Genomic DNA, 57,194 nt, shown 5'->3' with positions numbered 1-57,194 from the left:
TGGACGGGGTGGAGTACCGCACGGCGGAGCACTGGATGATGGCGCGCAAGGCGCGGCTCTTCGGTGACGCGGAGGCAGAGCGGCGGGCGCTGGACGCGCCGAATCCGGCGCTCGCGAAGAAGGCGGGGCGGCTGGTCCGGGGGTTCGACGAGGGCGTGTGGGAGCGGGAGCGGTTCGGGATCGTGGTGGAGGGAAGCGTGGCGAAGTTCGCGTCCGACGACGAACTCCGCGGGTTCCTGGTGGGGACCGGCGAGCGAAGCGAGATGGGGGTCCCCCCGGCCGAAGGGTGGGGGAGGGTCTTGGTCGAGGCCAGCCCCGTGGACCGGGTCTGGGGCATCGGGCTGGCCGCGGACGACGAACGGGCGTCCGACCCGGCGCGCTGGCTGGGCCCGAACTTGTTGGGCTTCGCCCTGATGGCAGCGAGGAGACGCTTGCAGGCGGCCTGACCGGCCCCTGCGGGGCCCCTGCCGGGGGGGGCGGGCGGGCGCGGCTGGACGGGTGGGTGGGTCCCTGCGGGCCGGGGCGGGGCGGGTGAGGTGCTTGGCTTCCTGCAGCCCGGCGCAGGTGGGGCGCGTGGCTACCTACAGCCCGGCGTGGGTGAGCGATGTGGCATCGCGCGGGCCCACCGGGGCTGAACGCGCAGTTCCCCGCGCCCCTGAAGGGGCACGACAGCGCTGCCGCCCGGGCCGGAGCACGTGGGGTGCCTCATGCGGCCCGGCGCGGGTGGGGCACGTGCTCCCTGCAGCCCGGTGCCGGTGAGCCACGTGGCATCGTGCGGGCCCGCCAGGGCCGGACGCGCAGTTCCCCGCGCCCCTGAAGGGGCACGACAGGGCTCCCGCCCGGGCCGGAGCACGTGGGGTGCCTCATGCGGCCCGGCGCGGGTGGGGCACGTGCTCCCTACAGCCCGCCGCGGATGAGCGAAGTGGCATCGAGCGGGCCGACCGGGGCTGAACGCGCGCAGTTCCGCGCCCCTGAAGGGGCACGACAGCGCTGCCGCCCGGGCCGGAGCACGTGGGGTGCCTCATGCGGCCCGACAAGTGGGGCACGTGCTCCCTACAGCCCGGTGCCGGTGAGCCACGTGGCATCGTGCGGGCCCGCCAGGGCTGGACGCGCAGTTCCCCGCGCCCCTGAAGGGGCACGACGGGGCTCCCGCCCGCGCCGGAGCACGTGGGTGCGTGCTCCATGCGGCTCGGCGCGGGTGGGGCGGGGTGTTTTTAGGGGCGCGGGGAACTGCGCGGGTCACCCCGGCTTAGCCGCGCTTGTCCGTCCACCAGGGCCATTCCCAGGGGCGCGGGGAACGGCGCAAAACCCTCACCCGGCCGCCGTCAACGACGTGCTGAAGCCCTCGCCGCCCGTCCCCGAGTCATCGTTCTCCGTGTCCGACAGGACCAGGATCACCACCAGGAAGGCGATGCCCAGCGCGACACCGACCGCCCCGCAGATGATCCCCGCCAACGCCTGCCCCGCATTCGTCGCCTGCCCCCGCCGAGCCCTCCCCCGCCCGATCCCCCCGAAGACCAGCGCGAGAACCCCGCACACGAGCGCCACCGGCCACAGGCAGAACCCGACCGCCGCGACGATCCCGAGCACCAGCGACGCGGTCCCCAGCCCATTGCTCGGCGCCATGGGCATCCCCGGCATCCCCGGCATCCCGGGCCACCCGTAACCGGGCCCGCCCTGCACGGGGTAAGCCGGATGGCCATACGCATGCCCGTGATCGTGACCGTGCGCAGGTCCATGTCCGTGCACCGGGCCAGGACCAGGACCAGGTCCGTACCCGTACCCGTACCCGTACGGCGTCTGCCCCGGCCCGCCCGGCGCGATGGGCGGCGGCGGAACCGCGGAGGCCCCCGGAGCCGCGTACGGGTCCGGCGCCGCCGGGAACGACATCACGGTCTGCCGGTCGTGCACCGAGTCCGGCCCGGACCCCCGCGAGCCTCCCGCGTCCACCGGCGGAGCCCAAGGATTCGCCTCGGGCGGCTCGACCGGCGGCTTGCCCAGCGACACCTTCCGCGGCTCGTCGGCCGGCCCACCCGATGCCTGCGCGTCCTCGGACATGCGCGGAGTCCCCTCTGTCGTACGTGGCGTCATGCTAAGGCCCAAGCCTCCCCCGCGCGGCCCGCCGCCCGCGGCCTACGATGATCCTCGAAGCACCGCACCACCGCACCACCGCACCACCGCACCACCGCATGACCGCACCACCGATCAGCCGATCACCCGCCGCACCCCGGCCCGGCGCCGTTCCTGGGGAGGAACCTTGACCGACCTGCACGCCTTCATCGCCGGACTGCCCAAGGCCGAACTGCACGTCCACCACGTCGGCTCCGCCTCCCCCCGGATCGTCTCCGAGCTGGCGGCCCGCCACCCCGACTCCAAGGTGCCCACGGACCCCGAGGCCCTGGTCGACTACTTCACGTTCACGGACTTCGCCCACTTCATCGACGTGTACCTGTCCGTCGTGGACCTCATCCGCACCCCCGAGGACGTCCGCCTCCTCACGTACGAGGTCGCCCGCGACATGGCCCGGCAGCGGATCCGCTACGCCGAGCTGACGCTCACGCCGTTCTCGTCGACCCGCCGCGGTATCGACGAGGGCGCCTTCATGGACGCCATCGAGGACGCCCGCAAGGCCGCCGAAGCCGACTTCGGCACCGTCCTGCGCTGGTGCTTCGACATCCCCGGCGAGGCTGGACTCGAATCCGCCGAGGAGACGGTCCGGCTCGCCACCACCGACAAGCTCCGCCCGGAGGGCCTGGTCTCCTTCGGGCTCGGCGGCCCCGAGATCGGCGTACCCCGGCCGCAGTTCAAGCCGTACTTCGACCGGGCGATCGCGGCCGGCCTGCACTCCGTGCCGCACGCGGGCGAGACGACGGGCCCGCAGACGGTCTGGGACGCACTGACGGACCTGCGCGCCGAGCGCATCGGCCACGGCACCAGCTCCGCCCAGGATCCCAAGCTCCTCGCGCACCTCGCCGAGCACCGCGTCCCGCTGGAGGTGTGCCCCACCTCGAACATCGCCACCCGCGCGGTCCGCACCCTCGACGAGCACCCCCTCAAGGCGTTCGTGGACGCGGGCGTCGTCGTCACGATCAACTCCGACGACCCGCCGATGTTCGGCACCGACCTCAACAACGAGTACGCCGTCGCCGCCCGCCTCCTCGACCTCGACGAGCGGGGTCTGGCCGAGCTCGCCAAGAACGCCGTCGACGTCTCCTTCCTGGACGCCCCCGGCAAGGCGGCCCTGTCCGCGGAGATCGACGCGTACACCGCCGGGTGGCTCGCGCCCTGAGCCGGCGCACCAGCACAATGGGCCGATGCGTACCGTGACTGCCGTGGCCCATCGCGGCGACCCCTACCGCGTCCGTGAGAACACGCTCGACTCCCTGCGTTCCGCGCTCCGACGGGGCGCGGACGCCGTCGAGATCGACGTCCGGCCGACCCGGGACGACGTGCCCGTGCTGCTGCACGACGCCACGCTGAAGCGGCTGTGGGAACAGGACCGGCCGCTGCGCTCGCTCTCCGCCGACGAGGTGCGGGGGCTGACCTCGGGCGGGATTCCCACGCTGGAGGAGGCCCTCAAGGCGACGGACGAGGGCCGGCTCATGATCGACCTGCCCGGTCCGGCGGACGCCCGCGTCGTCCGCCGGATCATCGGTGTCGTCCGGGACTTCGGCGCCGAGGAGCGCGTGTACTACTGCGCGGGGGCCGCCGCCATGCTCGCCGTCCGCGCGGCCGACCCCGCCGCCGAGATCGCCCTCACCTGGACGAGCCTCGCCCCGCCGCGGCCCGCGCTGCTGGACGCCGTACGGCCCCGGTGGCTCAACTACCGCTTCGGGCTGGTGGACCGCGACCTCGTCGACCGGGTCCACCGAGACGGGTATCTGGTCTCGGTGTGGACGCCCGACACCCGGCGGTCCATGCGGCGGCTCCTCGAGGCGGGCGTCGACTCGATCACGACGAACCGCGTCGACACCCTCCGCACCCTGAGCCCGTCCTGAGCCCGTCCTGGGGGCGGACAAGCCGCCGGCGGACGTGCGTCTCAGGGATCACCCGGTGCGGGGCCCTCAGGGAGATCCCGGACAACACCCTTGCCCCGTAGCGAAGTTGCTCGGGGACCGGCCAGGGTCGCCGCCCTCCCGAAGGAGGATCCGCGGCACGGCGTACCTCCCGGAGGATGAAGGTCACCGATCACCCGGGAGTCTGCCGATGCACGTCCGTGCCCGAGTCCGTACCGCCTGTGCCGCCTGTGCCGTCTTCGTGGTTCTGGGCCTGACCGCGGGCCCGTCGGCCGCATCCGCCCTCGCCGCCGCCCCGCCCACAACCTCCGCGGTACGTCAGGCCGTGGATCCGGCCACCGGCCGGGCCCTGCGCGCCGCGCTCACGCGGCTCCCGGACGACGACGCGACGGCCGCGCTCGTACGGGTGTCGGGCACGGACGGTGTCTGGCGGGGCGGCGCCGGGGTGCACGATCTGCCGAGTGGGCGCGAGGCGCTGGCGGACGGGCGTTTCCGGGCCGGTTCCACGACCAAGGTGGTCACCGCGGCCGTCGTGCTCCAGCTCGCCGCCGAGGGCCGGGTGGACCTGGACGGGCACGTCCAGACCTACCTCCCCGGCCTCCTCTCGAAGGCCTTCGAGCCCATCACCGTACGGCAGTTGCTCACCTTCACCAGCGGGCTGAAACCGGGCTCGTCGCTGGGGGACGTGAACGGCGAGGGGTACGAGCGGCGGTACGAGACGCTGACACCCGAGGACGTGGTGGCCGCCTCGGTCGCCCTCGGCCCCGCCTTCCGGCCCGACGAGCGGCAGAACTACGGCAACATCGACTACACCGTGCTCGGCCTCCTCATAGAGAAGGTCACCGGCGACTCGTACGAGCACCAGGCGGCGGTAAGGGTCCTGCGGCCGGCCGGGATGCGGCACACGTCCTTCCCCGGTGGCCCCGACCCGCGTATCCACGGACCGCACAACCGCGGCTACCAGCGACTGGCGGACGGCAGGCTGGTGGACGCCACCGAGTGGAACATGTCGGACCGGTGGGCCGCGGGCGACATGATCTCCACGACGGCGGACCTGGAGCGGCTCCTGTACGCGCTGTTCCGGGGCCGGCTGGTCCCCCAGCCCCTCCTGGAGAAGGAGATGTTCACGCTCCCCGACGTGCCGGGCGCCACCATGAGCGCCGGCCTCCAGAGGTACGACATGGGCAACGGCACGGTTCTCTGGCTGAAGTCGGGGGCGCGTCCCGGGTACAGCACGCTCGTGGCGGCCACCCGCGATCTGTCCCGCACACTCGTGTACTCGGTCAACGCGACCGACGCGAAGTCGGAGGGCATGAACCCGGTGGCCGAGCGGATCGTCCGGGCGGCGTTCGGGGGCCCTCAGGGGTGAGGGCAGCCGGAGCGGGTTAAGTGATCGGGGAGCCCGGTTCGTCCGTGTGCGCGGGGGGCGGGCCGCCGAGTACCGCGACGCGCTGTGCGAGGCGCTTCAGGACGGTCTCGCCCCACTGGAGGTTCCCGCGTTCCAGGGCGATGCCACCCTGGAGGGTGAGGTAGGGGCCGATGCGGTCGGCGGACGCGAGGTGTTCGTCCTCGGTACGGCCGGCCAGCATGCGCTCCCGCATACGTAGATAACGGGCGAGTTTGGCGGCGGACCGTTCGACGCGCTCGGCGACCGCGGTCCGTACGGCCTCGATGTCGTCGGTGTCCCCGATGTCGACGCACTGCACCTTGACCATCAGTTCGTCCCTGATGGCCAGGGGCTTCGCGGGGCCCTCGGTGACGAACGCGCGCAGGACCCGGCGACCGGAGTCGGTCAGCGAGAAGAGCCGTTTGTTGGGCCGGCGCTCCTGCTGGACGACGCGGGCGGAGACCAGCCCCTCGCCCTCCATGCGCTCCAGTTCGCGGTAGAGCTGCTGGGGGGTGGCCATCCAGAAGTTCGCGACCGAGGCCTCGAAGCCCTTGGCGAGGTCGTATCCGGACGCCTCGCCCTCCAGAAGCGCGGCCATCACCGCGTTGCGCAACGCCATGCGCTCAAGCTAGCACCGGGTCGATCACGTCGTTGATCACGTTGTTCGTCACGTTGTTCGTCACGTTGTTGATCAGTCAAGGACGCGTCCGGCGAGGCGGACCGGTGGGAGCAGTTCAGGCCGTTTGGCCTGCCTGCCGTCGCCCGACGAACGGCCCCGGACCCGGCGTACGAGCCAGGGTCCCAGGAAGCCGCCGACCCAACGCAGTTCCGTGCCGACGACCCGCAGCCGCGTGGGCACCGACGCACCGGGCGGCAGGGGCAGCGTCCAGGTGTCGTCGCTGCCCGGCAGGCCGAACGCGTGCGCGACCGCGGCGGCGATCCGCGCATGGCCGAGCGGGCTCGCGTGCAGCCGGTCCGGACTCCACAGCCGGGGGTCCGTCACCACCTCGTGGGCGGACATGTCCGCGATGATCACTCCATGGCGTCCGGCCGCTTCCCGGATGCGGGAGTTGAGGGCGACGACCCGGCGGCCGAGCGGGCGGGCCAGCGGGCTGATCCGGCCGATGTCGGGAAAAGTGACCGTCGCGACGCGGGCACCCTGCCCGGTCAGCGCGGCGAACATCGCCTCCAGGTGGCCGCCCGCCTCGTCCGCGTCGAAGCGGGGCCGCAGCAGGTCGTTCATCCCGGCGACCACGGTGGCCACGTCGGGCCGCAGCGCGAGGGCCGGCGGGAGCTGCTCGGCGCGCACCTGTCCGGCGAGGCGCCCGCGGACGGCGAGATTGGCGTAGAGGACGTCCGGGGACCCCTTCGCCAGTTCCTCCGCGAACCGGTCGGCGCACCCGCGCAGCCCGGTCACGTCGTCACCGTCACCGAGCCCTTCGGTCTGGCTGTCGCCCAGGGCGACGTACCGCAGGTAGCCGCCTCCGCTGTCGGACATGGGGTGCCCCTTTCACCGTGGACCACCACTATCCCACAAATACCTTATTCACTTTGTTGACTACCGCAGGGCCCGCTGCAGCGTTCGGTGACCGGGGATGGGAACACCACCCCCACCCACAACCAGCCCTCAACGGCGGACGGCGACCACGGGGGCCCCGGACGGAACACTCCCGCCCGGGGCCGCGTACCGCGCATCCCGTACCGCCTACCGCGTACCGCGTACGAAACGCTCAGCCGAGCGACGTCATGACGTGCTTGATCCGCGTGTAGTCGTCGAAGCCGTAGCCCGACAGGTCCTTGCCGTAGCCGGAGTGCTTGAAGCCGCCGTGCGGCATCTCCGCGACCAGCGGGATGTGCGTGTTGATCCACACGCAGCCGAAGTCGAGGACCTTGGACATGCGCATCGCGCGCGCGTGGTCCTTCGTCCAGACGGAGGAGGCGAGCGCGTACTCGACGCCGTTCGCGTACTCGACGGCCTGCGCCTCGTCCGTGAAGGACTGGACGGTGATGACCGGGCCGAAGACCTCGTTCTGGATGATCTCGTCGTCCTGCTTCAGGCCGGAGACGACGGTCGGGGCGTAGAAGTAGCCCTTCTCGCCGACCCGGTGGCCGCCCGCCTCGACCTTGGCGTGCGCGGGCAGCCGCTCGATGAAGCCGGAGACCTGCTTGAGCTGGTTCGGGTTGTTGAGCGGCCCGTACAGCACGTCCTCGTCGTCCGGCTGCCCGGTCTTCGTGTCGGCGGCGGCCTTGGCGAGCGCGGCCGTGAACTCGTCGTGGATGGACTCCTGCACGAGGACGCGCGTGGCGGCCGTACAGTCCTGGCCGGCGTTGAAGAATCCCGCCACCGAGATGTCCTCGACGGCCTTGGCGATGTCGGTGTCCTCGAAGACCACGACCGGCGCTTTGCCGCCCAGCTCCAGGTGGACCCGCTTGACGTCCTTGGCCGCGGACTCGGCGACGGAGATGCCCGCCCGCACGGAACCGGTGATGGACGCCATGGCCGGGATCCGGTGCTCGACCATCGCGCGGCCGGTGTCACGGTCGCCGCAGATGACGTTGAAGACACCCTCGGGGACGATCGAGCCGATGATCTCGGCGATCAGGACCGTGGAGGCCGGGGTGGTGTCGGACGGCTTGAGGACGACCGTGTTGCCCGCGGCGAGCGCCGGGGCGAACTTCCACACGGCCATCATCATCGGGTAGTTCCACGGCGCGACCTGGGCGCAGACACCGACCGGTTCACGGCGGACGATCGAGGTCAGGCCCTCCATGTACTCACCGGCCGACCGGCCCTCCAGCATGCGCGCCGCGCCCGCGAAGAAGCGGATCTGGTCGACCATCGGCGGGATCTCCTCGGACCGGGTGAGTCCGATGGGCTTGCCCGTGTTCTCGACCTCGGCGGCGATGAGTTCCTCGGCGCGCTCCTCGAAGGCGTCCGCGATCCTCAGGAGGGCCTTCTGGCGCTCGGCGGGGGTCTGGTCGCGCCAGGCGGGGAAGGCCGCGGCGGCGGCCTCCATCGCGGCGTCGACGTCGGCCTGACCGGACAGCGGCGCGGTGGCGTACGCCTCGCCCGTCGCGGGGTTGACCACGTCCGTGGTCCGTCCATCGGCGGCATCGCGGAACTCTCCGGCGATGTAGTTACTCAGACGACGCAGTTCGGCGCTCACTGCCCGGCCCTCCTGTCAGATGTTCTACGACTGTCCTTCTACGGCCCCGCGCCCCGGGTGTCCACTACCTGAGACGCCTGGCCTCCCACCCTAATCCTCGCCCCGACGTTTTCAACACCCCCGCCGACCCCAGAGCTGCGAAATCCGCAGTACTGGAACACGTAAACAACGAATTTCATCGATCACACCTTGCGGAACTGTCGAGCCCTCGTGCAGAGTGAGCGCGTGGCCAGTCGAAGCGCAGACCCCAGGGACCTCCGGGACTCCCGCGAGTCCAGGAACGGCACCCCCCAGCTCGACGCCGTCTCCCTCGGCATCATCGAGCAGCTCCAGGAGGACGGCCGCCGGCCCTACGCCGCGATAGGCAAGGCCGTGGGCCTGTCCGAGGCGGCCGTGCGCCAGCGCGTCCAGAAGCTGCTCGACCAGGGGGTGATGCAGATCGTCGCCGTCACGGACCCGCTCACCGTGGGCTTCCGCAGGCAGGCGATGGTCGGCATCAACGCCGACGGCGACCTCGAACCGGTGGCGGAGGCGCTGACCGCCATGCAGGAGGTCGAGTACGTGGTGATGACGGCGGGCTCCTTCGACATCCTCGCCGAGATCGTCTGCGAGGACGACGACCACCTGCTCGACGTCATCAACAAACGCATCCGGGTCCTGCCCGGCGTGCGCTCCACCGAGAGCTTCGTCTACCTCAAGCTCAAGAAGCAGACCTACATGTGGGGAACCCGATAGCCGTGACTGCCAAGGACCTCAGCCGCACCGCGTACGACCACCTGTGGATGCACTTCACCCGCATGTCCTCGTACGAGAACGCGCCCGTCCCCACGATCGTCCGTGGCGAGGGGACCTACATCTACGACGACAAGGGCAAGCGCTACCTCGACGGTCTGGCCGGTCTGTTCGTGGTCCAGGCGGGCCACGGCCGCGCGGAGCTGGCCGAGACGGCCGCCAGGCAGGCCAAGGAGCTGGCCTTCTTCCCGATCTGGTCGTACGCCCACCCGAAGGCCGTCGAGCTGGCCGAGCGCCTCGCGCACCACGCTCCCGGCGACCTGAACAAGGTCTTCTTCACCACCGGCGGCGGCGAGGCCGTCGAGACCGCGTGGAAGCTCGCCAAGCAGTACTTCAAGCTGCGGGGCCAGCCGACCAAGTACAAGGTCATCTCGCGCGCGGTCGCCTACCACGGCACTCCGCAGGGCGCCCTGTCCATCACGGGCCTGCCCGCGCTGAAGGCCCCGTTCGAGCCGCTGGTCCCCGGCGCCCACAAGGTCGCGAACACCAACATCTACCGCGCCCCCGCGTTCCTCGACAACGGTTCGGGCGTCGACCCGGAGGCCTTCGGCCGCTGGGCTGCCGACCAGATCGAGGAGCAGATCCTCATGGAGGGCCCCGAGACGGTCGCCGCCGTCTTCCTGGAGCCCGTGCAGAACGCCGGCGGCTGCTTCCCGCCGCCGCCCGGCTACTTCCAGCGGGTGCGCGAGATCTGCGACCGGTACGACGTGCTGCTCGTCTCGGACGAGGTCATCTGCGCCTTCGGCCGCCTCGGCACGATGTTCGCGTGCGACAAGTTCGACTACGTACCGGACATGATCACCTGCGCCAAGGGGATGACCTCGGGCTACTCCCCGATCGGCGCCTGCATCATCTCGGACCGGCTGGCCGAGCCGTTCTACGAGGGCGACAACACCTTCCTGCACGGCTACACCTTCGGTGGTCACCCGGTGTCGGCGGCCGTGGGCCTCGCGAACCTGGACCTCTTCGAGCGCGAGAAGCTCAACGAACACGTCCTCGCGAACGAGAGCGCGTTCCTCTCCACCCTCCAGAAGCTGCACGACCTGCCGATCGTCGGCGACGTCCGCGGCAACGGCTTCTTCTACGGCATCGAGCTTGTGAAGGACAAGGCCACCAAGGAGACCTTCACGGACGAGGAGTCGGAGCGCGTGCTCTACGGCTTCGTCTCCAAGAAGCTCTTCGAGTACGGCCTCTACTGCCGCGCCGACGACCGCGGCGACCCGGTCATCCAGCTGTCGCCGCCGCTGATCTCCGACCAGTCGACGTTCGACGAGATCGAGGGGATCGTCCGCCAGGTGCTGACGGAGGCCTGGGCGAAGCTGTGAGCCACGGCCCCCGAGCCACGGCCACGGCCCCAGCCGTGAGCTGCACCTGCCGGCCCGGCCATCCGCCCGGCCGTCGGCTCAGCCTTTGAGCTGAACAAGTGATCAACACCGGCCCCGGTGGCGCCCGTTCGAGTGAGAATGCGTGCCCCGGGGCCGCGTGCTGTCCGGCCCCCGGGCCCCGACTCCCTAGCGTGCCCAGTGACCGATCGGCCCTGCCTTCGTTCCCCCGACCGGGGGACCCGGCGACCTTCCGAGGCGCCCGGGCAGCGCAAATCAGATCTGAAGAGGTGTACGCGATGGCGGCTCCGCCGGACAACGACGTGCTCTGGGCACGCGCCCTGCACGTCAGACACAACGGCTCACCCGCACTCACCGGCGTCTCGATCGGGGTCCGCGAGGGCGAGATCCTCGCCGTCGGCGGCCCGCGCGGCAGCGGCAAGACGACCCTCCTGAAGTGCCTGTCGGGACAGCTCGTGGCGCAGGAGGGCGAGGTCTGGTTCGACAGCACGCCCGTCCACACCATGGGCACGATGAGCCGGGAGCGGCTGCGTCGCGACCGTTTCGGCTGGATCGACCCGGCACCGGTCCTCGTCCCCGAGCTGACCGCCTGGGAGAACGCCGCCCTGCTCCTGATGCTGCGCGGGGTGAGCCGCCGCCGGGCCAAGACCGCCGCGCTGGAGTGGCTGGACCGCCTGGACGTCGGCGGCTGCGCCCGCAGACGCCCGTACGCCCTGCTCCAGTCGGAGCGCCAGCGGGTGGCCATCGCCCGCGCCCTGGCGCCCGAGCCGAGCGTGATCTTCGCCGACGAGCCCACCGCGCCGCTGCACCGCGCCGACCGCGCCCAGGTGCTGCGGACGCTCACCGCGGCGGCCCGCTCGCACGGGATCACCGTCGTGCTGGCCACGCACGACGCGGACACCGCCGCGCTCGCCGACCGCACGGTGTCGCTGCTCGACGGCCGGCGCGTGAACACCGTCCATCTGCCACCGATCGCGGACCCGACCGATCCCACCGGTCCCATGGGCCCCACCGGCTCCAGAGGCTCCGCCGGGGCCAACGGGTCCGCCGAGACGGAAGGTCGGGCCGCGTGCTCGCTCTCCGCCTAGTCCGCGGGGCCAACCCCGCCGTCCAGTTCCGCCGGCTCCTGGTCGCCGCGGCGTCCGCGGGCACCGGCTTCCTGCTCCTGTGCACCCTGGGATACGCGATGGGGCATCCGGAGGCGTCCACCGCGGCCGTGCTCCGGCTCGCCTGGTGCCTCGCGCCGATCGCGGCCACCGTGCAGTTCGCGGTCGCCGTCGCCCGCACCGACCCGGCCACCCGCCCCCGGACCGGGCTCGCGGCGATCGGTCTGGGACCCGCTCAGCTGATGATCCTGGCCGCCGTCTCCACCGCGGTGTCGTGCACGCTCGGCTCGATGGTCGCGCTGCTGTTCTTCCTGCACCTGCGCGGCGATCTGACCGGCCTGCCCTTCGACGGGGCGGCGGCCGGCCTGCTCGCCGCGAACCAGCCCCTGCGCCTGCCCGCCACGCTCACGCTGCTGGCCGTGGTGCCGGTTCTCGCGTCCGCGGCCAGCGCGGTCGTGCTGCGCCCGCGGGGTCCGCGCCCGTCCGCCGCCGCGGCCGGCGGACGCCCGGGACGGCTGGGCGGTTCCGGCGGCTACGGCCGCTCCACCGAACGCGTCGGCTCCAGCGCCTACGGCCGCTTCGGAGCCCGCGCGACGGGATCCACGCCCCCGCCGCCACCCACCCCCGCCGAAGGCCGGGAAACGGCCACACAGACGGCCCCTGCCCTCTCCACCGACGGCTCTCCCCCGGAAGGGGCGGGAGGACCCGCGCGACAGGCCGCCTCCGTCGACCCGCACAACCCCGGCCACCCCACCCCGGAGGGGGCGCGGGGAACACCGCAGTCAGCCCCCACCGACCCGCACCACCCCCGGGATCAGCACGCCGTGGCCGCTCTCGACGCTCTCGACGCCCGCGACGCAGCCGACCACTCCACCGTCCTGCCGGAGGTACGACGAACTGCGCGTCGTGCCCCCGCCACCCAGCAGTACCCCGCCACCCCTCCCCACCCCCAGCGGCCTCCTGGGTGCCGCCGTGCTGGCCGCGGGTCTCGCCGTGGAGACGTACGCCGCCCGTGGCGCGACGCCCACCAGGGCCCCGCCCTGCCGGGCGGATTCACCGGAGGCCCCTTCGGCGTGCTCGTCGGCTGGGCGCTCACCGCGCTCGGCCTCGCGCTGGCCGGCCCCGCCCGCACGCACCTCTGCGGCAGGCTCCTGCAGTCCGTACGCCCGAGCGCGCCGCGCCTGCTCGCCGGACGCGTACTCATGGAGGAGGCGACCCGTATCGGGCGCCCGCTCGGCGTGGTGTGCGCGGTGGCGTCGGGCCTGTACGCCATGGCCGTGCTCTACGCCGGAACACGTCCGGGCATCGGGCCCCTCACCACGCTCGGCCTGGTGCTGGTCGCGGGCTGCGCCGTGGCGACGCTGCTGACCGCCGCCGTCGAGGCGAGGAACGCGCGCGCCGACACCACCGCCGCCCTGCTGCGGATCGGCGCGCCCGCCGCGACGCTGCGCACCGCGGCCACCCTCCGGGCCGGCGCCCTGCTCGCCGTCCTCACCCCGTTGACCTGGGCGATCGCCGAGCTCGCGGCCATGCCACTGGCCCGCTGACCCGGCGTACGAAAAAGACGCGCGCGGACCGATGACTTTTCGGCGGGCCCCCGGTCTGACCCTTCGAACAGCGACCCACCTGACGGAGGACCTCCCATGTACCAGCAGATGATCTTCGTGAACCTGGCCGTGAACGACGTGGACGTGTCCAAGAAGTTCTTCTCGGAGCTCGGCTACACGATCAACGCGCAGTTCTCGGACGAGAACTGCGCGTCCGTCGTCATCAGCGACACGATCGTCGCGATGCTGCTGAACAAGCAGCGCTACGCGGACTTCACGAAGAAGGAGATCGCGGACTCGACGAAGACCAGCGAGGTGCTCCTGTGCCTCAGCGCCGAGAGCCGCGAGAAGGTCGACGAACTGGTCGACAGGGCGATCGCCGCGGGCGGCTCGGCGAGCGGGGAGACCCAGGACCACGGCGTCATGTACGGGCGCGCCTTCGACGACCCGGACGGCCACACCTGGGAGGTCATGTGGATGGACCCGTCCATGGTCCAGGGCTGAATACCCACGGGCCAGGGCTGAATCCCCATGGGCCAGGGCTGAAAACCCGTGGTTCTGGGCTGAATCCCTCCGGCACGCCCGAACGGACCGTGCCCGAAACGGCCGTGCTTACATGGGCGGGTGCAGACGAGCCCCGCCCATGTGGCCCATCACAACGACCGTGAGATCGAGACGCTGGAGGAGTTCGACGCGACCGTCTCGGCCCGCGGCACTCTCACCGGCTTCCGCGTCCAGGCCGTCGATCTGACGGACCGTACGAGAGAACTGCTCGCCAGCGACACCTCGGGCGCCGTCTTCCTCGGGTGCCCGATGCGGGAGAACGCGGCGGCGAAGATCCGGGCGGACGGGGCGCTGGTCTTCCCGCCCCTGCCCGATGTGCCGTTCGACCCGTACCGCGGTCATCTCTACACCCCCGAGGAGCTGTTCGGCTCCCTCGACGAGAGCTACGAGGCCACGCCGGACGCCGTCGCGTACGACTGGTTCCGGCGGACCAGGGCCGACGGGGACATCTACGCGTCGATGCTGCGCTCGGTCCACGACGACGCCGTCTCCGACGCCCTCGACGAACTCCTCCGCGGGGCGCGCGTGGTGGGCGTGATGGGCGGTCACGCGATCGGGCGCGGCACCGAGGCGTACGGCGGCGCGGCCAGGCTCGGCCGCGCGCTGGCCCGCGCCGGGTTCACGGTGGCGACCGGCGGCGGCCCCGGCGCGATGGAGGCGGCCAACCTCGGTGCGTACGCGGCCCCCTACCGCGACGGCATGCTGGACGAGGCGTGCGAACTCCTCGGGAAGGCGCCGTCGTTCGAGCCGTCGGTGACCGACTGGGCGCGCGCCGCCTTCGAGGTGCGCGAACGCTGGCCGAAGGGCAACGCCTCCGTCGGCATCCCCACCTGGTTCTACGGGCACGAGCCGCCGAACGCGTTCGCCTCCCACATAGCCAAGTACTTCGCCAACGCCACCCGCGAGGACGGCCTGCTGGCCCGTTCGAACGCGGGCGTGGTCTTCCTGCCCGGCGCCGCCGGCACGGTACAGGAGATCTTCGACAACACGACCCCCAACTACTACGAGTCACGCGGCGAACCGACGCCCATGGTCCTGGTGGACCGCGCCCACTGGACGCGGCGGCTGCCCGCCTGGCCGCTCCTCCAGGCCCTCGCCCGCGACCGCTCGATGGAGTCCCGCATCGCGCTGGTGGACCGGATCGAGGAGGCGCCGGAGGCGCTCGACCGGCTGTCGCGTGTAAATGAAACCTAAAAGCCAAGGGGCAAGACGGACACACGGATTGACAACCGGAGACGGTGCCCAATAAACCTGTGAGGCGTCTGGGATCGCTGTTGCTCAGTAGCTCCCATCAACCCCCCTCTTTTTGTGCATCCCGTGAAGGGCAATCGTGTCCATATCTCGCCGTACCGCACGTTCTGTGCGCATTCTCGGAGTTGCCTCCGCCTCGGCCGCGCTCACGCTCGGCCTGGCCGGCAACGCGCTCGCCTGCAACATCAGTGAGTTCTCCGCCGTCGCCAAGTGCGACGGCACCAAGGGCGTCATCAGCGTCACGGACAAGGACCCGTCGGGCGTCAAGGCCACGGTCACTGTCTTCCTCCAGTCCAACGGCGCCGACGCGCAGCAGGTCGGCGACGCGCAGGTGGTCGAGGGCACGCGCGAAGGCGTGACCATCGACTTCTCGGAGGACTGGAAGCCGAACGCGACGTACCGCGTGCACGTCAAGGCCGGCAACCAGGTCGACGAGGACATCAAGCCGAACCTCGTCACCCCGTCCGAGGCGTGCAAGTCCGATGAGGCGTCCACGCCTCCGGCGACCCCGAAGCCCTCGGAGAAGCCCTCCGAGCCCGCCGAGGAGCCGTCGAAGCCCGCCGAGTCCCCGGAGCCGTCCGAGTCGGAGAGCACTCCGGCCGCGTCGACCGGTGACAACGCGCCGTCCCCGGCGGGCGACTCGAACCTCGCCGAGACCGGTTCCAGCTCCAACACCGGTGCGATCGCCGGCATAGCGGCCGCGCTCGTGGCGGCCGGCGCCGGCGTGATGTTCGCGCTCCGCCGCCGAGGCGCAGCGAAGACCCGCTGACACCACCCGCAGTAGTGGCCCGCCCCCTCCAAGGAGGAGACGGGCCACTACCACGTCCGGGCCCCGCACCCCACACCCACGCCCCAGGGGCGCGGGGAACGGCGCAGTCTTTTCGCTCTTAGAGAGCAACTGATCTACTTTGAGGGTGATTTGGGGTGTTCGCAGTGACTGAGGTGACGACGGGTCGTTGCGTGACTCGTGAGTCCTCGACGCCCTTATCGCAGTGATGTGTCCGATGCCCGCTGGACATTGATCGAGCCCGTGTTCGTGACATGGCGGGCCGCTCGCACCGGTCCGGGTACCGCGGCACGGGTGCATGATCTGCGGGAGATCGTGAATGCCATCCTCTACGTCAACCGCACCGGCATCCCGTGGGAGTACCTGCCCCACGACTTCCCGCCGTACAAGACTGTGTACGACTACTACGCGAAGTGGGAGGCGGACGGTACGACCCAGCGGGTCCATGATGTGCTGCGCGACAAGGTCCGCCGCGCTCAGGGCCGGCCTGCCGCTCCGTCGGCCGCGGTGATCGATGCGCAGAGCGTGAAGACCTCCGCAAACGTTGCTGAGGCCAGTCAGGGCATCGACGCCGGCAAAAAGATCAAAGGACGTAAGCGTCACGTGGCCACGGACACGCTCGGCCTGGTCCTGGCCGTCATCGTCACGGCCGCCTCGGTACACGATTCCACTGGCGGGAAGCGCCTGCTCGACGAGCTCGCCGCCTCGCATCCCAGCGTGACGAAGGTCTGGGCCGACGGCGGATACCAGAACAGCGTCTTCCAGCACGGAGCCGCGAAGGGGATCGACGTCGAGGTCGTGAAACGACCCACCACCAAAGGGTTCCAGCCCCAGGCGAAACGCTGGGTGATCGAGCGAACGTTCGGCTGGTTAATGCAGCACAGGCGCCTCGTCCGGGACTACGAAGCTCTGCCCCAGCGGTCTCGCGCCATGGTCCACTGGGCCATGGCTAACAAAACTAGCCGCGAACTCACCGGTGAATCCACACCAAGCTGGCGAATCGAAACTCACAAATCAGCTATAACGACCTGAACGCTGATCAGATGCTCTCTTACTGTCTCTAACAAAAGCCGTTGATCATGTGACTATCGGTGCGGTCTGTCGTTGGTCTGGTCGTGGGGAAACGTCAGTCGCGACCGTGGATCGTGTCGGATGAACTGTGGGCACTGATCGAGCCGTTGTTGCCCGAGCCGGCGCCGAAGCTGGTCGAGGGCAGACCTCGCGTGCCGGACCGGCAGGCCCTGTGCGGGATCCTGTTCGTCCTGCACACCGGGATCCAGTGGGAGTACCTGCCCCAGGAGCTGGGCTTCGGCTCGGGGATGACCTGCTGGCGGCGCCTGGCGGCCTGGAACGAGGCCGGCGTCTGGGACCAGCTGCATGTGCTGCTGCTGGAGAAACTGCGGTCGAAAAACCAGCTGGACTGGTCCAGGGCGGTGATCGACTCCTCGCACGTCCGCGCGGCCCGGCGAGGCCCAAAAGCGGACCCAGCCCGGTCGACCGCGCACGTCCGGGCAGCAAGCACCACCTCATCGTCGACGGCCAGGGCATCCCGCTCGCCGTGTCGCTGACCGGCGGAAACCGCAACGACATCACCCAGCTCATGCCGCTGCTCGACAAGATCCCGGCCGTCGCGGGCCAGGTCGGCAGACCCCGCCGACGGCCGGATGCGCTGCTGGCCGACCGTGGCTACGACCACGACAAGTACCGCCGTCTGCTCTGGCAGCGCGGGATCCGCCCCGTGATCGCGAAGCGAGGCGAGCCTCACGGCACTGGCCTGGGCATTTTCCGCTATGTCGTCGAGCGCACGATCGCCTGGCTCCACGGCTTCCGCCGCCTGCGCATCCGCTGGGAACGACGCGACGACATCCACGAAGCGTTCCTCGGACTCGCCGTCTGCCTGATCACCCACCGCCACGTCCAACGCCTTTGTTAGGGACAGTTAGGGGCGCGGGGAACGGCGCAATCTTGTCGCCCCCCTCAGGGGCGGGGGAACGACGCACCCGAGCCCCCCGCCAGCACCACAACCTCACCCGCGTCGAACACCACCCCCACCTCCTCCCCCACCTCCGGCGCATCCCGCAACGCACACGCCGCCTCCAGCCGCGCCACCCCCTCGGGCTGCAGCCGTACGGCGACATGCGTGCCCCGGAAGGTCCGCGCGGCCACCGTGCACCGCAGCCCCTCCTCGACCGGCACGAGGCGTACCCCCGCGGGCCTGACGAGCAGCGTGCCCGCGCCCTGCGAAGTGCCGGACGGCACAGGCAACTTGCCCCAGGGTGTGTCCGCGACCTGACCGGAAACAGTCGCCCCGGTCACGTTCTCGAAGCCGAGGAAGCGGGCCACGAACGCGTCGGCCGGGCGCTGCCAGACCTCAAGCGGCGTACCCGACTGGGCGATCCGCCCGTCCCGCATCACGACGACCCGGTCGGCGAGCGCGAAGGCCTCGCCCTGGTCATGGGTGACCGCGAGCACGGTGGTGCCCAACTCAGCGAACAGCTCGCGCAGTTCGACCACCAGCCGTTCACGCAGGGAGCGGTCCAGCTGGCCGAGCGGTTCGTCGAGCATCAGCAGCCGGGGCCGCGGGGCCAGCGCACGGGCGAGCGCCACCCGCTGCTGCTCACCCCCGGAGAGGGAGGCGACGGCCCTCCCCTGCGCACCCGGGAGCCCCACAAGCTCCAGCAACTCCCCCACCCGCAGCGCCTGCCGCTGCTTGGACTCCCCGTGCATCCGCAGCCCGAAGGCCACGTTTCCGGCCACGTCACGCTGCGGGAACAGCTGATGGTCCTGGAACATGAGACCGACCCCCCGCTTGTGGGCGGGCACGCCGTCGAGATCGCGCCCGTCCAGGAACACCCGCCCGCCGTCCAGTTCCTGGAGTCCGGCGACGGCCCTGAGCAGCGTCGACTTGCCGCTGCCGCTGGGCCCGAGAACGCACACGAGCTCGTGCTCGGCGACATCGAGCCCGACCTCGTCGAGCACGGCCCGCCCCCCGAACCGTACGGTCGCCCCATCGAGTTTGAGCATGGTCAGAACTCTCCCGTCCGGTCGGAGCGAGGGCCGTTGCGCAGGTCGGTGCGCAGGCGTTCGAGGACCAGCAGCGCCACCGCGCACACCAGCATCAGGATGGTCGACAGGGCCATGGCCTGCCCGTAGTTGAGGTCGCCGGCCCGGCCGAGCAGTCGTGCCACGGCGACCGGCAGCGTCGGATTGTCGGGCCGTGCGATGAAGACGGTCGCGCCGAACTCGCCCAGCGACACCGCGAAGGCGAACCCGGCCGCGATCAGCAGCGCCCGCCGCACCAGCGGCAGATCGACCTCGCGCCACACCCGCCACGGCGAGGCCCCGAGCACCGCCGCGGCTTCGCGCAGACGCCCGTCCACCGCCCGCAGCACCGGCAGCATGGTCCGTACGACGAAGGGGACGCCCACCAGCGCCTGCGCGAGCGGCACGAGGATCCAGCTGCTCCGCAGGTCCAGCGGCGGCTCGTCGAGCGCGATGAGGAAGCCGAAACCGACGGTCACGGCGGAGACCCCGAGCGGCAGCATGAGCAGCGCGTCGAAGCCCCGTACGAGCCGTCCGAGGCGTCCGGTGTCCCGGCGGGTGAGGGCGGCTGCCGCGAGTCCGCCGATCAGCAGCGCGATGGCGGTCGCGGCGAAGGCGTACCGCAGCGAGTTGCCGACGGCGTCGATCGGCGGGACCAGGAAGAGACTGCCCTCGTTGCGGGTGAGCGCCTTGTAGTAGCCGAAGCCGGGGGCGTCCAGCGAGCGCTGGACCAGGACGGCCAGCGGCAGCACGAGCAGGACGGCGATGGAGCCGAGGACACCCGCGAGCAGCGCCCACTGCCCCGCCCCGCGCGGCCGTCGCGCGGTGGCCGCGGCGTCGACCAGCCGCAGGGCCGTCTCGCGCCGCCGTACGGTCCGGGCGTGGACGGCGAGGATCGCGCCCACCGCGGCGAACTGGACGAGCGTCAGCACGGCGGCCGTCGAGAGGTCGAAGATCTCCGAGGTCTGCCGGTAGATCTCGACTTCGAGCGTCGAGAAGGTGGGGCCGCCGAGGATCTGCACGACACCGAAGGAGGTGAAGGTGAAGAGGAACACCATGAGCGCGGCGGCGGCCACGGCCGGGCCGAGCGCCGGGAGCGTCACCGTGCGCCAGGCCGCGAACCGGGAGGCGCCGAGCATCCGCGCGGCCTCCTCCTGCCGCGGGTCGAGCTGCGACCAGAGGCCGCCGACCGTGCGGACGACGACCGCGTAGTTGAAGAAGACGTGCGCGAGCAGGATGGCCCACACGGTGGTGTCCAGGCGTACGCCCCACAGCTCGTCCAGCAGCCCGCCGCGTCCGAGCAGCGCCAGGAAGGCCGTGCCCACGACGACCGTCGGCAGTACGAACGGCACGGTGACGACGGCCCGCAGGATCTGCTTGCCCCTGAACTCGAAGCGCGCGAAGACGTACGCGCCGGGGAGCGCGATCAGCAGGGTGAGCGCGGTCGAGGCGAGCGCCTGCCAGGTCGTGAACCACAGGACGTGCCGGATGTCGGACTGGCCGAGCACGTCCGCGATCCGCCCGAACCGCCAGACCCCGTCGACCTTCAGCCCGCGCACGGTGATCGCGACGACCGGATAGGCGAAGAAGACCCCGAAGAACGCGACGGGCACGGCCATGAGCCCGAGCCGCGCCGCGCCCCGCCCCCGGCGCGAGGGCCGGGGGCGCGCGCCGGGCGCTACTTCAGTACGAGCGAGGTCCATGACTTGACCCACTCGTCACGGTTGTCGGCGATCCTGGCGGGGTCCAGGGTCTCGGGGTTCGCGGCGGCGGGACCGTACTGCGTGAACGCGTCGGGCACCTTGGCGCCCTCGACCACCGGGTACACGAACATGTTGAGCGGCATGTCCTCCTGAAACCGCTTGCCGATCAGGAAGTCGATGAGCGCCTTGGCGCCCTCGGTGTTCTTCGCGTTGCTCAGCAGGCCGGCGTACTCGACCTGGCGGAAGCAGGTGCCGTCCGCGACACCGGTCGGCGCCGTCCTGGGCTTGGGGTCGGCGTAGATGACCTCGGCGGGCGGCGAGGACGCGTACGAGACGACGAGCGGCCTGTCGCCCTTGGCCTTCTTGCCGCCGGCGGACCCGGAGAACTCCTCGTTGTAGGCCTGCTCCCAGCCGTCGACGACCTTCACGCCGTTGGCCTTGAGCTTCTTCCAGTAGCCCTCCCAGCCGTCGTCGCCGTACTTCGCGGCGGTGCCGAGCAGGAAGCCGAGGCCGGGTGAGGAGGTGGAGGCGTTCTCGGTGACGAGCAGGTCTTTGTACGCGGGCTTGATCAGATCGTCGAAGGACGTCGGCACGGCCAGCTTGTGCTCGGTGAAGTACGCCTTGTCGTAGTTGACGCAGATGTCACCGGAGTCGATGGGCGTGACCCGGTGCTTGCCCTGGTCGACGCGGTACCGGGCCTGGACGCGGTCGGCGCCCTCGGCCTCGTACGACTGGAACAGCCCGTTGTCGAGCGCGCGGGAGAGCAGGGTGTTGTCGACGCCGAAGAAGACGTCTCCCTGCGGGTTGTCCTTGGTGAGGACGGCCTTGTTGACGGCCTGCCCGGCGTCGCCGTCCTTCAGGACCCTGACCTTGTACCCGGACTCCTTCTCGAAGTCCTTCAGTACTTCCTTGGTGTAGGCGAAGGAGTCATGGCTGACGAGGGTGACGGTCTTGGACCCGGAGCCGCCGTCGTCGCCTCCGTCGCCGGACGCCCCGCACGCGCTGAGCGCGACGACCCCGAGACCACCGACCGCGATCAGGGCGGTGATCCTGAAGATGCTGCTCTTGTTGCTCACTCGATTCCTCCTGGGTTGACCAGGAAGAGACGCGGCCCTGCCCGGGACCTCGAACGGATCCCGGGCAGGGCGCAACAGCTTGAGTAGTGACCGAACTTCCTACCCAGAATGACCTGGGCGAGGTTCAGAGGGTCTGCGGGCTGTCCCGCACTCTCAGCGCTGTGGCGCTCCCCTGTCGGAATATGAAGATGTCTATGAAGCTATCCGTGAAGCTGTCGTCATACGGGATACCCGTACGCCCCGCCAGACTACCGCTCGGTGGCCGCGAGCTGCCCGCACGCCCCGTCGATCTCCTGGCCCCGGGTGTCCCGGACGGTGACGGGCACGCCGTGGGCGGCGATCGCCTCGACGAACGCCTTCTCGTCCTCGGGCCGCGAGGCGGTCCACTTGGAGCCGGGTGTCGGGTTCAGCGGGATCAGGTTCACATGGACCGGCTTGCCCTTGAGCATCCGCCCGAGCCGGTCGCCGCGCCACGCCTGGTCGTTGATGTCCCGGATCAGCGCGTACTCGATGGAGAGCCGACGCCCCGACCTGGCCGCGTACTCCCAGCCCGCGTCCAGCACTTCCCGCACCTTCCACCGCGTGTTGACCGGTACGAGGGTGTCGCGCAGCTCGTCGTCCGGTGCGTGCAGGGAGATGGCGAGCCGGCACTTGAAGCCCTCGTCGGCGAACCGGTTGATGGCGGGCACCAGACCGACGGTCGAGACGGTGATCCCACGCTGCGAGAGCCCGAGGCCGTCCGGCTCCGGGTCGGTGAGGGCCCGGATGGACTGGACGACCCGCTTGTAGTTGGCGAGCGGCTCCCCCATGCCCATGAAGACGATGTTGCTGAGCCGCGCCGGGCCGCCGGGGATCTCCCCGTCCCGCAGCGCACGCATAACGTCGACGATCTGGTGCACGATCTCACCGGTCGACAGGTTCCTGTCGAGGCCGGCCTGTCCCGTCGCGCAGAACGGGCAGTTCATCCCGCAGCCCGCCTGCGAGCTGATGCACATGGTGACCCGGTCCGGGTAGCGCATCAGCACGGACTCGACGAGCGTGCCGTCGAAGAGCCGCCAGAGGGTCTTGCGGGTGGTGTCCGCGTCGGTGGACAGATGCCGCACGACCGTCATCAGCTCGGGCAGCAGCGCTTCCTGCAGCTTGGTGCGCGAGCCGGCAGGGATGTCGGTCCACTGCTCGGGATCGTGCGCGAACCGCGAGAAGTAGTGCTGCGAGAGCTGTTTGGCACGGAACGGCTTCTCACCGACCGCGGCAACAGCCTCTTTACGCTCGGCAGGCGTGAGATCGGCAAGGTGCCGCGGCGGCTTCTTGGCTCCGCGGGGGGCGACGAATGTGAGTTCTCCGGGCTTAGGCATGGCTGTACCAGTGTCGCAGATCGATTCGTGTGACCTGAGCCGCGCGTTTCCGGGGGATGTGCGGTCACGTCTCGTCGGCCCGCGCGGGTTCAAGGGCCTCTTCCGGCGGGGGCGTTGCCATCTAGGCCACAGTTGGACCTAGAATCGAACGCGTGTCCGATAAAGTGTCTCGTCTGGATCGTCTGCGCAGCGTCCGCGAATGGCTGGCCTGGCAGCTGCGCCGCACGGACGACACCATCGCCGAGCTCGAACGTCAGGAGGCAGCCGCCGTCCGTGCAGCCCCCGCCCGCATCGTGCCCTCGGCCGCGCCCGGCTGGAAGCTCGCGCTGCGCAGAGCGGGTGGCAGACCCACCCCCGAAGCCGTCCATACGGACGACTGCGGCATGGCGGGCAAGAACACGAAACCGCTGCCCCGTGAGCAGGCGCTCCGGGCTCTCACGGAGGACGGCATCACCGCGTGCCCCTACTGCCGGCCCGACAACGATCTGGGTGTGCTGTGAACGGCGTGAACGGCGAACGGCCGCAGGACGAGAACACGAACGAGACGAGCCGGATGAGCGGGACGAACGAACCCAGCGGAACTAGCAGTACTGGCGGTACTGGCGGTACTGGCGGTACTCGCGGTACTGGCGGTACTGGCGGTACTGGCGGTACTAGCGGTACTGGCGGTACTAGCGGTACTAGCGGGACGAATTCCGCGCCCATCGTCGTGCACCGCATGACAGGTGCCCGCGGGCGCCGGGTCACCATCCACGGCCAGGTCTTCGGGCTCGCCCACAGCGACACCGACCTGGTCGAGTTCCTGCGGAGGGCGGGCCTGCCGGACGACGCCTGGGAGCTGCTGGACGACCCGCGGTGGGTGAAGTGGCAGGGCGGCCGGCCGCACGAGTACTCCCCGGCGGGCCCGGACGCCGAGGACCCCCGGCCCTGATCGGCCGGGGGTCCCCTGGGTCACGCGGTGCTCCCGGCCCGGTCAGCCCGATCCGACGAAGAGCACCAGCAGCAGCCACACCACGGGAGCGGTGGGCAGCAGCGAGTCCAGCCGGTCCATGATCCCGCCGTGGCCCGGCAGCAAGGTGCCCATGTCCTTGATGCCCAGGTCCCGCTTGATCATCGACTCACCGAGGTCGCCCAGCGTGGCACTGGCCGCGACCGCGAGGCCGAGGACCAGACCCTGCCACCAGGTGCCGTCGTCGATGAGGAACTGCATGCACAGCGCGCCCGCCACCATCGCGAAGGCGATCGCCCCGAGCAGCCCCTCACGGGTCTTGCCGGGGCTGATGCGCGGAGCGAGCTTGTGCGTGCCGAAGCGCCACCCGACGGCGTACGCCCCGGTGTCGCTGACCACGGCCAGCAGCAGGAACGTGAGGACCCGCCACGCACCGTCGTCCGCCGTGAGCATCATCGCCACGAACGTGGCGAGGAACGGGATGTAGAAGGCCGCGAAGACCCCCGCGGTGACGTCCTTGAGGTAGCCGTCGGGCGGTTCCGTCATCCGCCAGACCAGGACCGCGAGCGCGGTGAGCGCCATCGCCACCCAGGCGCCCTCGGGCCCGCGGACGTAACCGGCGACGACCATCGCCGCGCCGCCCACCGCGAGCGGCACGAGCGGGGCCTTGATGTCCTTGCGCTCCGCGAGCCTCGACGTGAGTTCCCACAGGCCGACCACGACAGCGACCGTTATGACGCCGACGAAGACGGCCTTGACGACGAACAGCGACGCGACGATCACCACGCCGAGTCCGACGCCGACTCCTATGGCAGCGCCCAGGTCGCGGCCCGCGCTCTTCTTCTGCGGCGCGGGTGCGGGCTGTGCGGCGCTGGTCATGGGCTCCTGCGGATTCAGCGACTGCTGCTGCGGATGCGGCGGATGCTGCGACGAAGGCTGGAACGGCGGCGGCGGCGGTGGCTGCGTCTCGTCGCGGAACAGGGGGCCGCCCGTCCGAGCAGCCCCCCGGTCGTCATCCTGGTCTCCGCCATGCGCGGGTACGTCGGGCACGATGGGCATGGGGCGAGTCTGCTGCGCGTGGTTCGCATCGTACGCGGGACCCGCCGGGGCATCCCCCTGGACAGGCCCCTGGTCGGACGGCCCCCAGTACCCGGCTTGTGGCGGTGCCCCCCAGGAAGAGTCGTTCATCAGACTTCGAGCAGCTCTGCTTCCTTGTGCTTGAGCAGCTCGTCCACCTGCGCGACATACTTCGCGGTGGTGTCGTCGAGCTCCTTCTCCGCACGGCGGCCCTCGTCCTCGCCGACCTCGCCGTCCTTGATCATCTTGTCGATGCCGTCCTTGGCCTTGCGGCGTACGGAACGGATCGAGATCTTGGAGTCCTCGGCCTTGGTGCGGGCCACCTTGATGTAGTCCTTGCGGCGCTCCTCGGTGAGCTCGGGGAACACCACCCGGATGATGTTGCCGTCGTTGCTCGGGTTGACGCCGAGGTCGGAGTCGCGGATCGCCTGCTCGATGTTGCGCATCGCGCTCTTGTCGAACGGGGTCACCACGGCCATACGCGGCTCGGGCACCGAGAACGAGGCCAGCTGGTTGATCGGTGTCAACGCGCCGTAGTAGTCCGCCACGATCTTGTTGAACATCGCCGGGTGCGCACGGCCGGTGCGGATCGCGGCGAAGTCCTCCTTGGCGACCAGGACGGCCTTCTCCATCTTCTCCTCGGCTTCGAGGAGGGTCTCTTCGATCACCACTTGCTCCTGCGTGTCTTGAGTAGGCCCGGCTGCGGTTCCTTGAGGGGTAGGCGGCCGGCTGCGTCGCGTCTTGTTCCTGAACGGTTCCCGACCAACGGGGCGTTGTCCATCCCCCGGTCAGGCCCGACTGCCCTGGTCACCCACAAGTGTCCCGATCTTCTCACCCTTGACCGCCCGGGCGATATTGCCCTCGGCGAGAAGCTCGAAGACGAGGATCGGGAGCTTGTTGTCGCGACACAGCGTGATCGCGGTCATGTCGGCGACCTTCAGGTCGCGGGTGATGACCTCGCCGTAGCTGAGCGCGTCGAACTTGACCGCTTCGGGGTTGGTCTTGGGGTCGGAGTCGTAGACCCCGTCCACGCCGTTCTTGCCCATCAGCAGCGCTTCGGCGTCGATCTCCAGAGCGCGCTGTGCGGCGGTCGTGTCCGTGGAGAAGTACGGCATGCCCATGCCGGCGCCGAAGATGACCACGCGGCCCTTCTCCAGGTGCCGTACGGCTCGCAGCGGGATGTACGGCTCGGCGACCTGCCCCATGGTGATGGCGGTCTGCACACGCGAGTCGATGCCCTCCTTCTCCAGGAAGTCCTGGAGAGCGAGGCAGTTCATGACGGTGCCGAGCATGCCCATGTAGTCGGAACGGGCCCGGTCCATGCCACGCTGCTGCAGCTCGGCTCCCCGGAAGAAGTTGCCGCCCCCGATGACGACGGCGATCTGGGCGCCCCCGCGGACCACCGCGGCGATCTCCCGGGCCATCTTGTGCACCACGTCGGGGTCGACGCCGAGCGCTCCCCCACCGGCGAACGCCTCACCGGAAAGCTTCAGCAGAAAGCGGCCGGAGCCCTTGCCGGTGTCGCTCTTCTCGTCCTTGTCGGCGGCCTTGGTGGTGGTCATGGAGATCTCGCCTCTTCTACGTGTCGCACATACGGGTCGCACATACGAAGAAGGCCACTGCCGGTGGGGTGTTGTTCGCATCCCATGCGCGGCAATGGCCTCCTCGTCAGATCTGCTGTCGTCCGGTCACGCCCGCGCGTGACGGTCTGCGCGACCGACACGGACGACTGCTGTCGACCCTAGCGGGATCGGGCGTCGATCGCGGTACGGACTCAGATGCCGACCTTGATGCGCGCGAAGCGCTTCAGGGTGACACCGGCCTCGTCCAGGACCTTCTGGACGGACTTCTTGTTGTCGAGCGCGTACGGCTGGCCGAGGAGGGTGGCCTCCTTGAAGAAGCCGTTGACGCGACCCTCGACGATCTTCGGGAGCGCGGCCTCGGGCTTGCCCTCGGCGCGCGTGGTCTCCTCGGCGACACGACGCTCGGACTCGACGACCTCGGCCGGAACGTCCTCACGGGAGAGGTACTTCGGCGCGAAGGCGGCGATGTGCTGCGCGATGCCCTTGGCCAGACCGGCGTCGGCCTTGTCCAGCTCGACCAGGACACCGATCTGCGGGGGCAGGTCGGGCATGGTGCGGTGCATGTACGCGGCCACGTAGGCGCCGGAGAACTGGGCGAAGCGGTCGAGGACGATCTTCTCGCCCAGGTTCGCGTTGGCCTCGTCGACGACCGCCTGGACCGTCTTGCCCGACTCGATCTCCGAGGCGAGGAGCGCCTGGATGTCGGCCGGGGAGGTCGCGGCGGCGTGCTCGGCGATCTGGTTGGCGACGGCCTGGAACTTCTCGCCCTTGGCGACGAAGTCCGTCTCGCACTTCAGCTCGACCAGGACACCGGAGGTGTTGTCGTCGGCGATGATGGAGACCACGGCGCCGTTCTCGGCGGAGCGGCCCTCGCGCTTGGCGACGCCCTTCTGGCCCTTGATGCGCAGCGCCTCGACGGCCTTGTCGACGTTGCCGTCGGCCTCGTCCAGGGCCTTCTTGCAGTCCATCATGCCGGCGCCCGTGAGCTCACGGAGCTTCTTGACGTCGGCGGCGGTGTAGTTCGCCATGATCTGTGAATCTCTTCTCGGAGTTCGAAGTCTCTGCAGTCGGCGTCCGCCGCTGATCGGGCGGGCGTCCACCGAAGATCTACGGGCTGGGGGTGAACGGCGGGCGACGCACCAGGCGCCGCCCGCCCTCACTCAACCGTGACGCTGGATCGTCAGGCCTGCTCGGCCGCGGCCGGCTTCTCAGCCTCGGGCTCGGCGGGAGCCTCGGCGGCCGCCGGAGCCTCGGCCTCAGCGGCGGGGGCCTCAGCCGGAGCCTCGGCGGCGGGGGTCTCGGCCTCGGCGGCCGGAGCCTCGGCGGCGGGCGCCTCGGCAGCGGTCTCGTCGGCCTTCTTCTCGCCGCCCTCGAGCAGGTCGCGCTCCCACGCGGCGAGCGGCTCGCCCGCGGCCTTGTCACCCTCGGCGGCCTTGCCGGCACCGGAGCGGGCGATGAGGCCCTCGGCGACGGCGTCGGCGATCACGCGGGTGAGCAGGGTGACGGAGCGGATCGCGTCGTCGTTGCCCGGGATCTTGTAGTCGACCTCGTCAGGGTCGCAGTTGGTGTCGAGGATGGCGACGACCGGGATGTTGAGCTTCCGGGCCTCACCGACCGCGATGTGCTCCTTCTTGGTGTCCACGATCCAGACGGCGCTGGGCACCTTGGACATCTCGCGGATACCGCCGAGGGTCTTCTCCAGCTTGGCCTTCTCGCGGGAGAGGACGAGCAGCTCCTTCTTGGTGAGGCCGGACGCGGCCACATCCTCGAAGTCGATCTGCTCAAGCTCCTTGAGGCGCTGCAGACGCTTGTAGACGGTCGAGAAGTTGGTGAGCATGCCGCCCAGCCAGCGCTGGTTCACGTAGGGCATGCCGACGCGGGTCGCCTGCTCGGCGATGGCCTCCTGCGCCTGCTTCTTCGTACCGACGAACATGACCGTGCCGCCGTGGGCGACGGTCTCCTTGACGAACTCGTAGGCGCGGTCGATGTACGACAGCGACTGGAGCAGGTCGATGATGTAGATGCCGTTGCGCTCGGTGAAGATGAAGCGCTTCATCTTCGGGTTCCAGCGACGGGTCTGGTGACCGAAGTGGACGCCGCTCTCCAGCAGCTCCCGCATCGTGACGACGGCCATGGCCGTACTCCTTGGTGTTCTCGGTTGTGCCGCGTCCGCCGGACGGCGGTCGCGCCTGACGCCCGCGTTGCGCCTTGCCACGAAGGACCGAGGGGCGCTGACACCGGCTGTTTGACGGCCTGATGTCGGGGCGTGCGAAGTCGACCCGGTGACCCGGATCGCCACAAGAAGTGTACGGGACCCACGGGGTGCCGGGTGACGCCGCTGTCCACAACCGACGGGTACTCCACAGATCCTGGCCATGATCCCTTTTTTCATGCCGATCGAGGCACGGTTCTCGCATGCGAGCAGATCATTTTCTTCGTGCGGGTCCGGCGTCGCGGCCTGCCGTGTCGGTGCGCACCGTGCGGGTGGTTGCCGTGCTGGTGCTCGGCCTCCTGCTGGGGCTGGTCCCCGGCGGCGGGCCTGCGGCGGGGGCCCGGGGCGGGGGTTCCGGCGATGCGGATTCGCCGGTCCTCGTCGCCGGGGCCGTCGTCGGCCCCGACGGCACTGTCGACCCTGTCGACGCTGTCGGGCGCGCCTGGCCGGTGGGGGCGCGTCCGCCGGTGACGCGCGGCTGGGAGCCGCCTGCGACCGCCTACGGCCGGGGCCACCGGGGCGTCGATCTCGCCGCGGCCCCCGGCACTCCGGTCCGGGCCGTCGCACCCGGTCGGGTCTCCTTCGCCGGCCGGGTCGCGGGCCGCGGGGTCGTCTCGGTCGAACTGACCGGCACGGGCTCCCCGCCCCTGCGCACGACGTACCAGCCGGTGGCGGCGACGCTGAAGAAGGGAACCGAGGTGGCTGCGGGCGAGGTGGTGGGCGTACTGGAGCTGCCGGGATCCCACTGCCCGATGTCATGCCTCCACTGGGGCCTGCGCCGCGGAGAGGCCTACCTGGACCCGCTGTCACTGCTGCCCCCATGGCTGCTGACCAGAGGCCCGGCACGCCTGCTGCCGGTCACGGGGGTCCCGGAACCGGGGGCGGATGCGGATGCGGCGCCTTGAGCCGGCGCCTTGAGCGGGAGCGTAAGGGGCACCGACGTGACCCGGCCGCGGTCAGCCCCGTACGCCGCGCAGAGCCATCGCGACCGCGGCCTCGGTGATCACGCCGGGCTCCTCGGCCGCGCCGAGCTCGATCCTGCGCACCGCCGCGTCCGCGATCCCCTGCAGAAGCATCGCGGCCATCCGGGGCTGCTGGTGCCCCATGTCCCGCAACGCCTCCACGATCATCGCGACGAGCCCTCCGTGCGCGGCGCGGATCTTCTCGCGTGCGCCGGCGTCGAGTTCACTCGCGGAGATCGCCACGACGGCCCGGTGCCGCCGGTCCCCCACGAGGGCGAGCTGCGACCGGACGTACGCCTCGACCTTGCCCTCGGGTGTCCCGGCCAGCGACATCGCGGTTTCGACCTCGGCGGCCCAGAGCGGGAAGTCGACCTCGCAGAGCTCTTCGACCACCGCAGCGCGGGAGCGGAAGTACTCGTACACGGAGGATCGCGCGAGACCCGTCCGCTCGGCGAGCGCCGGGAACGTCAGGGCGTCCGTCCCGCCCTCGGACAGCAGCGACCGCGCCGCGTCCAGCAGGGCGGCTCGCTGCATCGACCGGTGCTCGGCCACGGAGGCCGCTCGAATCCTTGGCACGCCCCCACTTTACGGACGCCCCGCCCGGGACGGGAGACTCTCGTCCACCGAGAGCCCGATCACCGACCCAGCGGGACCGGAGACTGAGGACCGGAGGGCCCGCGGGACCAGGTGGACCGGCGAGGTCAACGGCCGAAGCTTGCCAGTTTCGCTCGGAGCTGGAGCACGGACTTCGTGTGGATCTGGCTGACGCGGCTCTCCGTCACCCCGAGTACGTTGCCGATCTCGGCGAGCGTGAGGCCCTCGTAGTAGTAGAGGGTCACCACGGTCTTCTCCCGCTCGGGCAGCGTATTGATGGCCCGCGCCAGGAAACGCCGCAGCTCACGGTCCTCCGCGACCTCCACCGGATTGTCGGCCGCGGTGTCCTCAAGGGTGTCCATCAGGCTCAGCCGGTTGCCGCCCTCACCGCCGACATGCAGCAGCTCCTCCAGGGCCACGACGTTGGCCAGCGACAACTGGCCGAACACCGCGTGCAGTTCGTCGACCGCGATCCCCATCTCGGCGGCCACCTCGCTCTCCGACGGCGTACGCCGCAGCCGCGCCTCCAGCGTCGCGTAGGCCCGCTCGACATTGCGCGCCTTCTGCCGCACCGACCGGGGGATCCAGTCCAGCGCCCGCAGCTCGTCGATCATCGCGCCCCGGATCCGCGTGATCGCGTACGTCTCGAACTTGATCTCCCGCTCGACGTCGAACTTCTCGATGGCGTCGATCAGCCCGAACACACCCGACGAGACGAAGTCCGCCTGCTCCACGTTCGGGGGCAGCCCCACACTCACCCGGCCGGCGACGTACTTCACCAGCGGCGAGTAGTGCAGGATCAGCTGCTCGCGCAGCCGCCCGTCGCCCGTGGTCTTGTACGACCTCCACAGCTCGTCGAGCGTGGAGGGGGCGGGCGGCCGCACGCCGCCGTCACGGGCGGCGGGGGGAGCCGCCGCCCGGTCGGACCCGGAGGTGTGCTGGGGCATGCGTCGCCTTGTGCCGTTCTGCAGTGAACTGTGAGTAACTGCGTGAGCTGTCGGTCTGATGTCGAGTTGCCTGTCTGCGTCGGAATCCATATGAGCGTAGCGTGACTGAGGAGTCGCAGTGTGCGAACAGAGGTGGAGTCACCGTGCGCAGATACGTTCCGCTGGGCATCACGTGACGGGGTCGCTGTCGCCGTGCGTGACCTCCGCGGAGCGTCAACTGCGGGAAACCCCAGGGACTTCGGGAATCGCCCGGACGGCCGAACACGCTCGGTCAGCGTCACCCCCGATACCGGTCGATGGGCAGAGTGGCCTGGCGTGTCAACTTCCAGCCGTCGCCGTGTCGTTCGACGAAGCCAAGTGAGCGGAGTTCGTACAGTCGGGCGACCACGTCGTCCTCGGTCGTCCCGGCGTCCCTGGCGATCTCCTGCCGTGACGCCGCGTCCCGGGCCGGCAGGGCGGCCAGCACCCGGGCGGCTTCCGGGTCCAGGAGGTCGCGCGGAAGGACCGGTCCACGCCGGGCCGGCGCCAGCTCGCCCATGTCACCGATGAGCTCGGCGACTTCCGCGGCGTCGGTGACGAGCACGGCGTCGCCGCGCAGCAGTTCGTGCACCCCGGCCGAGAGGGCGCTGGTGGCCGGTCCCGGTACGCCCATCGTGAATCTGCCCAGCCGCTGAGCGGCCCGGGCGGTCGCCAACGCACCGCTCCGGTACGCCGCCTCCACGACCACCGTGCCGCGCGTCAACGCGGCGATGACCCGGTTGCGCAGGATGAATCTGCTCGGGGTCGGATGGTCGCCGGGCGGCAACTCTCCGATCACCAGACCCTGTTCGGCGATCCTGCTGATCAACTGGGTGTGACCGCGCGGATAGGGCCGGTCGACCCCGCAGGCCAGTACCGCGACGGTGGCGCCGCCCGCCCCGAGTGCGCCCCGATGCGTCGCGCCGTCCACGCCGTAGGCGCCTCCCGACACCACGACCCACCCCCGCTCCGCGAGCCCCGCGCCGAGCGTCGACGCCATGTGGGCGCCGTACTCCGTACAGGCCCGTGCCCCCACGACCGCGACGGAGCGCAGCGCCCATATCCGCAGGCTGGGGAGCCCCCGCACCCAGAGCCCGACAGGCCTCGCGTCCCCCAGGTCGTCCAGTTGCGCGGGCCACTGGGGATCACCGGGGCACACGAACCGTGTCCCGCTGTCGCGCGCCACCGCGAGGTCCTGCTCCGGGTCCGCCCGCTCGGCCCGGGCCCGTAGACCCGCCCATCGCACGTCCGTCACGCCCGGCAGCCGCCGGCCGCCCCCGGTGAGGCGCCGGACCACTTCCTCGGCTCCGCACTCACGGAGCCACCGACCGCAGACCTCGTCCCCCGGTTCGACGACCCGTGCGAGGAGGGCACGGTGGAGCCGTTCCCCGTCGCCGCTCACCGGGAGGCCCCGATCGCCATCGGCACCCCCCGGGGAACCCCGGTGCGCAGTTGCAGCGCGAGGGTCACGTCCGCCACCCCCGGGCGGTCGCGGCCGGCGAGATCCGCGACGGTCCAGGCGACCCGCAGGACACGGTCGAGCCCCCGGGCGGTGAGCACACCGCGCTCCAGGCAGCGCTCCGCGTCTTCCATGGCGCCCGGGGACGCGTACCACCGGCTGCGCAGCTCGCGGCCCGGTACCTCGCTGTTCGTGCGCCACGGTGTGTCGGTCAGGCGTGCGGCGGCCCTCGCCCTGGCCTCCCGGACGCGGTCGGCGACCGTCGCGGTGGTCTCGCCCCGCGCGCCCCGCTCCGTCAGCTGGGAACGCGTGACGCGGTCCACCTCCACCCGCAGGTCGACGCGGTCGAGCAGTGGTCCGGAGAGCCGGGACTGGTAGCGGCGGATCATGGAGGGCGAGCATTCGCACAGGGTGTCCCGTTGCGAGAAGCGGCCACAGGGGCAGGGATTGGCGGCGAGGACCATCAGGAATCGGGCGGGGAAGCGCACGACGCCCGCACTGCGCGCGATCACCACATGCCCGGACTCCAGGGGCTGGCGCAGTGCGTCCAGGGCACGGCTGCTGAACTCGGGTGTCTCGTCCAGGAAGAGCACCCCCCGGTGCGCGAGCGACACCGCGCCCGGTCGTGCCACCCCCTGGCCGCCTCCGACGAGAGCCTGCATGGTCGCCGAGTGATGCGGGGCGCAGTACGGGGCGACGTCGACCAGGGGTTTGCCGGGTGGCAGCAGTCCTGCGACCGAGTGGACGGCTGTGACCTCCAGGGACTCGCTCCGGCCGAGCCGCGGCAGGACGGCGGGCAGCCGCTCGGCGAGCATGGTCTTGCCCGCTCCCGGCGGGCCCTCCAGGAACAGGTGGTGTCCGCCGGCGGCGGCGACCTCCACCGCGGTCCGTGCCGAGAGCTGGCCCACGACGTCGGCGAGGTCGTGTTCGTGGTCATGGTCGTAGTGCGTGGCGCCCATGCCGTGCATTCCGGTGGCCGCGCCGGTGCCGGGCATGCGCAGGCCGGCGAGCGGATCGGTCCGGCCCTGCTCGTCGGGGTCCTCGTCGGGCACCGGGTCGTCGGTGAGCACGGCGATGAGCTGACGGAGGCTGCGGACGCCGAGCACGGAGACACCGGGCACCAGGGAGGCCTCGGCGGCTGCGCTCTCCGGCACCACCACCTGTTCGTATCCCGCCTCGGCGGCGGCCAGCACGGCCGGCAGGACACCTCGTACGGGCCGGACCCGTCCGTCCAGGCCCAGCTCTCCGATCATCACGATGTCGGCGAGCACGCGGGGATCGATGCGCTCCGAGGCACCGAGCGCGGCGCAGGCGATGGCCAGGTCGAATCCGCTGCCGCCCTTCGGCACCGAAGCAGGACTGAGGCCTACGGTGAGCTTCTTCTGCGGCCACTCGCCGCCGGAGTTGACCACCGCCGCCCTGACCCGGTCCTTGCTCTCCGTCAGGCTCTTGTCGGGCAGTCCCACCAGGGTGAACGCGGCGACCCCGGGCTCCAGGTCCGCCTGGACCTCGACGACGACACCGTCCACGCCCAAGAGGGCCACCGAGCACGTACGCGCGAAGCCCATCAGGCCGCTCCTCGCACGTGCTCCACGACGGGGGCGCCGCGGTCGGGCAGCAGGACACCCACGACGTCGATGCGGACGCCGCCGGGTGGCGACCCTCCGTGTTCCTGCAGCCAGCGCTCGGCGAGGCCGCGCAGGCGCTGGGCCTTGACGGGGGTCACCGCGGCCATCGGATGTTCGAAGGGGCCCGCTCGGCGGGTCTTGACCTCGCAGACAACCAGCGAGTCGCCGTCGCGGGCCACGATGTCGATCTCGCCGGCCCGGCCCGCGCGCCAGTTGCGCCGCAGGATCGTCATTCCGGCCTCGGCCAGCCGTCGCGCGGCCAGATCCTCGCCGTACCGGCCGAGCGCGTTGCGCGCCTTGGACGTGCTGGGCGCATTGGGCGCCCCGGAAACCTCGGATGCCTTGGACGTCTTCATGTCGGCACCACCTCCGACGCCAACACTGAGCCCATCGCGATCCGCTGTTGGATCTTGGTGGACGGCCGCTCGACTGTGGACAACTCAGTCACCCGCACGAGCGGCCGCCGTAGGACTCCGGGACTGTTCCAGCCGTCCCGGCCGTTCCGACTGGTCCCGTCCTAGCTGCTCGGCAGTTCGAGGTCGCTCTTGTTCAGCTCCTCGATGTTCACGTCCTTGAATGTCAGGACGCGCACCTGCTTCACGAACCGAGCAGGTCGGTACATGTCCCACACCCAGGCATCCGCCATGGACACCTCGAAGAACACCTCGCCCTGAACCGAGTGCACCTGCATCTCGTAATCATTGGTGAGGTAGAAGCGCCGTTCGGTCTCGATCACATATTTGAACAGACCGACGACATCGCGGTACTCCCGGTAGAGCTTCAGCTCCATCTCGGTCTCGTACTTTTCGAGGTCCTCGGCGCTCATGGCATGTTCCCCTTCAGCCGTGCGTCCCCCTATTGTGCGCCAGCCCCGCGACCCCCTAGACGATTTCCGTGTCGAGGGTCTCGGGCCTGGCCGGGGGCCCCTCGTCGAGCAGCCTGAGCAGCAGCTCGGCGAGTCTGGTCGGATACACCGTCTCATGTGCCCGGGCAAGTTCCCGGCACGTCCACCAGCGCGCTCCGGCGACACTGCGCCGTTCCAGCTCGGTCAGCCCCGTGCCCTCGGTCGCCGTCTGCGTCGTACGGCCCAGGAAGTACCACTCGTCCTGGTCCCAGCGGCGCCCCGCGAACGGGAACGAACAGGTCCGCCGCCACAGCACCGGACCCAGCTCGACCTCGGTGATGCCGGTCTCCTCCGCGACCTCCCGCAGCGCGGCCTCTTCCCGTGTCTCGTCGCCCTCCACACCGCCGCCCGGCGTGAACCACCAGTCGTCCGACGGGTCGTCCGGCTCATGCCCGTGCAGCAGCAGGATGCGGTCCTGCGGGTCGAGCAGCACCACCCGGGCGACCTTCCGCAGCTCGCCGAGGCCACCGCCCGTCGGCGAGGAGGCGTCAGCCGGCAAGGGCCCGCTCCCCCGCCCCCGTACGGCCGCGCCGGCGTGCCGACCGGTTGGCGATCGGTCCGTACGCGGCTCCGCCGAGGACGAGTACCGCGCCCGCCACGATCGCGGTGAGGACCAGGCGCAGGGGTCCCGGCTCGGAGACGCCGCCGAGGGGCTCGAAGCCGGTGGGGCGGTCCAGCATGCCGTTCATGGGCCAGGCGACCGCGTCGACGCGCGCGTTCACCGCGCTGCGCGGCACCGTGCCGTTGCCGGCCTCTGTGAGGTGGGCGGTGGAGTCCAGCGAGCCGCTGCGCTCGTCGCCGAGCAGGAAGAGCCGGTCCTTGGGCACCTCGATGGAGGGGATCCGGGACGACTCGGCCGCACTGCCCTTCGGCAGGTACGGTTCCTCGATCTTCTTGCCGTTGACGGTCAGCTTGTCCTGCGTACAGCAGGCGACCGTGTCTCCGCCGACGGCGACGACCCGCTTGACCATGGGCATGTTGCCCCAGGTGGACTGCTTGAAGACGACGACGTCACCGCGCCGCACCTCGGAGCCGTCGATCCGCTCGGCGAGCACGCGGTCGCCGCTCGCGATGGTCGGCGACATCGAGTCGGTCGGCACGGTGTACGGCTGGTAGACGACCGCTCCCCAGGCGAACCCACCGAGGAAGAGCACACAGCCGAGGGCCACGGCCAGCCCCGACAGCTTGCTGCCGAGCCGTCCGTGGCCCTCGTCCGTACGACGTGTCCCGCTCATCCCAGTGCTCCCCAACTCGGAGAATCGACCTCGCGGCCCAGGTCGGGCCACGGAAGATCGGCGTCTGGGACGGCACCCTACCCGGCGGTACGCGGCCCAGAAACCCTGGTGTTCCCGACGGTAAGGCGACGCCTGCGCCACAGCACCAGCGGCACCGCGCCCACGAGCCCGAACGCGCCCGGAGCGGCGGCGCTCAGGTTCTGGTCGAAGGTGTCCGGCACCGGAAGCGTCGACCAGCGGGTGGGCGGCCAGGCGACGACGATCGCGCGGCCCACCGCGTTGTCCACGGGCACGAAGCCCTGGTGCTTGTCCTGCTGGTGGTAGCGCGAGTCCAGCGAGTTCTGCCGGTGGTCGCCCATGACCCAGATTTTGCCTTCGGGAACCTTCACCTTGAACTGGCCGCCGGCGTCGTCCATGGTGCACGGCGTGTTGCCCGGGTACACGTACGGCTCGTTCAGTGCCTTGCCGTTGACCTTCAGCGGGCCGGTGCCCTTGCACTCGACGGTGTCGCCGCCGACTCCGATGACGCGCTTGATGAGGTCCTTCTCCTCGGAGGAGGGCATCAGGCCGATCCAGCTGAGGGCTGTCTGGATCGCGTTCGGGTTGGGCGTCGGCTCGCCCGCCAGCCACTTGTCGGGGTCGTTGAAGACGACGACCTCGCCGCGCTCGGGCTCCGAGCCGAACCACGGGGTCAGCTTGTCGACGAGGACGCGGTCACCCTGCTGAAGGGTGTTCTGCATCGAGTCCGAGGGAATCGAGAACGCCTGCACCAGGAAGGACTTGATCAGCAGCGCGAGAACCAGCGCGATGCCGATGAGCAGGGGAAGTTCTTTCCAGAAGGACCGCGGCTTCTTCGGCGCCGGAGCGGTGCCGTCGGAGTCCCGCTCCTGTCCGCCGTTGTCGTCGCCGGAGTCATCTCCGGGGGGCACGGCGTCCTCGCCGGCCGGCGGGACCGACTCTTCGGATCGCGCCGGTCGCTCCTCGGGCCCCTCGTGTCCGGATCGTGCGCCGACCGCCAAATCCCCCACATCCACTCCTCACTCCGTGCCGCCGCCCGCGCCGGAAACGGCGCAGGCCCACCACTCCCATAACGAGCGGGAGTTCCGCAGGGGTCGGGAGCGGGATCAATCCGTATCGATCCGCGGTCGCCACCCTATGCGACGTGTCGAGTGCGGTGGTCGCTCCGCCGGCCACGTCGGGCACGGACGCGTAGGTGTCGGGTTCCTCGAGCCGGGTCCAGTGACCGATGGGCCAGGCGATGACCATGGCACGGCCGACGACGTCCTCGGAGATGGTGCCGTTGTACTTCTCGGTGCGGTGGAACCGGGAGTCGGCGGAGTTGGAACGGTGGTCGCCCATCACCCACAGGCGCCCCGCCGGCACCTTCACCTCGAAGACCAGTGAGGAGGGTTTGTCGCCGGGGTTGATGTAGGGCTCGTCGAGCGGCATGCCGTTGACGGTGACGCGGCCCTGGGTGTCACAGCACTTGACGGTGTCGCCGCCCACCGCGACGACCCGTTTGATCAGATCGCGGTCGTTGTCGGAGGGCAGCAGACCGATGAAGGTCAGTGCCTCCTTGACCTGCTTGACGACGATGGGGTCTTCCTTCTTCGCCGTCGGCTGCTCGTCCTCCAGCCAGCCGCCTGGGTCCTTGAAGACGACGACGTCGCCGCGCTCGGGCTTGGAGCCGAACCACGGCGTCAGCTTGTCGACCAGGACGCGGTCGCCGATCCGGATCGTCTGCTCCATGGAGCCCGAGGGGATCACGAAGGCCTGGACGAGGAACGTCTTCAGGACGAGCGCGATGAGCAGCGCGACACCGATCAGAAGAGGTATCTCCTTGACCGCGGAACGCTGCCTGCGCCGCTTGACCCGCCGGGCCAGCTTGCGCCGGTCGGCCCGGCCGGGCATGACGGGGCCGCCCGTGCGCCGGGAGCCCGTGGGCAGGAGGTCCTCCGCGGCGCTGTGGGTGCCGCGGGGCTTGCCGCGGTTACCCATGGACACCGTCCACGGCCGCCTGCCCGCCCGCGGCGGCGGGCACGCGCGCGTGGCCGTCGGCCCGGTCAAGACCGGTCCAGTGGCCCAGGGGCCAGGCGATCCAGTCGGCCCTGCCGATCACGTCGCCGACGGGGATCATGCCGCCGCCCGGGGAGCCGACGTGGTCACGGGAGTCGCTGGAGTCGCCGCGGTGGTCACCGAGGACGAAGAGGGTGCCGTCGGGGACGGCCACGTCGAAGGGCACTTCGGACGGCTCGTTCCCCGGGTACAGAAACGTCGACTCGTCGACCGAGCGGCCGTTCACCTCGATCCTCCCCTGCCTGTCGCAGCAGACCACATGGTCTCCCCCCACGCCGACCACACGTTTGATGTAGTCGGCGTCGCCGAAGTAACCGGTGCCGTCGAACACGACGACGTCACCGCGCCTCGGCTCAGCACCGAAACGGTACGCCAACTTATTTACGAGAACGCGGTCCCCGATCCTCAATCCGGGCTCCATCGAGCCACTGGGAATTTCGAACGGCTGGATCACGAACCGGGTGAGCAGCAGGAGGGAGAACAGACAGAACAGCGCGGTCAGCGTGATCCGTCCGCCCGGCAGCCAGTCGGCGGTCCGGGCCACCAACGCGAAACGCGACCGTCCCTCCGCCCCCTGTGTGTCCGAGATCTCCTCGGACACGGCGGGGTGGGAGGAGCGGTCGCGCTCCGTGTGCTGTGCTTCGGCGTCCATGTGGGCCAGATGCTATCCGGCCCTACCGAGGGACCCGGAGTGAGCTCAGTTGTCGCGCTTCTCCTTGATCTTCGCGGCCTTGCCGCGCAGCTCACGGAGGTAGTAGAGCTTCGCGCGACGCACGGCGCCGCGGCTGACGAGCTCGATCTTCTCGACGATCGGGGTGTGCACGGGGAAGGTGCGCTCGACGCCGACGGAGAAGGACACCTTGCGGACCGTGAAGGTCTCACGGACACCGGCGCCCTGGCGGCGGATGACTACACCCTTGAACTGCTGCACACGGGAGCGGTTGCCCTCGATGACGCGGACGTGGACGTTGACGGTGTCACCCGGGCGGAAGGCCGGGACGTCGCTGCGCAGCGACGCTGCATCGACGGACGCGAGCAGGTTGGACATGATCGTCTGCTTTCTTCGCCGATGCCACAGGTCATCGACGGAAGTCGGTGTTTCCAGAAGGTGGGCTGTTCTCGTCGGGGCGGGCGTCGTGTCCCCCTGTGGCAGGGGCGCACGCCGGACGACGTACAGCAGCGGCCTATTGTTCCACGGTGTCGGGCCTGCGCCCAAATCGGCCGTCGGGTCCGGGCTGCCAGCCGAGGATCGAGAGCATTTCGCGGTCCTTCTTGTCGAAGGCGGCGGGGTCGCAGCGCTCGATGAGGTCCGGCCGGTTGGCGGTGGTGCGCCGCAGTGCCTCGTCCCGGCGCCAGCGGGCGATCTTGCCGTGATGGCCGCTGACCAGCACGTCCGGGATCTCCCGGCCGCGCCACTGGGGCGGCTTCGTGTAGACCGGCCCCTCCAGGAGGTTCGCCATGGCTCCCGGCGCGAACGAGTCGTCGCGGTGCGACTCGGCGTTGCCGAGGACGCCGGGCAGCAGCCGGGCCACGGCCTCCGTGACGACCAGGACGGCCGCCTCGCCGCCGGCCAGCACGTAGTCGCCGATGGACACCTCGTACACGGGCATGCGGGTCGCGTACTCGTCGATGACGCGACGGTCGATGCCCTCGTAGCGCGCGGGTGCGAAGACCAGCCAGGGGCGCTCGGAGAGCTCGACGGCGAGTTCCTGGGTGAAGGGGCGGCCACTGGGCGTGGGGACGACCAGGACGGGTCCCCGGGAGCCCGTCTCGTAGCCGTCGGCCAGGACGGAGTCCAGCGCGTCGCCCCAGGGTCCGGTCTTCATGACCATGCCGGGGCCGCCGCCGTACGGGGTGTCGTCGACCGTGTTGTGCCGGTCGTAGGTCCACTCCCGCAGATCGTGCACGTGCACATTCAGCTGTCCACGCGCGCGTGCCTTCCCCACCAGGGAGACGCTCAGGGGGTCCAGGTACTCGGGGAAGATCGTCAGGACGTCGAGCCGCATCAGGCGCCGGCCTCACCGGAGGAATCGGCCTCACGGGAGGAATTGGCCTCACGGGAGGAATCGGCGGAGCCGGTGTCCGTCTCCCTGGAGGAGGCGATCTCCGCGCGGTCGTCGATCAGTCCGGGCGGCGGGTCGATGACCGCGCGCTGCTCCTTGAGGTCGATCTCGACGACGATCTCCTCGACGAACGGGATCAGTACCTCGGTGCCGTCCGCCCGCTCGACCACGAAGAGGTCCTGGGAGGGCAGGTGCGAGATCTCGGTGATCCGGCCGACCTCGGTGCCGTCCTTCAGGACGACGTCCAGGTCCATGAGCTGGTGGTCGTAGTACTCGTCCGGGTCCTCGGGCACCTCGTCCGGGTCGACGTCGGCGATCAGCAGGGTGTTGCGCAGTGCCTCGGCGCCGTTGCGGTCGCGTACGCCCGCGAAGCGGAGCAGGAGGCGGCCGCTGTGCACCCGTCCCGTCTCGATGGTCAGCGGACCGGCCGAGGCGGGATCCGTGGCCAGGACGGCACCGGGCGCGAGCCGCAGCTCCGGCTCGTCGGTACGTACCTCGACGGTGACCTCGCCCTTGATGCCATGGGCACGGCCCACCCGCGCGACTACCAGCTGCACTTGCTTGATCTCCTGTCGTATGTCCACGGTTCGACGGTCGGGTGTCCCTGTTCGACGGTCGGGTGCTCGTGGTTCGACTGTTGTGTGTCCACGGTTCGGCCGCGTGGACGACTACGGGCCGGGGACGGCCCAGAGGCCCTCCCCGGCCCGAGCCGGTGCTGCGAACTACGTCAGCGGACGTGATCCACGTCGACGAGGTCGACGCGGACACCACGGCCGCCGATGGCGCCTACGACGGTACGCAGGGCGCGTGCGGTGCGGCCGTTGCGGCCGATCACCTTCCCGAGGTCGTCGGGGTGAACCCTGACCTCGAGAACGCGTCCGCGGCGCAGGTCACGCGAGGCGACCTGCACGTCGTCGGGGTTGTCGACGATGCCCTTCACGAGGTGCTCAAGAGCCTCCTCAAGCATGCTCAGGCCTCGGTCGACGCGGACTCGGCGGCAGCCTCGTCCTTCTTCTCAGCCTTCTTCTTCTGCGTGATGGCCTCGCCCTTGCTGTCGTCGTCGCCGCCCAGGGCGTCGAACAACGGGCGCGCGGCCTTCGGCTCGGCGACGAGCAGCGGCGCCGGGGCCGGCAGGCCCTTGTGCTTCTGCCAGTCACCGGTCAGCTTGAGAATGGCGAGCACGGGCTCGGTCGGCTGCGCGCCGACACCCAGCCAGTACTGCGCACGCTCCGAGTCGACCTCGATGCGCGACGGGTTCTGCACCGGGTGGTACAGGCCGATCTCCTCGATGGCCCTGCCGTCACGGCGGGTACGGGAGTCGGCGACGACGATGCGGTAGTGAGGCGCGCGGATCTTGCCCAGACGCTTCAGCTTGATCTTGACTGCCACGGAAGTGGTGTCTCCTGGTCTTGACGGGGTTGGGCACGGCGAGATTGCCGCGTGGGGTTGCGGTACCCGAGTGCCCGATGGACGCGTCAGCCGGAGGAGAGAGGGGTCCTGTGCGGCTGCGAGTACAGCTGACCATTCTGCCACACCCCGAAGGGGCCCCTCGACCGGGGCGGTCGCGGGCAGCCCCGGGCCGGCCCGTGGTGCCACCGGGCCCGGTACGGGTGTCGCCGTCGAGGTGGGCCGTCGCACGACCCGGTACCCACGAAGTACCGCCGCGCTCTTCCGCACCACCCCGGCGGGACGACGGCCCGCCGCTGTGTCAGCCGTCCGCTCAGCCCGCTGCCGCGCCGACCACCTCCGGGATGCGGAACGGCTTCCCGCACCCTCCGCACATGATCGGCGCCTGCGCGAGGACCGACGGGACGACGCGGACGTTGCGCCCGCAGTCGCAGACCGCCTTCACGCGCACGCCCCCTCCGGAGGAGCCGTGCCGGGCGGCCGGGCCCCGGAAGCTGCGGGCCGTGTCGGCGGCGGTCGCGACCGTGTGCGCCTTCAGGGCGCGCTGCAGCCGCTCGATCGTCGGGCGGTAGCGCCGCTTCGCCTCGGGGTTGAGCGTGACCAGTGAGAAGCCGCTGCTGGGATGCGGTTCCTCGGGGTGGTCCAGTCCCAACTCCTCGGCGATCGCGAGGAATCTGCGGTTGTGGTACCGGCCGGCGCGGGAGGTGTCGCGGACACCTCGGGCGGCGGCGATGCCGTGGACTGCCTCGTGAAGCAGTCGTTCGAAGGAGAGTTCGTGTCCGCAGGCGGACGACGACTCCCCGATCAGGGACTCTGGCGCGGCAAGATCGGGCAGCTCGGGGTGGTGCCGCTGAATGTCGGCCCACGCCCCTGCCAGCTCTGCGGCGAGAACAGGTGGTGTCGTGCTCACGTAATGACAACGAGCCGAGGTGCCTCTGTGTTCCTATTCCGGGGCATCCCAAATATTTTGCACGTACCCGTCAGTTGCCGCTGATGCGTCCTGACGAGGGCGGGTGCGCTGATCTGCGGAGAAGCCTCACAGTTCACACCCAGCCGGTACGTAGTGACGCGTACGTCCGGGCCAGTAGGCGCTGTACGCGTACCGGGGCACCTGGGGTCGGCGGATGCGCAAGAGGCGTTTCGGTCCTTCTCGCGGCGGAATGCCGGGACCCGGTCGAGGCGGGCGACGACAGCGACGTTACCGGGTGCGTCGTCCACCGGGGGCACCGGCCCGTCCCTGGCCACCAGACACCGTACGGTCCCGCGCGCCGGACCGTCGGCGAGTTCGTGGACCTTGGCCGGAACCGCGTCGTCGCCTCCGACGGCGGGAACCGCCGACTTGCGGGGCCGGGCACGGCGGCACCCGCGACCCGCTGTCATCGCCATACGACACGAACCGGCCACCCGCCGCGCGGGCACGTCCGCGCCGGATGACACCGGACGACACCGGATGACATCCGCCCGCCGAACGACAAGGAGCGGTTGGCGCACATGTTGCCGGTATGTGAATTCTCGCGGCGTGCGCCGATGGTACGCAAACCGGGCTCCGCAACCCCTGGACGCCACGACGAGCGCGGAGTTTCCTGGCATACGGGGGGAGTGCGAGCGCACTGCACGGGGGTGAAGGAACCGGGCACGAACGCAACTCTCGGCGGATTGGGGCACATTCGATGACACCTACGCTCGTGCGGCAGCACCTACCTCACTCGGGGGCCGCGCCCCAGGTGGATCAGTGGGCACGCGCGCGTGACTGGGCCGAGATTCAGGAGCGGATGCTCGTACCGCTCTACGAGGCCGTCTACGAGCGACTCGAAGTGGGTTCCTCGACCAGGCTGTTGGGGCTCGGCTGCGGGTCCGGCCTGGCGTTGCTGATGGCCGCCGCGCGGGGCGCGTCGGTCACCGGTCTGCAGGCCCACGCGCCGGAGCGACTGGCTCTCGCGCGGGAGCGGCTGCTCCCCACTGCGGCCGAGGCACGGGGCACGCGCGCGCGTGCCGGTGCGCGGCTGGCGGACGGGGAACCGACGGAGATCGACGACGCGACGACGGCCGCGTACAACCTGGTGACCGCTTTCGAGCCGGTCGGGTGCGTGGGCGGCGACTCCGCAGGGCTCACCGCGGCACTGACGGCGGCGAGTCCGCTCGTCGGCCGAGGGGTTCCCGTGGTGCTCGCGGGCTGGGGACCTCCGGAGCGGTGTGCCACCTCCTCGGTGCTGGGGGTCGCCGCGAAGCTGGCGGATCCCTTGCGGGGCAAGGGCGGTTGGCGTCCGGCTCACCGTGACGACCTGGAGGAGGTGGCGCTTCGGGCCGGGCTGCGGCCCGACGGGTCCGGGCGGGTCGCCTGTCCCTTCGGGTACGCCGACGAGGACAACGCGGTGCGGGGACTGCTGTCCACGGGGCTGTTCGACGCGGCCGTCGCCGCGACGGATCCCGATCAGGTCGACAAGGAGGTGCGGGAGGCGCTGCATCCGTACAGGCGGCGGGACGGGACGGTGTGGATGCCGAACGTGTTCCGGTATCTGGTGGCTCGGACGGGCTGAGGGGCGGCACGCGGGGGCGTGGGGGTGTTCTGCGCCCCCGCCGCCCCTACCCTTCCCGTCACTGCATGGGGGCTGCGCCCCCTCGCCCCCGTATCGCGCTGCGCGCTCGTCCTCAAACGCCGGACGGGCTGAAGACGCGCGTCTTCAGCCCGTCCGGCGTGAGGACCGGGGGTTCGGGGGCTGGCCCCCGAGGCGGTGATCAGTGAGCTAGCCCATGAACTTCTTGAACTCGTCGGGGAGTTCGAAGTTCTGCGGCTGCTGGCCGCCCGGCAGGCCGAGCGCGCCGCCCGCCTGGCCCCCGGCCTCCCGCCGCGCCGCGGCCTCTTCCTCCTGCTGCTTGCGCTTCATCGGGTTGCCGGAGCGCTGCTTGCCCTTGCTCTTCTTGGGCTGCTTCTTCGTCCGGCCGGCCCCGCCGCCCATGCCCGGCATACCGGGCATCCCCGGCATGCCGCCGCCCTGGGCCATGCGGGACATCATCTTGCGGGCCTCGAAGAACCGCTCGACCAGGCCCTTGACCGCGCTGACCTCGACGCCGGAACCCTTGGCGATACGGGCCCGCCGCGAGCCGTTGATGATCGTCGCGTCCTGACGCTCGGCCGGGGTCATCGACTTGATGATCGCGGCCGTGCGGTCGACGTCGCGCTCGTCGAGGTTGCTGATCTGGTCCTTGATCTGGCCCATGCCGGGCAGCATGCCGAGCAGCTTGGAGATGGAGCCCATCTTCCTGACCTGCTCCATCTGGGCCAGGAAGTCGTCGAGCGTGAAGTCCGCGCCCTTCTTGGAGGCCAGCTTCGAGGCCATGGCCTCGGCCTCCTGCTGCGAGAAGGTCTGCTCGGCCTTCTCGATCAGCGTGAGCATGTCGCCCATGCCGAGGATGCGGGACGCCATGCGGTCCGGGTGGAACGCGTCGAAGTCGTCCAGCTTCTCGCCGTTGGAGGCGAACATGATCTGGCGGCCGGTGACATGCGCGATGGAGAGCGCCGCACCACCGCGGGCGTCGCCGTCGAGCTTGGAGAGGACCACGCCGTCGAAGCCGACACCGTCGCGGAAGGCCTCCGCGGTGTTGACCGCGTCCTGGCCGACCATCGCGTCGACGACGAAGAGGATCTCGTCCGGCGAGACCGCGTCGCGGATGTCGGCGGCCTGCTGCATCAGCTCGGCGTCGATACCGAGGCGGCCCGCGGTGTCGACGATGACGACGTCGTGCTGCTTCTGCTTCGCGTACTCGATGGAGTCCTTGGCGACCTGGACCGGGTCGCCGACGCCGTTGCCCGGCTGGGGCGCGTAGACGCCGACGCCCGCGCGCTCGCCGACGACGCTCAGCTGGTTCACCGCGTTCGGGCGCTGGAGGTCGCACGCGACGAGCAGCGGTGCGTGTCCCTGGCCCTGCAGCCACTTGCCGAGCTTTCCGGCGAGCGTGGTCTTACCGGCACCCTGCAGACCCGCGAGCATGATCACGGTGGGCGGCTGCTTCGCGAAGCGCAGCCGCCGGGTCTCGCCGCCGAGGATGCCGACGAGCTCCTCGTTGACGATCTTGATGACCTGCTGGGCGGGGTTGAGGGCCTGCGACACCTCGGCCCCGACGGCCCTCTCCTTGACCTGCTTGATGAAGGCCCGGACGACCGGCAGCGCGACGTCCGCTTCCAGCAGGGCGATACGGATCTCGCGCGCGGTGGCGTCGATGTCCGCCTCGGACAGGCGCCCCTTGCCGCGAAGGTTCTTGAATGTCGCTGCGAGGCGATCGGAGAGAGTGTCGAACACGGCGGTCGCGAATCCTCAAGTAGGGGGCAGGGGGGCAGGTCCGCCCTCCAGAGTATCTGCCCGCACCAGAAAGGGTCTCCACCCGGTCGTGCCGGCTTCGGCCCCCGAGGGAGCGCGGGGTGGTGGCACGGGCCGGGTGGAGCGCGCCCTCACTCCCGCAGCGTGTCCTCCAGCGCCCGCGCGAGCGTCGCCGCCTGGTCCCCCGGCAGCGGCAGCCCTTCGGGCCCGGTGACGTAGAAGGCGTCCACCGCGTTCGCCCCGAGCGTGGACACGTGCGCACTGCGCACCCGCACCTGCGCGCCGTCCAGCGCGCGCCCGATCCGGTGCAGCAGCCCCGGGGCGTCGTGCGCGCGCACCTCGATGACCGTGGCGAGCCGGGACGCGGTGGAGGCCACGCTCACCCGGGCCGCCGGCGCCACGATGCCCCGTCGGCGGGGGTAGGCGGCGTCCCGCTCGGCGAGGCGTCCGGCGATGTCGAGGGAGCCGTCGAGGGCGCGTACGAGATCGGCGCGCAGGCGGGCGGCCTGCGGCAGGGACCCGTACTCGGCGGCGACCCGCCAGTCGAGCAGCAGGACCGAGCCGGGGACGCCGTCGGGCAGGTCCAGCGCCCGCAGTTCCGCCGTCCGCACGGTGAGCCGGTGCATGGCGAGGACGCCCGCCACGGCCGGCAGGACGCCCTTCTGGTCCGGTACCGCGATGAGCAGTTCCACGCCGAGGGGTTCGGGATCCCGGTCCTCGGCCGGCTCCTCGGCCGGCGGTTCGGTCTGGGCCCGCAGCGCGAGTACGGGGCCGCCGGTGCGGAACGCCTCGATGGCGAGCCGTTCCTGTTCGGCGGTGGGTGCCGCGGCCTCGGGCTCCTCGGAGTCGTCCCCGGCGAGCGCGGCGGAGACCCGCTTCACCAGGTCCGCGACGAGGGAGGCGCGCCAGGAGGACCAGGCGGCGGGGCCGGTGGCGAGCGCGTCCGCCTCGGTGAGCGCGTGCAGGAGTTCCAGCGTGCCCTGCGAGCCGACGGCCTCGGCGACCGCGCGTACGGTCGCCGGGTCCTCCAGGTCACGTCTGGTCGCCGTCTCGACGAGGAGCAGGTGATGGCGTACGAGGGTGGCGAGGGTGGCCACGTCGGTGCGGTCGAAGCCGATGCGGGCCGCCACGTCGCGGGCGATGATCTCGCCGGCCACGGAGTGGTCGCCGGGCCAGCCCTTGCCGATGTCGTGCAGCAGGGCCGCGACCAGCAGGAGGTCGGGGCGGTGGACGCGGCGGGTGAACTCGGCGGCGCGGACCGCCGTCTCGATCAGGTGGCGGTCGACGGTCCAGATGTGGACGGCGTTGCGCTGCGGCCGGCAGCGGACGCGCTCCCAGTCGGGCAGCAGCCGGGTGATCAGCCCCTCCGCCTCCAGGGCCTCCCAGACCTCGATGGTCGAGGGTCCTGAGCCGAGCAGGGTGATGAGCTGCTGGCGGGCCTCGGCGGGCCACGGGGTGGGCAGCGGGCGGGCCGCGGCGGCCATCCGGCGGACCGCGTGCAGCGAGAGCGGCAGTCCCGCCTGGGCGGCAGCGGCGGCGGCGCGCAGCGGCAGTACGGGGTCGCGGTCGGGGCGGGCGGCACGCGCGAGGACGACCTCGCCGTCCTGCTCGACGACGCCCTCGGCCAGCGGGGAGCGTTCGGGAGCGGGTTTGCCACCGCCGAGCATGGCCCGCAGCCGCGGTCGTACGGCGCGCGACCGCAGCACGCGCCCCACCTCGCGCCAGGTGACATCGCTGGCGTACGAGACGACGCGGGCGGCCTCGTACACCTGGCGGAGCAGGGTGTCGGCGTCGAGGAGGCCGAGTTCCGCGGCGACCTGGTCCTGTTCCTGGAGGGCCAGGCGGTCGGTGGCTCGGCCGGTGGCCAGGTGCAGGGCGTCACGGACGTCGAGGAGGCTCTTGCGGGCGTCGGCCAGGCCCTCGCGCGGGGCGTCGGCGAGCCAGGAGGCGGCGACGGCACGCAGCGCGGTGGCGTCGCGCAGGCCGCCGCGGGCCTCCTTGAGGTCGGGTTCGAGGAGGTACTGCAGTTCGCCCTGGCGCTCGGCTCGCTCGGCGCACAGTTCCTGGAGTTCGGGGAGACGTTTCGGCGCCTGGTTGCGCCAGTCGGCGAGGACGGTCGTACGCAGGGAGGCGGTCAGACCGAGGTCGCCGGCGATGTGCCGGGCGTCGAGCAGTCCGAGCTGCACCTTGAGGTCCTCGCCCGCGGTCTTCCGCGCCTCGGCGGGGGTGCGGACGGAGTGGTCGAGGTCGAGGCCGAGGTCCCAGACCGGGTACCAGATGCGGTCGGCGAGGGAGGCGATCGCGCCCGGGTCGGCGCCGCCGTCGTGCAGGAGCAGCAGGTCGAGGTCGCTGCGCGGGGAGAGCTCGCCGCGGCCGTAACCGCCGACGGCGACGAGCGAGACGCCGCGCAGTTTCTCGGCGCCCGCGTCGAAGAGACCGGTGAGCCAGTCGTCGGTCAGTTCGGCGAGGGCCGAACGGCGCGGCGGCCCGGACCGCGCCCCCTCCTGGAGGAGGCGCAGCCGGGCCGCCGCGTAACCGCTGGGTCCCGAGTCCTCTGCTTCTGTACGCATGTCCGTACTCGTCACCCAGTGGCTCCTGTTCGTCTGCTGACTACAGCGCGTCGGGTCCGCGCTCGCCGGTCCGGACCCGGACCGCCGTGTCGACCGGGACGGACCAGACCTTGCCGTCGCCGATCTTGCCCGTGCGGGCCGCCTTCACGATGACATCGAGCAGCTGCTCGGCGTCGTCGTCCTCGACCAGTACCTCGATACGGATCTTGGGAACGAGGTCGACGGTGTACTCGGCACCGCGGTAGACCTCGGTGTGGCCCCGCTGACGACCGTAGCCGCTCGCCTCGGTGACCGTGAGGCCGTGGACGCCGAAGGCCTGGAGGGCCTCCTTGATCTCGTCGAGCCGGTGGGGCTTGACGACGGCGGTGATGAGCTTCATGCGTCCACCTTCTTGCTCGCGGCACCGGCGACCGGGGCCGGCGGCACGGTACGGGTGGCGGCGCCGCCACCGGCACCGCTGAAGTCGTATGCGGTCTCGGCGTGCTCCTCCTGGTCGATGCCCGCGACCTCGACGTCCTCGGGAACGCGCATCCCGATCGTCTTGTCGATCAGGAAGGCGAGCACCGCGGAGGCCACGAGGGAGTAGGCGAGGACACCGAAGACACCGGCGCACTGCTTCCAGAACTGGTCGAGGCCGCCGCCGTAGAAGAGGCCCGCGGCGTCGGACTGGCCGCCGCCGGTGGCGAAGAAGCCGATCAGCAGGGAGCCGGCGACACCGCCGACGAGGTGGACGCCGACGACGTCGAGCGAGTCGTCGTAGCCGAACTTGTACTTGAGGCCGACGGCCATGGCGCAGAGCACACCGGCGATGGCGCCCACGGCGATCGCGCCGAGCGGGGAGACCGCGCCGCCGGACGGGGTGATGGCGACCAGACCCGCGACCGCGCCGGAGGCGGCGCCGAGGGTGGTGAACGCGCCGTGGCGGATCTTCTCGTAGGCGAGCCAGGCGAGCATGGCGGCGGCGGTGGCGATCTGGGTGTTGACGAACATCAGCGCGCCGACGCCGTCGTCGTTGCCGAGCCAGGAACCGGCGTTGAAGCCGAACCAGCCGAACCACAGCAGACCGGCGCCGAGCATCACCAGCGGCAGGCTGTGCGGGCGCATCGGGTCCTTCTTGAACCCGACGCGCTTGCCGATCACGAGGATCACACCGAGCGCCGCGGCACCCGCGTTGATGTGGACCGCCGTACCACCGGCGAAGTCGATGACGCCGAGTTCGAAGGCCCAGCCGCCGGTGCCCCAGACCCAGTGGGCGACCGGGAAGTACACGATCGTGGCCCACAGGGCGATGAACAGGGACCAGGCGGTGAACTTCACGCGGTCGGCGAGAGCGCCGCTTATCAGGGCGGGCGTGATGATCGCGAACATCAGCTGGAAGACGGCGAAGACGTAGATCGGGATGGTGTAGCCGTCCCACAGCTCCATCTTGCCGATGCCGCTGAGACCGACGAAGTCCGAGGACCAGCCGACGATGCTGCCGGAGTCGGTGCCGAAGGCCATCGAGAAGCCGTAGAGAACCCACAGGATCGTGATGATCCCCATGCTGATGAAGCTCATCATCAGCATGTTCAAGGTGCTCTTGACCCTGACCATGCCTCCGTAGAAGAAGGCGAGTCCGGGAGTCATGATCAGCACCAGGGCGGAACAGATGAGCATGAACCCGGTGTTGGCGGCAGACAGCGTGGGAGCGTCTGCGGCAAGCGTGATGGCTGGTGCCATCGGCGTCTCCTCGTCGTTGGTACGGCCCCGTGCGGGCGAAGCCATGAGCGGTTGTGAGGGGTGGGCCGGTTATGTGCCAGAGATTGGCGCAACGCCGTTTCGACCGGAGCCCCTGCATGTTTCGCCCGGGTGACGAAGAGCACGTGCGTGTTACGCGTCGATGAACCGCCGGATTGTGGCGGTCCCGATCGTTATCGTGGCGCAACCTTCCACCGGCCGTGCCCGCGGTGGTTCCGGGACACGGCCCGAGCCGTCGATTGGGCGGCTCCGAGGGCACCCGGCCACCCGCGCGGGAGCCGCGCCGGTTCGGGCGCGGAGAGCGGACCGGCCGCGGCCTCCGTCCGATGACCTGGCATGGGGGAGCCGAGTCGGGCTGTTATGGACGGTGGTCGCGGCCGGCGTACTGGGGGTCAGACCGCTTCGGCGGTCTCGGGCAGGTCGATGGCGAGCTGGTCGGTCAGTTCGATGACGGCGGCGAGGTCCCCGAAGTCGCGGACGGCCGTGTCGACTGTTTTTCGGATACGAGTGTTGACCCGCTCCGAGCGCACCTTCTTGGCGATCGTGAGGGCCTCGCGCACCAGGACGGCGCTCTGCTCCGGTTCGCGCCGCAGGAGGTGCACCGTGCCCATTCCGACGAGGTTGAGGGCGTATGAACGCTGGTGTTCGGTGTCCTTCTCGAAGAGGTCGACGGCTTTCTGCATGAGGGGCTCGGCCAGCGACGCGTACGCGGGGCTGCGGCCCGCGACATAGGCGAGGTCGCGGTACGAGTGGCTGTTCTCGCCGTGCAGCTCGGCCTCGGAGAAGAAGCGGATCCAGTCGGCCTCGGGCTCGTCGAACTCCTCGGCGTCCCCGAAGGTGTCCTCCGCCATCCGGACGGCCCGCTTGCACTTCCCGGGCTGTCCCATGTTGGCGTAGGCGCGGGCCTCCATCGCATACAGCATGGACTGGGTGCGCGGGCTCGCGCAGTCCCGGCTGCCGTACTGGGCGAGGTGGATCAGTTCCAGCGCGTCGTCGGGCCGCCCCAGGTGGATCATCTGGCGGCTCATGCTGGAGAGGATGTACGAGCCCAGCGGCCGGTCGGCGGCCTCCTTGGCGGCGTGCAGGGCGAGGACGAAGTACTTCTGGGCGGTGGGCTGGAGCCCCACGTCGTAGCTCATCCAGCCGGCCAGCTCGGCCAGTTCGGCGGCGACCTTGAACAGCCGTCTGGTGGTGGCCTCGGGCTGCGGCTCCTGGAGCAGGTCGGTCACCTCGTGCAGCTGGCCGACGACCGCCTTGCGGCGCAGACCCCCGCCGCACTGGGCGTCCCACTGGCGGAACATGACGGTGGTGGACTCCAGGAGTTCCAGCTCGGGCTGGGAGAGCCGCCCGGGGCGGCGCGAGGCGACGGCGGAGAGGGCGGGCTCCGCGCGGGGAGTGCTGGGGCTGGGCACCAGCCAGCGCTGCATGGGCTCGATGAGCGTGGGTCCCGCGGAGAGGGCGAGGGACGTGCCGAGGAAGCCGCGGCGCGCCAGCATCAGGTCACTGCGGGAGAACTCGCTGATCATGGCGACCGTCTGCGGACCGGTCCAGGGCAGATCGACGCCCGACGCGGACGGTGCGCGGTGGGCGGCGCGCAGGCCGAGGTCCTCGACGGCGACGACGCAGCCGAAACGCTCGGAGAACAGCTCGGAGAGGATGCGCGGGATCGGCTCGCGCGGATTCTCCCCGTCGAGCCAGCGGCGCACGCGCGAGGTGTCCGTCGAGATGTGGTTGGCGCCCAACTGGCGTGCTCTGCGGTTCACCTGGCGCGCCAGCTCGCCCTTGGACCACCCGCTGCGCACGAACCACGAGCCCAACAACTCATTGGGGCGTTTGTCCGTGCCAGTCGCGGTCGTCCCGCTTCCGCCGTTGCCGCCCACTGGAACGCCCCCATCCCTGAACCCGCTTGCGCGCTGTATGCGCCAAGCCCTACCAGAATGCCGGTAAACAGGGCCGCCCGTCCGGCCGTTCTCACCCATCGAACGGGATGACGAGTTGCCTCCGGCATACCCACACGTGCATGCATCCCCAGGACCTGTGCACTCACAGTAATCCTACGATCACGGCTCCAGCCATGGCGATCCCGGAAACGCCACCATTCGCCACCCCTTCGAATGAACTCGCGATGGCCGCTCCGCGATTCACTTGACACATGACGGCCGGAAGTGGGCGCAGGGATGCACACCGGAGCGCACGGAGCCGGGCGCACCACCCGCCGTACAACTGCACGCCGCATTCACATCGCACACAAAGGGGAACGGACAGTACGGGCGGAGACTGAGCGTCACGACGCGATTTCGTGACGTAACCACGGACACGCTGGACCCGTTGGAGGGGGCATGGGTTTCACGATCGGCGGCATCCGCGAAATTCGGTCCGGCTCGCGACGCCGCGGCCGCTCCTCGGAGTGCACGGCCGTGGCCGAGTTCACCGGACTGTGGGGCTGGGACGTGGTGCCCGGCGCCCGGGCGGCTGCGGGTGCCTGCTCGTGCGGCCGGGCCGACTGCTCCCGGCCTGGCGCGCATCCCCTGGACTTCGCGCCCGTCGTCCCGGCGCGGGCCACACTGGACGAGGTGACGGAGGCCTGGGGCGAGTTCCCCGGCGCCGCGGTGATGCTCCCCGTGGGCCGCGCCTTCGACATCATCGAGGTCGCCGAGTCCGCCGGCCGCCGGGCCCTGGTCCGGCTCGAACGCATGGGTCTTCCGCTGGGCCCCGTGACCGTCACCCCCGAGGGCCGCGCCCACTTCTTCGTCGCCCCCGGAGCAGCTGCCGAACTGCCCCAGCTGCTCTACCGCATGGGCTGGGACGACCCCACGCTCGACCTGCACGGCCTCGGCGCCGGTACGTACATCACGGCCCCGCCCTCCGATCGAGGCGGTCTCGGCCCGGTCCGCTGGCTCCGCTCCCCCGCGCTCGACTCGGCGACGAAGCCGCCGGCCGCGCGACTGCTGCTGGGGACGCTGGCCTACGTGGCCCACCGCTCCCGCGCGTGAGTCCGTCGGCAGGCTTCCTCCACAGAGGCCTGCCGATACGGAAGGGCCCCACTCCATCTGCACCATGGAGCGGGGCCCTTCATCACGTCGTCGCGCACGCGCGCGCCGTGCGCGTTCTCACTCTCCGATAAGGGCATCCACGAACGCTTCCGGCTCGAACGGGGCCAGGTCGTCCGCGCCCTCGCCCAGACCGATGAGCTTGACCGGGACGCCCAGTTCGCGCTGGACCGCGATGACGATGCCGCCCTTGGCGGTGCCGTCGAGCTTGGTCAGGACGATGCCGGTGATGTTGACGACCTCGGCGAAGACGCGGGCCTGCACCAGACCGTTCTGACCGGTGGTGGCGTCCAGGACGAGCAGCACCTCGTCGAGCGGGGCGTGCTTCTCGACGACGCGCTTGACCTTGCCCAGCTCGTCCATGAGGCCGGTCTTGGTGTGCAGCCGGCCGGCCGTGTCGATCAGTACGACATCGGCACCCTCCTGGATGCCTTCCTTGACCGCGTCGAAGGCGATCGAGGCGGGGTCGCCGCCCTCGGGACCTCGTACGGTGCGGGCGCCGACGCGCTCGCCCCAGGTCTGCAGCTGGTCGGCGGCGGCGGCCCGGAAGGTGTCGGCCGCGCCGAGCAGCACCTTCTTGCCGTCCGCGACGAGCACGCGGGCGAGCTTGCCGGTGGTGGTGGTCTTGCCGGTGCCGTTGACCCCGACGACCATCACGATGCCGGGGGTGTCCAGCGGGGACTCGGTGTGCACCGTGCGGTCGAAGTCCGGCACCAGCAGCGTGAGCAGTTCCTCGCGCAGCAGGCCGCGCAGTTCCTCGGGCGTGCGGGTGCCGAGCACCTTCACGCGCTCGCGCAGCCGCTCGACCAGCTCCTGGGTGGGCTGTACGCCGACGTCGGCGGTGAGCAGCGTGTCCTCGACCTCTTCCCAGGTGTCTTCGTCGAGGTGCTCGCGCGCGAGGAGCGTGAGGAGCCCCTTGCCGAGCGCGTTCTGCGAACGGGAGAGCCGGGCGCGCAGCCGCACCAGGCGGCCGGCGGTCGGCTCCGGGACCTCGACCTCGACCGGGGGCGCTTCGGCGACCGGGGCGGTCGCCGAGGTGTCCGGAAGATCCACCTCCTCTATCGTGCGGCGCGGTTCGTCGCGCGGCGTCTCGGCCTCGTCGCCGATGTGCGGCTCGGCCGGCGGAGCCGTGATGTCGGGGGCGGCGGGCGGCGGCGGGGGCAGCTGCCTGCGCCGGCGGCTGCCGACGACGAGGCCACCGAGCGCGCCGATCACGACCACGGCGATGACTACAGCAAGGATGACGATTTCCATAACGGCACCAGTATGCGCGACCACCCCCGCACACCTCCGTCACGGACTCGGGGGCCGGCCCTCGAACCGGCGGAGATCTTTCAGCCCGTCCGGCGTTTGAGGACAAAGGGGGGCGAGGGGGCGCAGCCCCCATGCGTGGACGGGAACGGGTAGGGGCGGCGGGGGCGAGGAGATCCGCCTAGTCCACCAGGTCGCGGACCACCCCGTCCGCCAGCAACCGCCCCCGCAGGGTGAGCACCGCCCGCCCGCCCTCGTACGGCCCGGCCTGAAGCAGCCCGTCCCCCACCGCCCGCGCCGCCGCCGCAAGACCATCGGGTCGAAGCAGCGACAGCGGACACCCTTCCAGGAGCCGCCGCTCCAGCAGAATCCGCTCGACCCGCCGATCCTCGTCCGACAACACCTCACGCCCCGCCCCCGGCGACCGCCCACCCGCCAAGGCGCCCGCATAGGCGCCCGGATGCTTGACGTTCCACCACCGCACCCCGCCCACATGGCTGTGGGCCCCGGGCCCGGCCCCCCACCAGTCGGCCCCGCGCCAGTACAGCTCGTTGTGGAGACACCTCCCGGCCTCCGAGGTCGCCCAGTTGGAGACCTCGTACCAGGAGAACCCCGCCTGCGACAGACGATCCTCGGCCATCAGATAGCGGTCCGCGTGGACGTCGTCGTCGGTCATCGGCACCTCGCCGCGCCGGATGCGCCGGGCGAGCTGCGTCCCCTCCTCGACGATCAGCGCGTACGCCGACACATGGTCGGGCCCGGCGCCGATCGCCGCGTCGAGCGAGGCCCGCCAGTCGTCGTCGCTCTCGCCCGGAGTGCCGTAGATGAGGTCGAGGTTCACATGGTCGAACCCGGCCGCGCGGGCCTCGGCGACGCAGGCCTCGGGCCGGCCGGGGGTGTGGGTGCGGTCGAGGATCCGCAGCACGTGCTGCCGCGCGCTCTGCATGCCGAAGGAGATCCGGTTGAACCCACCGGCCCGGAGCGTGGCCAGGTACGCCGGGTCCACCGACTCCGGATTCGCCTCGGTGGTGATCTCCGCGTCGTCCGCGAGCCCGAACTCGTCCCGGACCGCCCCCAGCATCCGTACGAGATCGTCGGCGGCCAGCAGGGTGGGCGTACCGCCGCCGACGAAGACCGTGCGGACGGGCCGCGGGTCGTCGCCGAGGACCTTGCGGGCGAGGCGGACCTCGTCGATCAGGGTCGAGGCGTAGTTGTCGCGGGAGGCCAGCACGCCTCCCGAGCCGCGCAGCTCCGTCGCCGTGTACGTGTTGAAGTCGCAGTAGCCGCAGCGCGTCGCGCAGTACGGGACGTGCAGGTAGAACCCGAGCGGGCGGTCGGCCGCGTCGGCCAGGGCGTGCGCGGGCAGCGCCCCGTCGTCGGGGACGGGCTCGCCGTCGGGAAGTGCGGAAGGCATGTCCTCCATTGTCCCGCACGCGCGACCGCACCTGCTCCACGCGTCTGCCCGGCCTGATCCGCCCTCTCGGTCTGCTCCGGCTACTCCGCCTACTCCGCCTACTCCGCCTACTCCGCCTGCAGGACCAGCAGCGCCAGGTCGTCCTCCGGCGGCTTCGCGCCGAACTCGTGCACCAGGCGTCGGATGCGTTCGGCGATCAGGTCGGCGTTCAGCCCCGCGCAGCCGGTGAGCGCGGCGGCGAGCCCGTCCTCGTCGTCGAACTGGCGGTGTCCGTTGCGCCGCTCCGTCACACCGTCCGTGACACACAGGATGCTGTCGCCCGGCCGCAGCTCGAAGGTCCCGCATCGGTAGCTGGTGTCCTCGAAGACGCCGAGGAGGGTCTGCGGCTGGGCCACCTCGTGGACCTCCCCCGAGATCTTCAGGAGCAGCGGCAGCGGGTGTCCGGCGGAGGCCATGGTGCAGCGCACCCCGCCCGCGACGGGGACGAGCTCGCCGTAGAGGAGGGAGAGAAACCGGTTCTGCGGGCCCTCGTCGGCGAGCCCCTGGCCGCCGTCCGCCACCAGCGCGCGGGCCGCCGCGTCCGCGGTCTCGGTGGCGTCGTCGAGG

Annotated in this window: 55 protein-coding genes and 1 pseudogene (2 of these 56 running past the window's edge); 18 read left to right on the top strand and 38 right to left on the bottom strand. The window is 70.8% G+C overall.

Annotation, left to right across the window (positions count from 1 at the left end; genetic code table 11):
• On the top strand, nt 1–446 hold the 3' portion of the coding sequence (ybiA, locus tag K3769_RS29225; RefSeq protein WP_267029249.1) for a riboflavin biosynthesis intermediates N-glycosidase. It extends 163 nt beyond the left edge of the window; the window shows 446 of its 609 coding nt (coding positions 164–609); the start codon falls outside the window, past its left edge; its stop codon occupies nt 444–446.
• A gap of 865 nt (nt 447–1,311) precedes the next feature.
• Here the strand turns inward: ybiA and K3769_RS29220 are convergent.
• The gene (locus tag K3769_RS29220; protein ID WP_267029248.1) at nt 1,312–1,626 is read right to left on the bottom strand and encodes a DUF4190 domain-containing protein; all 315 of its coding nucleotides are present in this window, start codon (nt 1,624–1,626) and stop codon (nt 1,312–1,314) included.
• Between the two features lie 463 nt (nt 1,627–2,089).
• Between K3769_RS29220 and K3769_RS29215 the strand changes: the two genes are divergently transcribed.
• From K3769_RS29215 to K3769_RS29205, 3 genes are all read left to right on the top strand, one after another.
• Nucleotides 2,090–3,289: an adenosine deaminase gene (locus K3769_RS29215; RefSeq protein WP_372515061.1), complete on the top strand. Its 1,200-nt coding sequence runs from the start codon at nt 2,090–2,092 to the stop codon at nt 3,287–3,289.
• 25 nt (nt 3,290–3,314) lie between these two features.
• Nucleotides 3,315–3,998: a glycerophosphodiester phosphodiesterase gene (locus K3769_RS29210; protein WP_267029247.1), complete on the top strand. Its 684-nt coding sequence runs from the start codon at nt 3,315–3,317 to the stop codon at nt 3,996–3,998.
• Nucleotides 3,999–4,206: 208 nt separating this feature from the next.
• A complete protein-coding gene (locus tag K3769_RS29205) occupies nt 4,207–5,385 on the top strand; it encodes a serine hydrolase domain-containing protein (RefSeq protein WP_267029246.1) in 1,179 nt (392 codons plus the stop codon).
• Between the two features lie 16 nt (nt 5,386–5,401).
• On the opposite strand, the gene K3769_RS29200 is transcribed toward K3769_RS29205, so the two are convergent.
• The 3 genes from K3769_RS29200 to K3769_RS29190 form a co-directional block, all read right to left on the bottom strand.
• Nucleotides 5,402–6,022, bottom strand: coding sequence for a PadR family transcriptional regulator (locus K3769_RS29200; protein WP_267029245.1), 621 nt, complete (start codon nt 6,020–6,022; stop codon nt 5,402–5,404).
• A gap of 72 nt (nt 6,023–6,094) precedes the next feature.
• Complete coding sequence (locus K3769_RS29195; protein ID WP_267029244.1) at nt 6,095–6,901, bottom strand: SGNH/GDSL hydrolase family protein; 807 nt, start codon at nt 6,899–6,901, stop codon at nt 6,095–6,097.
• 232 nt (nt 6,902–7,133) lie between these two features.
• The gene (locus K3769_RS29190; RefSeq protein WP_267029243.1) at nt 7,134–8,570 is read right to left on the bottom strand and encodes a gamma-aminobutyraldehyde dehydrogenase; all 1,437 of its coding nucleotides are present in this window, start codon (nt 8,568–8,570) and stop codon (nt 7,134–7,136) included.
• A 210-nt stretch (nt 8,571–8,780) separates the two neighbouring features.
• Here K3769_RS29190 and K3769_RS29185 point away from each other — a divergent pair, with 210 nt between their 5' ends.
• The 9 genes and pseudogenes from K3769_RS29185 to K3769_RS29145 all read left to right on the top strand — a co-directional run bounded on the left by K3769_RS29185 (nt 8,781) and on the right by K3769_RS29145 (nt 17,893).
• On the top strand, nt 8,781–9,305 hold the full coding sequence (locus tag K3769_RS29185; protein WP_267029242.1) for an Lrp/AsnC family transcriptional regulator: 525 nt from the start codon (nt 8,781–8,783) through the stop codon (nt 9,303–9,305).
• Nucleotides 9,290–10,687, top strand: coding sequence for an aspartate aminotransferase family protein (locus tag K3769_RS29180; RefSeq protein WP_267029241.1), 1,398 nt, complete (start codon nt 9,290–9,292; stop codon nt 10,685–10,687). Before K3769_RS29185 ends, K3769_RS29180 begins: the two co-directional genes overlap by 16 nt.
• Before the next feature lie 296 nt (nt 10,688–10,983).
• Nucleotides 10,984–11,793, top strand: a complete 810-nt coding sequence (locus K3769_RS29175; RefSeq protein ID WP_267029240.1) for an ABC transporter ATP-binding protein — start codon at nt 10,984–10,986, stop codon at nt 11,791–11,793.
• Nucleotides 11,775–13,358 carry a hypothetical protein gene (locus K3769_RS29170; protein WP_267029239.1) on the top strand — a complete coding sequence of 528 codons (1,584 nt, stop codon included), beginning with the start codon at nt 11,775–11,777 and terminating at the stop codon, nt 13,356–13,358. Before K3769_RS29175 ends, K3769_RS29170 begins: the two co-directional genes overlap by 19 nt.
• Before the next feature lie 96 nt (nt 13,359–13,454).
• On the top strand, nt 13,455–13,862 hold the full coding sequence (locus tag K3769_RS29165; RefSeq protein WP_267029238.1) for a VOC family protein: 408 nt from the start codon (nt 13,455–13,457) through the stop codon (nt 13,860–13,862).
• Between the two features lie 120 nt (nt 13,863–13,982).
• The gene (locus K3769_RS29160) at nt 13,983–15,116 is read left to right on the top strand and encodes an LOG family protein (RefSeq protein WP_267029237.1); all 1,134 of its coding nucleotides are present in this window, start codon (nt 13,983–13,985) and stop codon (nt 15,114–15,116) included.
• A gap of 136 nt (nt 15,117–15,252) precedes the next feature.
• Nucleotides 15,253–15,942, top strand: a complete 690-nt coding sequence (locus K3769_RS29155) for an LAETG motif-containing sortase-dependent surface protein (protein WP_267029236.1) — start codon at nt 15,253–15,255, stop codon at nt 15,940–15,942.
• 198 nt (nt 15,943–16,140) lie between these two features.
• On the top strand, nt 16,141–16,992 hold the full coding sequence (locus K3769_RS29150; protein ID WP_267029235.1) for an IS5 family transposase: 852 nt from the start codon (nt 16,141–16,143) through the stop codon (nt 16,990–16,992).
• Nucleotides 16,993–17,051: 59 nt separating this feature from the next.
• Nucleotides 17,052–17,893, top strand: a pseudogene (locus K3769_RS29145) (IS5 family transposase).
• A 44-nt stretch (nt 17,894–17,937) separates the two neighbouring features.
• Here K3769_RS29145 and K3769_RS29140 read toward each other — a convergent pair.
• The 4 genes from K3769_RS29140 to rlmN all read right to left on the bottom strand — a co-directional run bounded on the left by K3769_RS29140 (nt 17,938) and on the right by rlmN (nt 23,136).
• Nucleotides 17,938–18,984, bottom strand: coding sequence for an ABC transporter ATP-binding protein (locus tag K3769_RS29140; RefSeq protein ID WP_267029233.1), 1,047 nt, complete (start codon nt 18,982–18,984; stop codon nt 17,938–17,940).
• 2 nt (nt 18,985–18,986) lie between these two features.
• On the bottom strand, nt 18,987–20,705 hold the full coding sequence (locus tag K3769_RS29135) for an ABC transporter permease (RefSeq protein ID WP_267029232.1): 1,719 nt from the start codon (nt 20,703–20,705) through the stop codon (nt 18,987–18,989).
• Nucleotides 20,681–21,781: a thiamine ABC transporter substrate-binding protein gene (locus K3769_RS29130; RefSeq protein WP_267029231.1), complete on the bottom strand. Its 1,101-nt coding sequence runs from the start codon at nt 21,779–21,781 to the stop codon at nt 20,681–20,683. The genes K3769_RS29135 and K3769_RS29130 overlap by 25 nt, the downstream gene beginning before the upstream one ends.
• 248 nt (nt 21,782–22,029) lie before the next feature.
• Nucleotides 22,030–23,136, bottom strand: a complete 1,107-nt coding sequence (gene rlmN, locus K3769_RS29125; RefSeq protein ID WP_267029230.1) for a dual-specificity RNA methyltransferase RlmN — start codon at nt 23,134–23,136, stop codon at nt 22,030–22,032.
• 152 nt (nt 23,137–23,288) lie between these two features.
• Between rlmN and K3769_RS29120 the strand changes: the two genes are divergently transcribed.
• Together K3769_RS29120 and K3769_RS29115 are read left to right on the top strand one after the other, a co-directional pair.
• Entirely contained in the window at nt 23,289–23,636 is a 348-nt protein-coding gene (locus K3769_RS29120) for a DUF6233 domain-containing protein (protein WP_267029229.1), read from the top strand.
• 218 nt (nt 23,637–23,854) lie between these two features.
• Nucleotides 23,855–24,067 carry a hypothetical protein gene (locus K3769_RS29115; RefSeq protein ID WP_210890556.1) on the top strand — a complete coding sequence of 71 codons (213 nt, stop codon included), beginning with the start codon at nt 23,855–23,857 and terminating at the stop codon, nt 24,065–24,067.
• 42 nt (nt 24,068–24,109) lie between these two features.
• Here the strand turns inward: K3769_RS29115 and K3769_RS29110 are convergent, their stop codons facing one another.
• From K3769_RS29110 to rpsB, 5 genes are all read right to left on the bottom strand, one after another.
• Nucleotides 24,110–25,273, bottom strand: a complete 1,164-nt coding sequence (locus K3769_RS29110; protein ID WP_267029228.1) for a phosphatidate cytidylyltransferase — start codon at nt 25,271–25,273, stop codon at nt 24,110–24,112.
• A complete protein-coding gene (gene frr, locus K3769_RS29105; RefSeq protein ID WP_267029227.1) occupies nt 25,273–25,830 on the bottom strand; it encodes a ribosome recycling factor in 558 nt (185 codons plus the stop codon). Before frr ends, K3769_RS29110 begins: the two co-directional genes overlap by 1 nt.
• A gap of 120 nt (nt 25,831–25,950) precedes the next feature.
• Entirely contained in the window at nt 25,951–26,724 is a 774-nt protein-coding gene (pyrH, locus tag K3769_RS29100) for a UMP kinase (RefSeq protein ID WP_189775416.1), read from the bottom strand.
• Between the two features lie 212 nt (nt 26,725–26,936).
• Nucleotides 26,937–27,773, bottom strand: a complete 837-nt coding sequence (gene tsf / locus K3769_RS29095; RefSeq protein ID WP_267029226.1) for a translation elongation factor Ts — start codon at nt 27,771–27,773, stop codon at nt 26,937–26,939.
• Between the two features lie 152 nt (nt 27,774–27,925).
• A complete protein-coding gene (gene rpsB, locus K3769_RS29090; protein ID WP_267029225.1) occupies nt 27,926–28,879 on the bottom strand; it encodes a 30S ribosomal protein S2 in 954 nt (317 codons plus the stop codon).
• A 335-nt stretch (nt 28,880–29,214) separates the two neighbouring features.
• Between rpsB and K3769_RS29085 the strand changes: the two genes are divergently transcribed.
• Nucleotides 29,215–29,862, top strand: coding sequence for a murein hydrolase activator EnvC family protein (locus tag K3769_RS29085; protein ID WP_267031593.1), 648 nt, complete (start codon nt 29,215–29,217; stop codon nt 29,860–29,862).
• 51 nt (nt 29,863–29,913) lie between these two features.
• Here K3769_RS29085 and K3769_RS29080 read toward each other — a convergent pair whose 3' ends face one another.
• From K3769_RS29080 to K3769_RS29000, 17 genes are all read right to left on the bottom strand, one after another.
• Nucleotides 29,914–30,471: a TetR/AcrR family transcriptional regulator gene (locus tag K3769_RS29080; RefSeq protein WP_267031592.1), complete on the bottom strand. Its 558-nt coding sequence runs from the start codon at nt 30,469–30,471 to the stop codon at nt 29,914–29,916.
• Nucleotides 30,472–30,620: 149 nt separating this feature from the next.
• On the bottom strand, nt 30,621–31,460 hold the full coding sequence (gene whiG / locus K3769_RS29075; RefSeq protein ID WP_267029224.1) for an RNA polymerase sigma factor WhiG: 840 nt from the start codon (nt 31,458–31,460) through the stop codon (nt 30,621–30,623).
• A 277-nt stretch (nt 31,461–31,737) separates the two neighbouring features.
• Nucleotides 31,738–32,880 carry a DNA-processing protein DprA gene (gene dprA, locus K3769_RS29070; RefSeq protein WP_267029223.1) on the bottom strand — a complete coding sequence of 381 codons (1,143 nt, stop codon included), beginning with the start codon at nt 32,878–32,880 and terminating at the stop codon, nt 31,738–31,740.
• Nucleotides 32,877–34,505, bottom strand: a complete 1,629-nt coding sequence (locus K3769_RS29065; protein WP_267029222.1) for a YifB family Mg chelatase-like AAA ATPase — start codon at nt 34,503–34,505, stop codon at nt 32,877–32,879. Before K3769_RS29065 ends, dprA begins: the two co-directional genes overlap by 4 nt.
• Entirely contained in the window at nt 34,505–34,921 is a 417-nt protein-coding gene (locus K3769_RS29060; RefSeq protein WP_267029221.1) for a YraN family protein, read from the bottom strand. Before K3769_RS29060 ends, K3769_RS29065 begins: the two co-directional genes overlap by 1 nt.
• A gap of 161 nt (nt 34,922–35,082) precedes the next feature.
• Complete coding sequence (locus K3769_RS29055; protein ID WP_055510545.1) at nt 35,083–35,391, bottom strand: DUF2469 domain-containing protein; 309 nt, start codon at nt 35,389–35,391, stop codon at nt 35,083–35,085.
• Nucleotides 35,392–35,446: 55 nt separating this feature from the next.
• Entirely contained in the window at nt 35,447–35,968 is a 522-nt protein-coding gene (locus K3769_RS29050) for an NUDIX hydrolase (protein ID WP_267029220.1), read from the bottom strand.
• Nucleotides 35,958–36,704, bottom strand: a complete 747-nt coding sequence (lepB, locus tag K3769_RS29045) for a signal peptidase I (protein WP_267029219.1) — start codon at nt 36,702–36,704, stop codon at nt 35,958–35,960. Before lepB (K3769_RS29045) ends, K3769_RS29050 begins: the two co-directional genes overlap by 11 nt.
• Before the next feature lie 77 nt (nt 36,705–36,781).
• Entirely contained in the window at nt 36,782–37,732 is a 951-nt protein-coding gene (lepB, locus tag K3769_RS29040; RefSeq protein WP_267029218.1) for a signal peptidase I, read from the bottom strand.
• Nucleotides 37,617–38,702 (bottom strand): signal peptidase I, encoded by a 1,086-nt coding sequence (lepB, locus tag K3769_RS29035; protein ID WP_267029217.1) that lies wholly within the window; start codon nt 38,700–38,702, stop codon nt 37,617–37,619. The genes lepB (K3769_RS29040) and lepB (K3769_RS29035) overlap by 116 nt, the downstream gene beginning before the upstream one ends.
• A complete protein-coding gene (lepB, locus tag K3769_RS29030) occupies nt 38,695–39,432 on the bottom strand; it encodes a signal peptidase I (protein WP_267029216.1) in 738 nt (245 codons plus the stop codon). Before lepB (K3769_RS29030) ends, lepB (K3769_RS29035) begins: the two co-directional genes overlap by 8 nt.
• Before the next feature lie 45 nt (nt 39,433–39,477).
• The gene (gene rplS, locus K3769_RS29025; protein WP_107021806.1) at nt 39,478–39,828 is read right to left on the bottom strand and encodes a 50S ribosomal protein L19; all 351 of its coding nucleotides are present in this window, start codon (nt 39,826–39,828) and stop codon (nt 39,478–39,480) included.
• A gap of 136 nt (nt 39,829–39,964) precedes the next feature.
• Nucleotides 39,965–40,786 (bottom strand): tRNA (guanosine(37)-N1)-methyltransferase TrmD, encoded by an 822-nt coding sequence (trmD, locus tag K3769_RS29020; protein ID WP_267029215.1) that lies wholly within the window; start codon nt 40,784–40,786, stop codon nt 39,965–39,967.
• On the bottom strand, nt 40,786–41,400 hold the full coding sequence (rimM, locus tag K3769_RS29015; protein WP_267031591.1) for a ribosome maturation factor RimM: 615 nt from the start codon (nt 41,398–41,400) through the stop codon (nt 40,786–40,788). The genes trmD and rimM overlap by 1 nt, the downstream gene beginning before the upstream one ends.
• A 170-nt stretch (nt 41,401–41,570) precedes the next feature.
• Nucleotides 41,571–41,810, bottom strand: a complete 240-nt coding sequence (locus K3769_RS29010; RefSeq protein ID WP_005479813.1) for an RNA-binding protein — start codon at nt 41,808–41,810, stop codon at nt 41,571–41,573.
• Nucleotides 41,811–41,812: 2 nt separating this feature from the next.
• A complete protein-coding gene (rpsP, locus tag K3769_RS29005) occupies nt 41,813–42,232 on the bottom strand; it encodes a 30S ribosomal protein S16 (RefSeq protein WP_107021809.1) in 420 nt (139 codons plus the stop codon).
• A 331-nt stretch (nt 42,233–42,563) separates the two neighbouring features.
• The gene (locus K3769_RS29000; RefSeq protein ID WP_267029214.1) at nt 42,564–43,160 is read right to left on the bottom strand and encodes a hypothetical protein; all 597 of its coding nucleotides are present in this window, start codon (nt 43,158–43,160) and stop codon (nt 42,564–42,566) included.
• Nucleotides 43,161–43,920: 760 nt separating this feature from the next.
• On the opposite strand from K3769_RS29000, the gene K3769_RS28995 reads away from it, so the two are divergent.
• Nucleotides 43,921–44,787: an SAM-dependent methyltransferase gene (locus K3769_RS28995; protein WP_267029213.1), complete on the top strand. Its 867-nt coding sequence runs from the start codon at nt 43,921–43,923 to the stop codon at nt 44,785–44,787.
• 207 nt (nt 44,788–44,994) lie between these two features.
• On the opposite strand, the gene ffh is transcribed toward K3769_RS28995, so the two are convergent.
• The 5 genes from ffh to nsdA all read right to left on the bottom strand — a co-directional run bounded on the left by ffh (nt 44,995) and on the right by nsdA (nt 52,753).
• Nucleotides 44,995–46,548 (bottom strand): signal recognition particle protein, encoded by a 1,554-nt coding sequence (gene ffh / locus K3769_RS28990; RefSeq protein ID WP_267029212.1) that lies wholly within the window; start codon nt 46,546–46,548, stop codon nt 44,995–44,997.
• A gap of 149 nt (nt 46,549–46,697) precedes the next feature.
• Nucleotides 46,698–49,151: a [protein-PII] uridylyltransferase gene (locus tag K3769_RS28985; RefSeq protein WP_267029211.1), complete on the bottom strand. Its 2,454-nt coding sequence runs from the start codon at nt 49,149–49,151 to the stop codon at nt 46,698–46,700.
• Nucleotides 49,152–49,176: 25 nt separating this feature from the next.
• Nucleotides 49,177–49,515 (bottom strand): P-II family nitrogen regulator, encoded by a 339-nt coding sequence (locus K3769_RS28980; RefSeq protein WP_143640660.1) that lies wholly within the window; start codon nt 49,513–49,515, stop codon nt 49,177–49,179.
• The gene (locus K3769_RS28975; RefSeq protein WP_267029210.1) at nt 49,512–50,855 is read right to left on the bottom strand and encodes an ammonium transporter; all 1,344 of its coding nucleotides are present in this window, start codon (nt 50,853–50,855) and stop codon (nt 49,512–49,514) included. The genes K3769_RS28980 and K3769_RS28975 overlap by 4 nt, the downstream gene beginning before the upstream one ends.
• A gap of 410 nt (nt 50,856–51,265) precedes the next feature.
• Nucleotides 51,266–52,753, bottom strand: coding sequence for a transcriptional repressor NsdA (gene nsdA / locus K3769_RS28970; protein WP_267029209.1), 1,488 nt, complete (start codon nt 52,751–52,753; stop codon nt 51,266–51,268).
• A gap of 459 nt (nt 52,754–53,212) precedes the next feature.
• Here nsdA and K3769_RS28965 point away from each other — a divergent pair, with 459 nt between their 5' ends.
• Nucleotides 53,213–53,866: a bifunctional DNA primase/polymerase gene (locus tag K3769_RS28965; RefSeq protein ID WP_267029208.1), complete on the top strand. Its 654-nt coding sequence runs from the start codon at nt 53,213–53,215 to the stop codon at nt 53,864–53,866.
• A 117-nt stretch (nt 53,867–53,983) separates the two neighbouring features.
• Here K3769_RS28965 and ftsY read toward each other — a convergent pair whose 3' ends face one another.
• From ftsY to K3769_RS28950, 3 genes are all read right to left on the bottom strand, one after another.
• Nucleotides 53,984–55,177, bottom strand: coding sequence for a signal recognition particle-docking protein FtsY (ftsY, locus tag K3769_RS28960; RefSeq protein ID WP_267029207.1), 1,194 nt, complete (start codon nt 55,175–55,177; stop codon nt 53,984–53,986).
• Between the two features lie 178 nt (nt 55,178–55,355).
• Nucleotides 55,356–56,588, bottom strand: a complete 1,233-nt coding sequence (hemW, locus tag K3769_RS28955; RefSeq protein WP_267029206.1) for a radical SAM family heme chaperone HemW — start codon at nt 56,586–56,588, stop codon at nt 55,356–55,358.
• Between the two features lie 107 nt (nt 56,589–56,695).
• Nucleotides 56,696–57,194: the 3' end of a SpoIIE family protein phosphatase gene (locus tag K3769_RS28950; protein ID WP_435369373.1), read on the bottom strand. Its footprint extends 1,301 nt past the window's final position; only the last 499 of its 1,800 coding nucleotides appear in the window; its start codon lies beyond the right edge, outside the window; its stop codon occupies nt 56,696–56,698.

Origin of the sequence: Streptomyces ortus, assembly GCF_026341275.1 — a bacterium.
GTDB lineage: Bacteria > Actinomycetota > Actinomycetes > Streptomycetales > Streptomycetaceae > Streptomyces > Streptomyces ortus.
The sequence above is the reverse complement of the archived record's forward strand: the minus strand, read 5'-3'. Positions and strand labels throughout refer to the sequence as shown.

Coding starts and splice junctions, on each gene's coding strand:
- K3769_RS29220 (WP_267029248.1), bottom strand. CDS start 1,626: ATGGCGCCGAGCAATGGGCTGGGGACCGCGTCGCTGGTGCTCGGGATC.
- K3769_RS29215 (WP_372515061.1), top strand. CDS start 2,090: ATGCTAAGGCCCAAGCCTCCCCCGCGCGGCCCGCCGCCCGCGGCCTAC.
- K3769_RS29210 (WP_267029247.1), top strand. CDS start 3,315: ATGCGTACCGTGACTGCCGTGGCCCATCGCGGCGACCCCTACCGCGTC.
- K3769_RS29205 (WP_267029246.1), top strand. CDS start 4,207: ATGCACGTCCGTGCCCGAGTCCGTACCGCCTGTGCCGCCTGTGCCGTC.
- K3769_RS29200 (WP_267029245.1), bottom strand. CDS start 6,022: ATGGCGTTGCGCAACGCGGTGATGGCCGCGCTTCTGGAGGGCGAGGCG.
- K3769_RS29195 (WP_267029244.1), bottom strand. CDS start 6,901: ATGTCCGACAGCGGAGGCGGCTACCTGCGGTACGTCGCCCTGGGCGAC.
- K3769_RS29175 (WP_267029240.1), top strand. CDS start 10,984: ATGGCGGCTCCGCCGGACAACGACGTGCTCTGGGCACGCGCCCTGCAC.
- K3769_RS29165 (WP_267029238.1), top strand. CDS start 13,455: ATGTACCAGCAGATGATCTTCGTGAACCTGGCCGTGAACGACGTGGAC.
- K3769_RS29140 (WP_267029233.1), bottom strand. CDS start 18,984: ATGCTCAAACTCGATGGGGCGACCGTACGGTTCGGGGGGCGGGCCGTG.
- K3769_RS29135 (WP_267029232.1), bottom strand. CDS start 20,705: ATGGACCTCGCTCGTACTGAAGTAGCGCCCGGCGCGCGCCCCCGGCCC.
- rlmN (WP_267029230.1), bottom strand. CDS start 23,136: ATGCCTAAGCCCGGAGAACTCACATTCGTCGCCCCCCGCGGAGCCAAG.
- K3769_RS29115 (WP_210890556.1), top strand. CDS start 23,855: ATGACAGGTGCCCGCGGGCGCCGGGTCACCATCCACGGCCAGGTCTTC.
- K3769_RS29110 (WP_267029228.1), bottom strand. CDS start 25,273: ATGAACGACTCTTCCTGGGGGGCACCGCCACAAGCCGGGTACTGGGGG.
- pyrH (WP_189775416.1), bottom strand. CDS start 26,724: ATGACCACCACCAAGGCCGCCGACAAGGACGAGAAGAGCGACACCGGC.
- tsf (WP_267029226.1), bottom strand. CDS start 27,773: ATGGCGAACTACACCGCCGCCGACGTCAAGAAGCTCCGTGAGCTCACG.
- rpsB (WP_267029225.1), bottom strand. CDS start 28,879: ATGGCCGTCGTCACGATGCGGGAGCTGCTGGAGAGCGGCGTCCACTTC.
- whiG (WP_267029224.1), bottom strand. CDS start 31,460: ATGCCCCAGCACACCTCCGGGTCCGACCGGGCGGCGGCTCCCCCCGCC.
- K3769_RS29065 (WP_267029222.1), bottom strand. CDS start 34,505: ATGGGCTTCGCGCGTACGTGCTCGGTGGCCCTCTTGGGCGTGGACGGT.
- K3769_RS29060 (WP_267029221.1), bottom strand. CDS start 34,921: ATGAAGACGTCCAAGGCATCCGAGGTTTCCGGGGCGCCCAATGCGCCC.
- K3769_RS29055 (WP_055510545.1), bottom strand. CDS start 35,391: ATGAGCGCCGAGGACCTCGAAAAGTACGAGACCGAGATGGAGCTGAAG.
- lepB (WP_267029219.1), bottom strand. CDS start 36,704: ATGAGCGGGACACGTCGTACGGACGAGGGCCACGGACGGCTCGGCAGC.
- lepB (WP_267029217.1), bottom strand. CDS start 38,702: ATGGGTAACCGCGGCAAGCCCCGCGGCACCCACAGCGCCGCGGAGGAC.
- lepB (WP_267029216.1), bottom strand. CDS start 39,432: ATGGACGCCGAAGCACAGCACACGGAGCGCGACCGCTCCTCCCACCCC.
- rplS (WP_107021806.1), bottom strand. CDS start 39,828: ATGTCCAACCTGCTCGCGTCCGTCGATGCAGCGTCGCTGCGCAGCGAC.
- trmD (WP_267029215.1), bottom strand. CDS start 40,786: ATGCGGCTCGACGTCCTGACGATCTTCCCCGAGTACCTGGACCCCCTG.
- K3769_RS29010 (WP_005479813.1), bottom strand. CDS start 41,810: ATGCTTGAGGAGGCTCTTGAGCACCTCGTGAAGGGCATCGTCGACAAC.
- K3769_RS28995 (WP_267029213.1), top strand. CDS start 43,921: ATGACACCTACGCTCGTGCGGCAGCACCTACCTCACTCGGGGGCCGCG.
- K3769_RS28980 (WP_143640660.1), bottom strand. CDS start 49,515: ATGAAGCTCATCACCGCCGTCGTCAAGCCCCACCGGCTCGACGAGATC.
- K3769_RS28975 (WP_267029210.1), bottom strand. CDS start 50,855: ATGGCACCAGCCATCACGCTTGCCGCAGACGCTCCCACGCTGTCTGCC.
- K3769_RS28965 (WP_267029208.1), top strand. CDS start 53,213: ATGGGTTTCACGATCGGCGGCATCCGCGAAATTCGGTCCGGCTCGCGA.
- ftsY (WP_267029207.1), bottom strand. CDS start 55,177: ATGGAAATCGTCATCCTTGCTGTAGTCATCGCCGTGGTCGTGATCGGC.
- hemW (WP_267029206.1), bottom strand. CDS start 56,588: ATGCCTTCCGCACTTCCCGACGGCGAGCCCGTCCCCGACGACGGGGCG.